Origin of the sequence: Thioclava sp. GXIMD4215 (assembly GCF_045291555.1) — a bacterium.
GTDB classification, from domain to species: Bacteria; Pseudomonadota; Alphaproteobacteria; order Rhodobacterales; family Rhodobacteraceae; genus Thioclava; species Thioclava litoralis.
The window spans coordinates 1,808,249-1,864,541 of sequence record NZ_CP149515.1; the positions used below are offsets into that span (position 1 = coordinate 1,808,249).

General features: G+C 59.3%; 54 protein-coding genes and 1 tRNA gene (2 of these 55 cut by a window edge). 21 read left to right on the forward strand and 34 right to left on the reverse strand.

Going from position 1 to position 56,293, the window contains the following annotated elements; all coding sequences use genetic code 11:
• The 8 genes from pnp to rbfA all read right to left on the reverse strand — a co-directional run.
• On the reverse strand, positions 1–275 hold the start of the coding sequence (gene pnp / locus WDB86_RS08940) for a polyribonucleotide nucleotidyltransferase (protein ID WP_339108817.1). Its footprint begins 1,870 nt before the window's first position; only the first 275 of its 2,145 coding nucleotides appear in the window; its start codon is at positions 273–275; the stop codon falls past the left edge of the window.
• Between the two features lie 287 nt (positions 276–562).
• The gene (putP, locus tag WDB86_RS08945; RefSeq protein WP_339108816.1) at positions 563–2,011 is read right to left on the reverse strand and encodes a sodium/proline symporter PutP; all 1,449 of its coding nucleotides are present in this window, start codon (positions 2,009–2,011) and stop codon (positions 563–565) included.
• A gap of 289 nt (positions 2,012–2,300) precedes the next feature.
• Positions 2,301–2,570: a 30S ribosomal protein S15 gene (gene rpsO / locus WDB86_RS08950; protein WP_339108815.1), complete on the reverse strand. Its 270-nt coding sequence runs from the start codon at positions 2,568–2,570 to the stop codon at positions 2,301–2,303.
• A gap of 126 nt (positions 2,571–2,696) precedes the next feature.
• Positions 2,697–3,641, reverse strand: coding sequence for a calcium-binding protein (locus tag WDB86_RS08955; protein ID WP_406735723.1), 945 nt, complete (start codon positions 3,639–3,641; stop codon positions 2,697–2,699).
• A 105-nt stretch (positions 3,642–3,746) separates the two neighbouring features.
• A complete protein-coding gene (locus WDB86_RS08960; RefSeq protein ID WP_339108813.1) occupies positions 3,747–4,265 on the reverse strand; it encodes a DUF1643 domain-containing protein in 519 nt (172 codons plus the stop codon).
• A 53-nt stretch (positions 4,266–4,318) separates the two neighbouring features.
• Entirely contained in the window at positions 4,319–5,221 is a 903-nt protein-coding gene (truB, locus tag WDB86_RS08965) for a tRNA pseudouridine(55) synthase TruB (RefSeq protein ID WP_406720166.1), read from the reverse strand.
• An 88-nt stretch (positions 5,222–5,309) separates the two neighbouring features.
• Positions 5,310–6,083 (reverse strand): phosphodiester glycosidase family protein, encoded by a 774-nt coding sequence (locus tag WDB86_RS08970; protein WP_406735724.1) that lies wholly within the window; start codon positions 6,081–6,083, stop codon positions 5,310–5,312.
• On the reverse strand, positions 6,064–6,489 hold the full coding sequence (gene rbfA, locus WDB86_RS08975; protein ID WP_339108810.1) for a 30S ribosome-binding factor RbfA: 426 nt from the start codon (positions 6,487–6,489) through the stop codon (positions 6,064–6,066). Before rbfA ends, WDB86_RS08970 begins: the two co-directional genes overlap by 20 nt.
• A 145-nt stretch (positions 6,490–6,634) precedes the next feature.
• On the opposite strand from rbfA, the gene dapB reads away from it, so the two are divergent.
• Positions 6,635–7,441 carry a 4-hydroxy-tetrahydrodipicolinate reductase gene (gene dapB / locus WDB86_RS08980; protein ID WP_406735725.1) on the forward strand — a complete coding sequence of 269 codons (807 nt, stop codon included), beginning with the start codon at positions 6,635–6,637 and terminating at the stop codon, positions 7,439–7,441.
• 226 nt (positions 7,442–7,667) lie between these two features.
• Here the strand turns inward: dapB and infB are convergent, their stop codons facing one another.
• The 5 genes from infB to pip all read right to left on the reverse strand — a co-directional run bounded on the left by infB (position 7,668) and on the right by pip (position 14,218).
• The gene (infB, locus tag WDB86_RS08985) at positions 7,668–10,196 is read right to left on the reverse strand and encodes a translation initiation factor IF-2 (RefSeq protein WP_339108808.1); all 2,529 of its coding nucleotides are present in this window, start codon (positions 10,194–10,196) and stop codon (positions 7,668–7,670) included.
• A complete protein-coding gene (locus tag WDB86_RS08990; protein ID WP_339108807.1) occupies positions 10,193–10,825 on the reverse strand; it encodes an RNA-binding protein in 633 nt (210 codons plus the stop codon). Before WDB86_RS08990 ends, infB begins: the two co-directional genes overlap by 4 nt.
• A 21-nt stretch (positions 10,826–10,846) precedes the next feature.
• The gene (gene nusA, locus WDB86_RS08995; protein WP_339108806.1) at positions 10,847–12,469 is read right to left on the reverse strand and encodes a transcription termination factor NusA; all 1,623 of its coding nucleotides are present in this window, start codon (positions 12,467–12,469) and stop codon (positions 10,847–10,849) included.
• A complete protein-coding gene (gene rimP, locus WDB86_RS09000; RefSeq protein ID WP_339108805.1) occupies positions 12,469–13,062 on the reverse strand; it encodes a ribosome maturation factor RimP in 594 nt (197 codons plus the stop codon). The genes nusA and rimP overlap by 1 nt, the downstream gene beginning before the upstream one ends.
• 184 nt (positions 13,063–13,246) lie before the next feature.
• Entirely contained in the window at positions 13,247–14,218 is a 972-nt protein-coding gene (gene pip, locus WDB86_RS09005) for a prolyl aminopeptidase (protein WP_406720163.1), read from the reverse strand.
• A 66-nt stretch (positions 14,219–14,284) separates the two neighbouring features.
• Here pip and ubiG point away from each other — a divergent pair, with 66 nt between their 5' ends.
• Positions 14,285–15,028, forward strand: coding sequence for a bifunctional 2-polyprenyl-6-hydroxyphenol methylase/3-demethylubiquinol 3-O-methyltransferase UbiG (gene ubiG, locus WDB86_RS09010; RefSeq protein WP_406735726.1), 744 nt, complete (start codon positions 14,285–14,287; stop codon positions 15,026–15,028).
• Here ubiG and WDB86_RS09015 read toward each other — a convergent pair whose 3' ends face one another.
• Positions 15,029–16,171: a type III PLP-dependent enzyme gene (locus tag WDB86_RS09015; protein WP_339108802.1), complete on the reverse strand. Its 1,143-nt coding sequence runs from the start codon at positions 16,169–16,171 to the stop codon at positions 15,029–15,031.
• Positions 16,172–16,404: 233 nt separating this feature from the next.
• Between WDB86_RS09015 and WDB86_RS09020 the strand changes: the two genes are divergently transcribed.
• The 3 genes from WDB86_RS09020 (at position 16,405) to WDB86_RS09030 (ending at position 22,096) form a co-directional block, all read left to right on the forward strand.
• Complete coding sequence (locus WDB86_RS09020; protein ID WP_339108801.1) at positions 16,405–16,836, forward strand: Lrp/AsnC family transcriptional regulator; 432 nt, start codon at positions 16,405–16,407, stop codon at positions 16,834–16,836.
• A 114-nt stretch (positions 16,837–16,950) separates the two neighbouring features.
• The gene (locus WDB86_RS09025) at positions 16,951–18,912 is read left to right on the forward strand and encodes a bifunctional 2',3'-cyclic-nucleotide 2'-phosphodiesterase/3'-nucleotidase (RefSeq protein ID WP_406735727.1); all 1,962 of its coding nucleotides are present in this window, start codon (positions 16,951–16,953) and stop codon (positions 18,910–18,912) included.
• A gap of 79 nt (positions 18,913–18,991) precedes the next feature.
• Positions 18,992–22,096, forward strand: a complete 3,105-nt coding sequence (locus tag WDB86_RS09030) for a valine--tRNA ligase (RefSeq protein WP_406735728.1) — start codon at positions 18,992–18,994, stop codon at positions 22,094–22,096.
• Positions 22,097–22,169: 73 nt separating this feature from the next.
• Here WDB86_RS09030 and gyrB read toward each other — a convergent pair whose 3' ends face one another.
• The 9 genes from gyrB to mutM form a co-directional block, all read right to left on the reverse strand.
• Complete coding sequence (gyrB, locus tag WDB86_RS09035; protein ID WP_406735729.1) at positions 22,170–24,620, reverse strand: DNA topoisomerase (ATP-hydrolyzing) subunit B; 2,451 nt, start codon at positions 24,618–24,620, stop codon at positions 22,170–22,172.
• Positions 24,621–24,724: 104 nt separating this feature from the next.
• Positions 24,725–25,345: a LysE family translocator gene (locus tag WDB86_RS09040; protein ID WP_406735730.1), complete on the reverse strand. Its 621-nt coding sequence runs from the start codon at positions 25,343–25,345 to the stop codon at positions 24,725–24,727.
• The gene (locus tag WDB86_RS09045) at positions 25,342–25,773 is read right to left on the reverse strand and encodes a VOC family protein (RefSeq protein ID WP_406735731.1); all 432 of its coding nucleotides are present in this window, start codon (positions 25,771–25,773) and stop codon (positions 25,342–25,344) included. Before WDB86_RS09045 ends, WDB86_RS09040 begins: the two co-directional genes overlap by 4 nt.
• A complete protein-coding gene (gene recF / locus WDB86_RS09050; RefSeq protein WP_406735732.1) occupies positions 25,770–26,825 on the reverse strand; it encodes a DNA replication/repair protein RecF in 1,056 nt (351 codons plus the stop codon). Before recF ends, WDB86_RS09045 begins: the two co-directional genes overlap by 4 nt.
• Positions 26,826–26,852: 27 nt before the next feature.
• A complete protein-coding gene (gene dnaN / locus WDB86_RS09055) occupies positions 26,853–27,971 on the reverse strand; it encodes a DNA polymerase III subunit beta (RefSeq protein WP_339108794.1) in 1,119 nt (372 codons plus the stop codon).
• 127 nt (positions 27,972–28,098) lie between these two features.
• Positions 28,099–29,499 (reverse strand): chromosomal replication initiator protein DnaA, encoded by a 1,401-nt coding sequence (dnaA, locus tag WDB86_RS09060; protein ID WP_406735733.1) that lies wholly within the window; start codon positions 29,497–29,499, stop codon positions 28,099–28,101.
• A 478-nt stretch (positions 29,500–29,977) separates the two neighbouring features.
• Positions 29,978–30,244, reverse strand: coding sequence for a 30S ribosomal protein S20 (gene rpsT / locus WDB86_RS09065; protein WP_339108793.1), 267 nt, complete (start codon positions 30,242–30,244; stop codon positions 29,978–29,980).
• A 196-nt stretch (positions 30,245–30,440) separates the two neighbouring features.
• Positions 30,441–31,217, reverse strand: a complete 777-nt coding sequence (locus WDB86_RS09070) for an enoyl-CoA hydratase (protein WP_339108792.1) — start codon at positions 31,215–31,217, stop codon at positions 30,441–30,443.
• An 85-nt stretch (positions 31,218–31,302) separates the two neighbouring features.
• The gene (mutM, locus tag WDB86_RS09075; RefSeq protein WP_339108791.1) at positions 31,303–32,148 is read right to left on the reverse strand and encodes a bifunctional DNA-formamidopyrimidine glycosylase/DNA-(apurinic or apyrimidinic site) lyase; all 846 of its coding nucleotides are present in this window, start codon (positions 32,146–32,148) and stop codon (positions 31,303–31,305) included.
• Positions 32,149–32,234: 86 nt separating this feature from the next.
• Between mutM and ubiE the strand changes: the two genes are divergently transcribed.
• Both ubiE and ubiB read left to right on the forward strand, forming a co-directional pair.
• Positions 32,235–32,987 carry a bifunctional demethylmenaquinone methyltransferase/2-methoxy-6-polyprenyl-1,4-benzoquinol methylase UbiE gene (gene ubiE, locus WDB86_RS09080; RefSeq protein ID WP_339108790.1) on the forward strand — a complete coding sequence of 251 codons (753 nt, stop codon included), beginning with the start codon at positions 32,235–32,237 and terminating at the stop codon, positions 32,985–32,987.
• A 1-nt stretch (position 32,988) separates the two neighbouring features.
• Positions 32,989–34,518 carry a 2-polyprenylphenol 6-hydroxylase gene (gene ubiB / locus WDB86_RS09085; protein WP_406735734.1) on the forward strand — a complete coding sequence of 510 codons (1,530 nt, stop codon included), beginning with the start codon at positions 32,989–32,991 and terminating at the stop codon, positions 34,516–34,518.
• Here the strand turns inward: ubiB and WDB86_RS09090 are convergent, their stop codons facing one another.
• Both WDB86_RS09090 and WDB86_RS09095 read right to left on the reverse strand, forming a co-directional pair.
• The gene (locus WDB86_RS09090) at positions 34,519–35,187 is read right to left on the reverse strand and encodes a flagellar hook capping FlgD N-terminal domain-containing protein (protein WP_339108788.1); all 669 of its coding nucleotides are present in this window, start codon (positions 35,185–35,187) and stop codon (positions 34,519–34,521) included.
• Positions 35,188–35,200: 13 nt separating this feature from the next.
• Positions 35,201–37,228, reverse strand: a complete 2,028-nt coding sequence (locus tag WDB86_RS09095; protein WP_406735735.1) for a flagellar hook-length control protein FliK — start codon at positions 37,226–37,228, stop codon at positions 35,201–35,203.
• A gap of 110 nt (positions 37,229–37,338) precedes the next feature.
• Between WDB86_RS09095 and WDB86_RS09100 the strand changes: the two genes are divergently transcribed.
• From WDB86_RS09100 to WDB86_RS09145, 10 genes are all read left to right on the forward strand, one after another.
• On the forward strand, positions 37,339–37,644 hold the full coding sequence (locus tag WDB86_RS09100; protein WP_339108786.1) for a rod-binding protein: 306 nt from the start codon (positions 37,339–37,341) through the stop codon (positions 37,642–37,644).
• The gene (locus WDB86_RS09105; RefSeq protein ID WP_339108785.1) at positions 37,637–37,981 is read left to right on the forward strand and encodes a hypothetical protein; all 345 of its coding nucleotides are present in this window, start codon (positions 37,637–37,639) and stop codon (positions 37,979–37,981) included. The genes WDB86_RS09100 and WDB86_RS09105 overlap by 8 nt, the downstream gene beginning before the upstream one ends.
• A 225-nt stretch (positions 37,982–38,206) precedes the next feature.
• Positions 38,207–39,067 carry a flagellin gene (locus WDB86_RS09110; RefSeq protein ID WP_406735736.1) on the forward strand — a complete coding sequence of 287 codons (861 nt, stop codon included), beginning with the start codon at positions 38,207–38,209 and terminating at the stop codon, positions 39,065–39,067.
• Positions 39,068–39,090: 23 nt separating this feature from the next.
• On the forward strand, positions 39,091–39,534 hold the full coding sequence (gene flaF / locus WDB86_RS09115) for a flagellar biosynthesis regulator FlaF (protein ID WP_339108783.1): 444 nt from the start codon (positions 39,091–39,093) through the stop codon (positions 39,532–39,534).
• The gene (gene flbT, locus WDB86_RS09120) at positions 39,531–39,935 is read left to right on the forward strand and encodes a flagellar biosynthesis repressor FlbT (RefSeq protein WP_339108782.1); all 405 of its coding nucleotides are present in this window, start codon (positions 39,531–39,533) and stop codon (positions 39,933–39,935) included. Before flaF ends, flbT begins: the two co-directional genes overlap by 4 nt.
• Positions 39,932–40,744 (forward strand): DUF1217 domain-containing protein, encoded by an 813-nt coding sequence (locus tag WDB86_RS09125; RefSeq protein ID WP_339108781.1) that lies wholly within the window; start codon positions 39,932–39,934, stop codon positions 40,742–40,744. The genes flbT and WDB86_RS09125 overlap by 4 nt, the downstream gene beginning before the upstream one ends.
• A 422-nt stretch (positions 40,745–41,166) precedes the next feature.
• Positions 41,167–41,242 (forward strand) — tRNA-Ala (locus WDB86_RS09130).
• A gap of 169 nt (positions 41,243–41,411) precedes the next feature.
• On the forward strand, positions 41,412–41,957 hold the full coding sequence (locus WDB86_RS09135) for an AAA family ATPase (protein ID WP_406735737.1): 546 nt from the start codon (positions 41,412–41,414) through the stop codon (positions 41,955–41,957).
• A gap of 343 nt (positions 41,958–42,300) precedes the next feature.
• Positions 42,301–42,498 (forward strand): helix-turn-helix domain-containing protein, encoded by a 198-nt coding sequence (locus WDB86_RS09140; protein WP_406735738.1) that lies wholly within the window; start codon positions 42,301–42,303, stop codon positions 42,496–42,498.
• A 313-nt stretch (positions 42,499–42,811) separates the two neighbouring features.
• The gene (locus WDB86_RS09145; protein ID WP_406735739.1) at positions 42,812–42,952 is read left to right on the forward strand and encodes a hypothetical protein; all 141 of its coding nucleotides are present in this window, start codon (positions 42,812–42,814) and stop codon (positions 42,950–42,952) included.
• A gap of 520 nt (positions 42,953–43,472) precedes the next feature.
• On the opposite strand, the gene WDB86_RS09150 is transcribed toward WDB86_RS09145, so the two are convergent.
• From WDB86_RS09150 to WDB86_RS09170, 5 genes are all read right to left on the reverse strand, one after another.
• Entirely contained in the window at positions 43,473–44,570 is a 1,098-nt protein-coding gene (locus tag WDB86_RS09150) for a flagellar basal body P-ring protein FlgI (protein WP_339108760.1), read from the reverse strand.
• Positions 44,570–45,583, reverse strand: a complete 1,014-nt coding sequence (locus WDB86_RS09155; protein ID WP_339108759.1) for a flagellin — start codon at positions 45,581–45,583, stop codon at positions 44,570–44,572. Before WDB86_RS09155 ends, WDB86_RS09150 begins: the two co-directional genes overlap by 1 nt.
• A 1-nt stretch (position 45,584) precedes the next feature.
• Positions 45,585–47,039, reverse strand: coding sequence for a flagellar hook-associated protein FlgK (gene flgK, locus WDB86_RS09160; RefSeq protein WP_406735740.1), 1,455 nt, complete (start codon positions 47,037–47,039; stop codon positions 45,585–45,587).
• A gap of 33 nt (positions 47,040–47,072) precedes the next feature.
• Positions 47,073–48,404: a flagellar hook protein FlgE gene (locus tag WDB86_RS09165; RefSeq protein ID WP_406720145.1), complete on the reverse strand. Its 1,332-nt coding sequence runs from the start codon at positions 48,402–48,404 to the stop codon at positions 47,073–47,075.
• A gap of 115 nt (positions 48,405–48,519) precedes the next feature.
• Entirely contained in the window at positions 48,520–49,362 is an 843-nt protein-coding gene (locus WDB86_RS09170; protein ID WP_339108756.1) for a flagellar motor protein MotB, read from the reverse strand.
• 138 nt (positions 49,363–49,500) lie between these two features.
• Here WDB86_RS09170 and WDB86_RS09175 point away from each other — a divergent pair, with 138 nt between their 5' ends.
• From WDB86_RS09175 to WDB86_RS09190, 4 genes are read left to right on the forward strand one after another with little or no spacing between them, the layout of a single operon-like run.
• Complete coding sequence (locus WDB86_RS09175; protein WP_406735741.1) at positions 49,501–50,121, forward strand: paraquat-inducible protein A; 621 nt, start codon at positions 49,501–49,503, stop codon at positions 50,119–50,121.
• Entirely contained in the window at positions 50,118–50,735 is a 618-nt protein-coding gene (locus WDB86_RS09180) for a paraquat-inducible protein A (protein ID WP_339108753.1), read from the forward strand. The genes WDB86_RS09175 and WDB86_RS09180 overlap by 4 nt, the downstream gene beginning before the upstream one ends.
• The gene (locus WDB86_RS09185; RefSeq protein WP_339108752.1) at positions 50,732–52,753 is read left to right on the forward strand and encodes an MlaD family protein; all 2,022 of its coding nucleotides are present in this window, start codon (positions 50,732–50,734) and stop codon (positions 52,751–52,753) included. The genes WDB86_RS09180 and WDB86_RS09185 overlap by 4 nt, the downstream gene beginning before the upstream one ends.
• A gap of 8 nt (positions 52,754–52,761) precedes the next feature.
• Positions 52,762–53,355 carry a PqiC family protein gene (locus tag WDB86_RS09190; RefSeq protein WP_339108751.1) on the forward strand — a complete coding sequence of 198 codons (594 nt, stop codon included), beginning with the start codon at positions 52,762–52,764 and terminating at the stop codon, positions 53,353–53,355.
• Positions 53,356–53,414: 59 nt separating this feature from the next.
• On the opposite strand, the gene WDB86_RS09195 is transcribed toward WDB86_RS09190, so the two are convergent.
• The 4 genes from WDB86_RS09195 to WDB86_RS09210 form a co-directional block, all read right to left on the reverse strand.
• Positions 53,415–53,966: a flavin reductase family protein gene (locus WDB86_RS09195; protein WP_406735742.1), complete on the reverse strand. Its 552-nt coding sequence runs from the start codon at positions 53,964–53,966 to the stop codon at positions 53,415–53,417.
• 390 nt (positions 53,967–54,356) lie between these two features.
• The gene (locus tag WDB86_RS09200; protein ID WP_406720142.1) at positions 54,357–54,734 is read right to left on the reverse strand and encodes a hypothetical protein; all 378 of its coding nucleotides are present in this window, start codon (positions 54,732–54,734) and stop codon (positions 54,357–54,359) included.
• On the reverse strand, positions 54,731–55,819 hold the full coding sequence (gene flhB, locus WDB86_RS09205; protein ID WP_406735743.1) for a flagellar type III secretion system protein FlhB: 1,089 nt from the start codon (positions 55,817–55,819) through the stop codon (positions 54,731–54,733). The genes WDB86_RS09200 and flhB overlap by 4 nt, the downstream gene beginning before the upstream one ends.
• Positions 55,816–56,293 carry the 3' portion of a flagellar biosynthetic protein FliR gene (locus WDB86_RS09210; RefSeq protein ID WP_406735744.1) on the reverse strand. Its footprint extends 293 nt past the window's final position, so only the last 478 of its 771 coding nucleotides appear in the window; the start codon falls outside the window, past its right edge; the stop codon is at positions 55,816–55,818. Before WDB86_RS09210 ends, flhB begins: the two co-directional genes overlap by 4 nt.

Genomic DNA, 56,293 nt, shown 5'->3' on the forward strand with positions numbered 1-56,293 from the left:
GCGGTCAGCGTCTCTTTTTCCGTCGGGCGTGCTTCGCGTTTGAAGAAGCCACCCGGGATCTTACCGGCTGCATAATATTTCTCTTGGTAGTGAACCGTAAGCGGGAAGAAATCTTGACCCGGCTTCGGTGCCTTGGCGAAGGTCACATTGGCCATGACCGAGGTTTCGCCCAGCGTGGCGATCACGGTTCCGTCGGCCTGACGTGCCACCTTGCCGGTTTCCAGCGTCAGGGTCTCTTCGCCCCACTGGATGGATTTTTTCGTAACGTTGAACATTCAGCGTATCCTGTCTGGAAACCTCACAGGCGTATCCCGTGGGCTCCCGTTTGCATGGCGGCCCCATTGCCGCCGCCCCTCTATCCTGTGCATGTGCCCCGGGGGCTCGGGCGTCACGTCTCAGATGCCTCGCCTCATACAGGAAAATGCGGCTTATGAAAAGCAATCCTTGCATGCCCTCTGCCGCTCTTCGGGAAAGGCGGCTGCCAACGTTCCCCGTGAAACATTGCCCCAATGAAAAAAGCCGCAGCAAATGCCGCGGCCTTTTCCTTTTTCTGTGTCGCGCCTTATTTTGCGCGGTATTCGCCGGCATCCCGTGTGATCAGCGTCACCACGACAATAGCAACGAAAGCCGCCACAAACCCCGGAATGATCTCGTAAAGACCGGTCGACGCCGCCAGACCCGAATAGATCCAGAAGATCACCGTTCCGGCACCGACAACCAGACCGGCCAGCGCGCCTGCCCCGTTCATGCGCGGCCAAGTCAGCGCAAGGATCACCAGCGGGCCAAAGGCCGCACCGAAACCGGCCCAGGCATTGGACACAAGCCCCAGCACTTCGGAGCCCGGATCACGGGCGATCCAGATCGCGACCGCGCCGACAAGAACCGTCGCCAGACGCCCGACATTCACCAGAGCGCGGTCGGAGGCGGTACGATTGAGCACGATGCGGTAGAAATCTTCCGAGATCGACGAGGCCGAAACCAGAAGCTGCGAGGACACGGTCGACATGATCGCCGCCAGAAGGGCTGCGTAGAGGAAGCCGGTGACCAGCGGATGGAACAGCAGGTTCGACAGCAGGATGAAGATGGTCTCGGGGTCATCAACGGTGATGCCGTTGCGCTCTACATAGGCGCGACCGAAGATCCCCACGCCGATCGCCCCCAGCAGCGAGATTGCCATCCAGCCCATGCCGATATTACGGGCCTTCGGTACATCCGCGACCGAGCGCACAGCCATGAACCGCACGATGATATGCGGCTGGCCGAAATAGCCCAGCCCCCATGCCATCGCCGAGAGCCAGCCAATCGCGGTCAGGCCATGCGTCATCGACAGATAGCCCTCCTGCATATCCGACAAGCGTGCCGCAGCCTGATCAACGCCATTGCCCTGCCCCATATACAGGATCACGGCAGGCATGATGATCAGCGCCAGCATCATGATGAAGCCCTGCACGAAGTCGGTCAGCGACACGGCAAGGAAGCCACCGATGACCGTATAGACCAGAACGATGCCCAGCGTGATGCACACGCCCACCATATAGTCACCGCCGAAGGCGCTGGCATAAAGCTTGCCGCCGCCGACCAGGCCCGACGCCGTATAGACCGCAAAGAACACCACGATGATGATCGCGGACACCATGCGCAGCGCGGTGGCATGGGTCGGGAAGCGGTTGGCAAGGAAAGCCGGAATGGTCAGGCTGTTGGAATAGCGCTCGGTCTGCTCGCGCAGGCGCGGTGCCACGATGATCCAGTTGAACAGCGCCCCGATGAACAGGCCGATGCCGATCCAGGCTTCGACCAGACCCGATGCGTAAAGTGCGCCCGGCAACCCCAGCAGGAGCCAGCCGCTCATATCCGAAGCGCCCGCCGACAGGGCCGCAACCGACGGCGGCAGATCACGGCCACCCAGCATATACTCTTCGGAATTCGATGTGGATTTACGCCATGCGTAAACGCCGATGCCCAGCATCAATGCAAAATAGGCGATGAGACTGATCCAGATACCGATACTCATCAATTCCCCCTCTGTTTTTCGTTACGGGTCTCTTGCACGGACCAGCCAAAAAACGAAGAAAAAAGACATAACACACAGCTAGATCATGCAAATAAGTCAAATAGACCATATGGCACACTCACATTGGTCACTATGATCAGATATTGGGCTGATTTGGTCGATTTGCACTTTTGTCAAAATGCCAAAATTTTCAGCATATCTTTGCATAATGATTCGCCAGACCGCGCAAAAAGAAAACGCCCGCTGAAACCAGCGGGCGTCCCGATCCTTACAGACCAGCGCGAGGCGCTTAGCGACGGATACCCAGACGCTCGATGAGCGATTGGTAACGTGCTTCTTCTTTGCCCTTCAGGTAGTCCAGCAGCTTACGGCGCTGAGCAACCAGCATCAGAAGGCCACGACGCGAGTGGTTGTCCTTCTTGTGGGTTTTGAAGTGCTCGGTCAGGTTGGCAATACGCTTGGTCAGGATTGCAACTTGCACTTCGGGCGAACCGGTGTCGCCTTCTTTGGTTGCATATTCTTTGATCAGGGCGTTCTTGTCTTCGACGGTGATCGACATCGGAATCTCCTTGGTTAAGGGTGGGGGCACAAGCCGGGATGTCGTCCAGCAAGGTCCATAAAACACGCTCTCTTGCAAAAGCGATGGGCGCCTTTACACCGAATCCGCTCAAAAATAAAGGGGCAATCAGCCAAAGCCGGTCTGCTGTTCGAAAACAGCACGGGTAACCAGTTGCAGATCTTCCAGCGAGAGCCCCTCTGCCCCCTGCACCTGCGCCACGCGCTGGCCGTCAAGCGTCACCCATGTGCCCTGTGCATCCTCTTCCAGTGTCAGGCTGGGCGAAAGCGACTGCGCCGGATCATAGACCACAAGGAGACGGTCCTCTTGCGCATCGAAATCGGAAATCACGGCAGGGCGATCGGCTGAAATCCAGGACCCGAGTGCAAAACTGTCCGCATCTTCCCCGCCAGAGAGACTGTCGCCGCTGCCCGCCACAAGCGTGTCGGCCCCCGTGCCGCCATTCAGATAATCCGCGCCATCCTGATCCTCCTCGGGATCGGACGCACCGATCAGAAGATCATCGCCGCCATTGCCATCCAGCTCGTCCGCACCGGCCCCGCCATGCAGCGTATCCTGCCCCGCCCCGCCTTGCAGGACATCATCGCCCGCGCCCCCCGAAAGGAGATCATCGCCTTCGCCGCCCTGCAGACAATCCTCGCCCGCCTCACCCGACAGCGTGTCCTGCCCCGGCCCGCCACGCAGAAGATCCGCCCCGTCCGCGCCCCGCAGGCTGTCATCGCCACGCTCTCCCGACAGGGTGTCCTCTCCCGCCTCGCCCCAAAGGGCGTCATCGCCCTCGCTGCCCCAAAGCTGGTCGTCGCCCGCACCGCCATACAGGCTGTCATTCCCGCCATAGCCGTTGATCTGGTCATCGCCCCCGGCCCCGCTGACATGGTCATCCTCCGCACTGCCGGACAGGATCTGGTCTTCGACCACAGCATCGGCCGAAGCCTCGTCCGCTTCGGGAGCGGCAAGATGGTCCTCCTCCGTGTCCTCCGAACGGTGACTGCCCACAAAAGCCGCCCCTGCACCGGCCATCAACAGACCGACCAACCCTGTAAAGAACAACATCCCATTCTCCTCGCGGCACCTGCGCGCGAGAACATTACAGCAACACCCGCAGATTCCCTAAGGGCAAAATAAGCGGTGGTGATGAAAAATCCACGGATGGTTAAGTCAGGCCCAGAGCACCGGCTGCTGCGCATAACCGATATAGAGCGGATGTTTCGGCGCACCGGCCTGCGTCAACCCAAGATGATAGAGCGCCCGATCCGCCCCGCGCAGCAGCGCCTCCACCGCCGCTCCGCGCCCCAGATGCGCGCCATGCGCCCCCCATGCGCAGATCACACGGTCCTGCGGGCCGGACACCCAGTCGAGGCTCTCCAGAATGGCACGGTCGTTTTCGGGGCCGACAGGGTCGGGCTGGGCGCGCATCACCTTGGGATCGGTCGCGCGATAGGCGAAGATATTGGTCACCCGAAAGGCACCAAAGCCCAGAACCCGCGCGCGCCTCTCGCAGCGTTCGACGGTCGGGTCGTTCTGCACCTCGGTCGCGGTCGAGGGGTTGAGCATGACAAACAGCGCCCTCGGCCCCTCGGGGTCCCAGACACGGGTGAGAAGATAACGATACTGCTCGTCGTCGGAATAGACCGCCACCGAGGCCGCATCGCCTTTCAGGAATTCACGCGTAATCATGGGGCATCCTCTCGCCAAGGAAAAGGCCGGAGGAGATCCACCGGCCCGTCAGGTTACAGGTTGAACACGCGGCTCGGGTGCAATTCGCCCGCCTTGTAGACCCCCACGGCCAGGGGCACGCCCTCATAGGACACCCAAGCCTCGTCACCATATTCGCAGGCCGAGGCCAGAACCATGCCCGGATTGCCATTGCGCAGACGGACCGCGCCATCGGGTGTGCATTTCAGCTCGGGCAGGTCGGCCAGACCGATCTCCAGCGGCAGGACCTTGGCATCAAGCTCGGGCGTCTTGGCAAGCTGGTCAACCTCGTCAAGGCTGACCCCCTGCGCCGCCTCGAACGGGCCGGACCATTCGCGCCGGAGCCAGAGCACATGGCCCAAGCACCCCAGCGCCTGCCCCAGATCGCGGGCGATCGAGCGCACATAACCACCCTTGCCACAGACCATCTCAAGCTCGATCGTATCGGCATCCACGCGCGAGACCAGTTCGAGGCTCTCGACCCAGAGGGGGCGCGCGGCCAGTTCCATCTCCTCGCCCTTACGGGCCAAGGCATAGGCACGCTCGCCATCCACCTTCACGGCGGAAAACTGCGGCGGCACCTGCATGATATCGCCGGTGAATTGCGGCAGAGCGGCACGGATCTCGTCATCGCTCGGGCGCGTCTCGGAGGTCTCGATCACCTCGCCCTCGGCATCATCGGTATTGGTGGCCGCCCCAAGACGCACCTGAAAACGGTAGCATTTATCGGCATCGGTAATATAGGGCACAGTCTTCGTGGCCTCGCCCAGGGCCACGGCCAGAACCCCCGTTGCCGCAGGGTCCAGCGTGCCCGCATGGCCCGCCTTCTTCGCGCCAAGCGCCCAACGCACCTTGTTGACAACGGATGTCGAGGTCATCCCCGCAGGCTTGTCGATGATCAGCCAGCCCGAAACATCGCGACCTTTTTTACGTGCCATTGCCTTGTCCGCCCTTCGCTTGCGCCCGTTTGCAAGGCGTCCTGCTAGCCGAAGGGGGACGGATGGTCAACCGGCCCCTATCCGGCCCTTATTCAGACTGTGATGCAGCAGGCTTGGCCGCGCGCACCAGCCCGACAATCGGCCCCATCGGCACACCGAAATCGGCGCGGTTTTCCGACGGATCGACCAACCGCGAGATCTTGCCATCGAAATAAAGCGCATTGCGTGCGCCCAGCTTGTCGCGGAACAGGCGCGCGAACAGGTGGAAGTTCACCGGCGTTTCGGAAATGGCGAACCACGCGTGCTGGCCATCGGCAGACACACCCACCCCGTTACGGATGTTCAGACTATCACTGTCGGGCAGAAACTTCGGATGCAGAGCCCCGTCGATCACCAGCATCGGCCCCGATTGCGTCGCGTATTTGCACGCGGGCGGATTGTCGCGATAGCTGCGCGATTCGATAACCTGCAGCCGGTCCTCGCCGATGCAGAAAACCCCGTTCGGCAGCAGGCCGAAATTGCCCGGCCCCTCGGAGGTCACAATCGGACGTTCTTCCCGCCCCTGCTCCACGAACAGCCCCACGGGGCGGCGATCCGCATGATACATGCCCGCATTCATCGCGAAGGCCAGAACCTCGTCCGGCTTGAGCTGCTCGGTCAGGCGGTCGGGCGTGCCGATCAGCGCGCCCTGCGGATCATTCCACCACAGCCGCAGATCATCGCCAGCCTCCGCCTCGCAGACGGTAAAGACGGCCGAGTCGAACTCGACCCGATGGCACGGGTCATCGGAGGCCGCCAGAACCGGCCCCGCCCCCATTGCCAGAACTCCCAGAAAGGCGAGTTCAGTCCAGATCTTCGTCATCTTCGTCATCGTGACGGGCCACATCGCGCTGCACCTTCTCATCCGAGAACAAACGGCGGGTTTCATCCATGCGGTCATAGGTCTCGTCCAGACGGAACCGCAGATCGGGGGTGAATTTCAGGGTCAGGCTCTTGCCCACCATATGGCGGATCTCGCCCTTGTTGCGGGCCAGCGCCTTGATCAGGCCTTCCTCGCCCTTGCCGCCCAGAGGGGTAACATAGGCGGTCGCGACTTTGAGATCGGGCGAACAGCGCACCTCCCCCACCGTCACGGACACGCCGGACAGGTCGGGATCATGCACATCGCCGCGCAGCAGGATGTCAGACAACGCACGACGGATCAGCTCGCCCACGCGGAGCTGCCGTTGAGAGGGCCCTTCGGCCGAAGTGAAGCGGTTCTTTGCCATACTCCGCACATACTCATTTGCCGCGTCTCGTGCAATGGCCGCGTGGCCCCTGTGCGCGGCGCAAGGTCGCATGAGGCTTTGCCAAGCCCCTGCCCGCAGGATAAGCAAGAGCCCAACTGAAAGGCCAATAACGAAAGAGAGAACCATGGGTGAACTTCCGGGCATCGTCATCACCGGCGCGTCGGGCCGTATGGGGCAAATGCTGATCCGCAGCGTCGTGGCGTCGGATAAGGCGCGCCTTGTGGGCGCGGTCGTGCGGGCGGGCCATGACTGGGCCGGCCGCGATCTGGGCGCGCTGATGGGCTTGGGCCACGGCGTCGTGGTGACCGACGATGCGCTTGAGGCCTTTGCCAAGGCGCAGGCGGTGATCGATTTCACCACGCCCGAAGCCACGCTGGAATTTGCCGAACTGGCAGCCCAGGCCCGCGCGACCCATGTGATCGGCACCACGGGCTTTACCGACGCCCAGCTCGAGGCGCTGAAGCCTGCCGCCTTCCACGCCGTGCAGGTGCGCGCAGGCAATATGAGCCTTGGGGTCAACCTGCTGACCCAGTTGACGAAAAAGGTTGCTCAGGCGCTGGATGAGGATTGGGATATCGAGGTGATCGAAGCCCACCATAACCGCAAGGTCGATGCGCCCTCGGGCACTGCGCTGATGTTGGGTGAGGCCGCCGCCGAAGGCCGTGGCATCACGCTTGCCGACCATAAGGAATCGGGGCGCGACGGCATTACAGGTGCGCGCGAGAAAGGCGCCATCGGGTTTTCGGCCATTCGTGGCGGCGATATCGTGGGCGAACATGACGTGCTGTTTGCCGGCATGGGCGAACGGATCGTGCTGCGCCATATCGCCACCGACCGCGGCATCTTTGCCCGTGGCGCGGTGAAGGCCGCGCTCTGGGGGCAGGACAAAGACCCCGGTCAATATGACATGATGGATGTGCTGGGGCTTTAAGCCCCACGCGAACCGCAAGGCGGGCCAATCTGCCGCATGGTGAGACCCAAAGCAGGCCCGTTTCGCATCTGCTTCCCGATAGGTACTCTTCGGGCTGGCGGGCATCGGGCCTGCCCCACCCCTGAGCAACAGACGGGGCCTCGCAACGGCCTTTGCCACCGGATCCACGCGCATAAAAAAGGCGGCCACGCGGGCCGCCTTTTTCTTTTGGATCTCAGACCGCCGATCAGAGCGAGCGTTCGATCTCTTCGCGCTCGAAGATCTCGATCACATCGCCGGGACGGATATCTTCGTAGCGTTCGAACGCCATACCGCATTCCTGACCGGAAATGACTTCCTTGACCTCGTCCTTGAAGCGCTTGAGCGTCTTCAGCGTGCCTTCGTGGATCACCACGTTGTCGCGCAGCAGACGCACGCCAGCCGAACGGCGGGCAACGCCTTCGGTGACCAAGCAGCCTGCGACCTTGCCGACGCCGGTGACCTTGAAGACTTCCTTGATCTCGGCATAGCCGATGAAGTTCTCGCGGATCTCTGCCGACAGAAGGCCCGATGCGGCCGCTTTGATGTCATCCACCAGATCATAGATGATCGAGTAATAGCGGATCTCGACACCCTTCTGGTTGGCCGAGCTACGCGCCGGAGCATTCGCACGCACGTTGAAACCGATAACCGGAGCCTGGCTTGCTTCGGCCAGACCGATATCGGATTCGGTGATCGCGCCCACACCCGAATGGATGACGCGCACGCGCACCTCGTCGTTGCCGATCTTTTCAAGCGCCTGAACGATGGCCTCGGTCGACCCCTGCACGTCGGCCTTGACCACAACGGCCAGTTCCGAAACGCTTTCATCGGCCTTGGCTTTCGCCATCAGCTGTTCCAGCGTGGTGGCGGCACCGGCTGCGGCACGTTTGTCCTTGGCCGCCGAGATACGGTAATCCGCGATCTCGCGGGCCTGTGCCTCGGTTTCGACCACGTTGAGCACGTCGCCTGCTTCCGGCGTTCCGTTAAGGCCAAGCACCTCGACCGGAACCGAAGGGCCGGCTTCATCAACACGGTCGCCGCGGTCGTTGATCAGCGCGCGGACCTTACCCCATTGCTCGCCCACAACGAAGATATCGCCGCGTTTGAGAGTACCATGCTGCACCAGAACGGTCGCGACCGGACCACGGCCCACATCGAGCTTGGCCTCGATCACCGCACCCTGCGCCTGACGGTTCGGGTTGGCTTGCAGTTCCAGAATTTCGGCCTGAAGCGCGATGGCCTCCAGCAGGGTATCAAGCCCCTTACCGGTCTTGGCCGACACTTCAACCGTCTGCACGTCGCCGCCCATCTCTTCGACAACAACGTTATGCTGCAGAAGCTCGGTGCGCACACGCTGCGCATTGGCCTCGTGCTTGTCGATCTTGTTGATCGCCACGATCATCGGCACATTCGCCGCTTTCGCGTGGTTGATCGCCTCGATGGTCTGCGGCATGACCGAGTCATCCGCCGCCACGACCAGAATGACCACGTCGGTCACATTCGCACCGCGCGCCCGCATCGACGTGAACGCCGCGTGGCCGGGGGTGTCAAGGAAGGTCAGAACCGACCCGCGCTCGGTGGTCACCTGATAGGCACCGATATGCTGCGTGATCCCGCCCGCTTCGCCCGAAACGACATTCGCATTGCGGATCGCATCCAGAAGCGAAGTCTTGCCGTGGTCAACGTGGCCCATGATGGTCACGATCGGCGGACGCGGCTGGAGGTCTTCCGGCTTGTCCTGAACCGTGTCGATCACCTGTTCCACATCCGAATCCGACACGCGGACGGCGCGGTGGCCGAACTCTTCGATCACCAGCTCTGCGGTGTCGGCATCCAGCGGTTGGTTCGCGGTCACCATCATGCCCATTTTCATGAGCGATTTGACAACATCCGCGGTGCGCTCGGCCATACGGTTGGCCAGTTCGCCCACCAGAATGGTTTCCGGCAGCTGGACATCACGCGCCTGTTTCTCGGCGCGCTGCGTGCCCATGCCCTTCTGGCGCTGACGTTCCTGCTTGCGCTTCATCGACGCGAGCGAGCGCTGACGCCCCTCGGTGCCCGAAAGCGCTTCGTTCAGCGACAGCTTGCCTGCACGGCGGCTGTTATCCTTGGCCGCCTTGCCGCGTGCATCCCGCTCGTTGCGATCACGCTCGCGGTCGGTCTTGCGCGGACCCGAGGCCGAAACGCCCTTGGTCTCGGCACGGGCTGCGGCCGCTTCGGCCGCAGCGCGGTCTTGCGGTGCGGCTGGTGCGTCGGCCTTCGGTGCCTTGCGGACCTCTTCTTTTTTCTTGGCGCGCAGTTCGGCCTCGCGTGCTTTACGCTCGTCCTCCTCCGCTTTCAGGCGCAGCGCTTCTTCACGCTCGCGCTCTTCTTTCTCTTTCGCTTCCTGCTCGGCACGGCGACGCTCGCGCTCTTCCTCGCGGGCCTTTTCCTCGGCTTCGCGGGCAGCGGCCTCTTCGGCCTCACGTGCTTTTGCAGCCTGCAGCGCCTTCAGGCGGCGCTCCATCTCGGCATCCGAGATGCCTGCAGGGCGTTTTTTAGGGTCGCCCAGATTCGGGCGCGAGCCGGAGGGCTTGCCACCGGCCGCCGCGGCCGCAGGCTTGTTCACGACCCGTTTCTTGGTCTTGGTTTCCACCACCACGCTCTTGGTGCGCCCGTGGCTGAAGCTTTGCTTCACCGAACCGGGGCGTGCGCCACCAAGACCGAGGGTTTTTTTGCCGTCCGTATCGCTCATGCCGTCTTCGTATCCTTACTGGCAGCCGCTTTGCCGCCGTCCTGCCTGCGCATCCCCGCAAGCCTTGCCGCTTCTGTTATGACACGCGGAGTGAGTCCACCAGAACCAAGCGCGCCGTGTATTGCACGATCGCGCCCAAAAGCCAAACCCAATTCCGCGCTGGTCAGACAGCCGAACCATCGGCCGCCCTCGGGGGTCCAGAGCTTACCCTTCCCGCGCTCCGATCCATCGGAGGCCTGGAAGAGCACTTTTGCCCGACCTTCCGCGAGCCAGCCCTTGACCTTTTCAAAGCCACAAACGGCTTTGCCAGATTTCCTGACCAAGGAGATAAGCTCAACCACGCGATGTGCAAGGGCCTCTTCGACAAGATCTGCCAGATTATCCGGCACCTCCGCCTTGGCCTTTGCCCCGCGGGAGAACAATCCCTTGGTTGCAGCTTTCTCGATCACCTCGCGATCCGAGGTCACCCAGATACCCCGACCTGGCAGCTTTTCTGCCACATCGGGATAGATCAGACCGTCCGGCCCCAGCACGAAACGCACAAGCCCGGCCTTGGGCTGCACGTCTTGCGTGACGATGCAGCGCCGTTCCGGCTCGTCATTTACTTTGTCTCGCCCACCACGGCTCATGATCGGTCTGATCCCCTTCTCTTAGGCCTTGGGCTCTTCGCCCTCGGCCGCATCTTCTTCTGCGGCATCCGCCTGTGCTTCCAGCTCGGTCGGGTCAACCCAGCCCAGCTGCACACGTGCGGTCATCACCATATTCTGCGCATCTTCCAGCGACACATCGAAGGATTCCAGCAGACCGTCATCCTTCTGGCGCTTGCCATCGACGGTGGTCCAGCCACCGGCCAGCTCCCAGTCGGCGCAGGTCGCGAAATCTTCCAGCGTCTTCACGCCGTCTTTCGCCAGTGCCTCGACCATCGGTGCGGTCAGGCCCTCGACCTCGAACAGGCTGTCCTCGGCACCAAGCGCGCGGGCGCTCTCGATGGCCTTGCGATTGAGCTCTTCGATATAGTCACGCGCGCGGGCCTGAAGCTCCTCGGCGGTGCCTTCGTCGATCCCCTCGATCGACAGCAGCTCGTCGCTTTCGACATAAGCCACTTCTTCGAGGTTCGCAAAACCTTCCGCGACCAGAAGCTGGGCGAAGAACTCGTCGATATCAAGTGCATCCACGAACAGCTTGGTGCGCTCTGCGAATTCGGCCTGACGGCGGCTCGATTCCTCGGCCTCGGTCATGATGTCGATATCGAGACCGGTCAGCTGCGAGGCCAGACGCACGTTCTGACCACGGCGACCGATGGCCAGCGACAGCTGTTCGTCGGGCACAACCACTTCGATCTTCTGGGCTTCCTCGTCGAACACCACTTTCGACACTTCTGCCGGTTGCAGCGCATTCACAAGGAAAGTCGCGGTGTCTTCGTTCCACGGAATGATGTCGATCTTCTCGCCCTGCAGCTCGCCCACGACGGCCTGCACACGGCTCCCGCGCATACCGACGCAAGCGCCGACGGGGTCGATCGAGTTATCATAGGAAATCACGGCGATTTTCGCGCGCGATCCCGGATCACGGGCCACGGCCTTGATCTCGATGATGCCGTCATAGATTTCCGGCACTTCCATCTTGAACAGTTCCGCCATGAATTGCGGATCGGTACGCGACAGGAAAATCTGCGGGCCGCGGGTCTCGCGGCGCACGTCTTTCACATAGCAGCGGATACGGTCGCTCGGGCGGTAGGATTCACGGCCGATCTTCTCGTTGCGGCGCAGGATGCCCTCGCCACGACCGATATCGACGATGATATTGCCATATTCCTCGCGCTTGACCACACCATTGATGATGGTGCCCTTGCGATCCTTGAATTCCTCATACTGGCGGTCACGCTCGGCTTCGCGCACGCGCTGCAGGATGACCTGCTTGGCGGATTGCGCGGCGATACGGCCCAGATCAACAGGGGGAACCTCGTCGATGATCTCGTCCCCGATCTCGGGCTCGGCCTTATATTGCTTGGCCTGCTTGACGGTCAGCTCTGCCTGATAGTTCTCAAGCTCCTCATCCGCCACAACGGTGCGCACACGGGTGAAGGTCGCACGACCGGTCTTGCGGTCGATATGGACGCGAATGTCCATTTCCGAGCCGTAACGGGACTTTGCCGCACGGGCCAGCGAATCTTCCATCGCCTCGATCACCAGATCGGGGTCGATCATCTTTTCGCGGGCCACGGCCTCGGCGGTCTGCAGCAGTTCAAGCTGGTTGGCAGAGGTGATTGCCATCACTCTTTCTCCTCGTCGGAAGCATCCGTATCCGTTTCGATCTCGTCGAATTCGGTCTCATCAATTGCGCCAGAGGCCTTTTTCTGGCGCAGCATCTCGTCAATCAACTCGTCGGTCAGCACAAGTTTCGCATCCGACAGCCAGTCGAATTGCAAACCGATGGTCACCGGCTCGCCCTGCTCTTCGATCTCGAGCAGAACCTCTTCCCCTTCCGTCCCGCGGATGAAGCCCTTGAAGCGGCGACGCCCGTCGATCATCTCCGACGTCTCGACCTTGGCCTCATAGCCTTCCCAAACATCGAAATCCTTCAGACGTGTCAGTGGGCGGTCGATACCGGGGGAAGACACTTCGAGGTGGTAATTATCCTCGATCGGGTCCTCCACATCCAGCACAGCACTGACAGCCGTCGAGATCTTGGCGCAATCATCCACGATGATGCCACCCTCGGGGCGATCTGCCATGATCTGGAGCGTTGCCGTCTTGCCGCCCTGCAGGCGGATACGAATCAACTCGAAACCCAGCCCCTCGATGGTGGGCTGAACAATATCTGCCAGACGCCGGTCGATGGCGGTCTTTGCGATGAGGTCGGTCATGTCCGTCCTTCGTTGAAAGCCTTGACCCGAAAACAGAAAAACGGGCCAAGCGGCCCGTTGCATAGGTTCGGTGGATGCCGAGCCAAGCCCGACACGCCGCTGTTGGGCAAGTCTATAACCCATCGCGGGCTTGTTTGCAAGCGTTTCGCGCAAGCCCCGCACATACGCCTTACAATCGCCACGCTCAGCGCCGCAGCCTGTCCATGATCCCCACAAGGCTTTGAGTAATCCGCGGCTCCGACAACGCATGTCCCGAGGCGGGTACCATCTGCAACTCGGCCAGCGGCCAGTTCTGCGCCAGACGCCATGCCGAATAGGGCGGGCAGATCATATCCATACGGCCCTGCACGATCATCGTCGGGATATGCTCGATCTTGTGACGGTCGCGCAGGATCTGGCCATCTTCCTCAAGGAACGCCTGATTGGAAAAATAATGGTTTTCTAGCCGCGCGAAAGCACGGGCGTAATCGGCAGGGGCCTCGCCCATATGGCCGTCGGTATCCACCGAGGCCAGCGCGTTCTCCCACATCGTCCAGATACGGGCATGGCGGGCCTCGGTCACATAATCGCCACTGAAGAGCCGCTTGTGATAGGCGGCCACCATATCGCCCCGCTCCTCTTCGGGGATCGGCTCGCAGAACCGTTTCCACAGATCGGGGAAGAACTGCCCCGCTCCCCCGCCATAGAACCAGTCGATCTCGCGCGCCATCGCCAGAAACACTCCGCGCAGCACGAGTGCGCGCACATGGTCGGGATGCGTCTCGGCATAGATCAGCGCCAGAGTCGCCCCCCAGCTACCGCCGAAAACGATCCAGCGTTCAATGCCCAGAACCTGCCGAATCGCCTCGATATCGGCGACCAGATGCCATGTCGTGTTATTCTCGACCGACGCCTGCGGCTTGGACAGCCCGCAGCCGCGTTGGTCAAACAAAACGATCCGGTAATGCGCGGGGTCAAAGAACCGCCGCATCGCAGGGCTGCATCCGCCCCCTGGCCCGCCGTGAAACACCACCACGGGCACCCCATGCGGATTGCCCGATTGCTCGATATACAGCTGATGACCATCGCCGACGTCCAGCATACGCCGGTCGAAAGGCTCGATCGGCGGGTAAAGATAAGACGTCGGTTGGCGTTTTTGACCTGCAGTTCTATCCATGATCAGACTATATAGCGCAAAACGGTGCTCCACCACGGGGCAGAGGCAGATATTTCGAGGTAAGCCATGTCAGACGTGAAATCGACCATCAACCCTGACGAAGTTGCCAAATTCGAGGCTATGGCCGCCGAATGGTGGGATCCAAACGGCAAATTCCGCCCGCTGCACCAGATGAACCCCTGCCGGTTGGACTATCTGAGCACGCAGATCGCCACGCAATTCGGCCGCAACCTGCGCGATGCACGCCCTTTTGAAGGGCTGCGTATCCTCGATATCGGCTGCGGCGGCGGGCTGCTGTCGGAACCGATGGCACGGCTGGGTGCCACGGTGGTGGGGGTGGATGCCGCCGAGGGCAACCTGCCCGTGGCGCGTCTGCATGCAGAACAGTCGGGGCTGGAGATCGACTATCGCCACGGCACCGCCGAGGCGCTGGCCGCCGATGGCGAAGCGTTCGACGTGGTTCTGGCGATGGAGATCGTCGAACATGTGGCCGTGCCGCAGGAGTTCATCGACACCTGTGCGGCGCTGGTAAAATCGGGCGGGATGATGTTTGTCTCGACCCTCAACCGCAATGCCAAAAGCTATATGTTCGCCATTGTCGGCGCCGAGCGGATCCTGAAATGGCTGCCCAATGGCACGCATGACTGGGCCAAGTTCATCACGCCCGACGAGCTGGAGGATATGGTCCTGAACGCCCAGCTGGATATGGTCGACCGCAAGGGCATGGTGCTGAACCCGATCACATGGCGCTGGTCCACCTCGGCACGGGATCTGTCGGTGAATTACGTCACCACCAGCCTGAAAGCCTGATCACACCAAGCTCAGGGCCGTGACGATCTCCATTTTGCCGAAGCCGCTGAAATGGGTGTTGGTCACGGCGCTATAGGCCCCCATGCCGTGGAAGACGATAAAGTCTTCCTCGGCCAGATCGTCGGGCAGTGCCAGCTTGCCCGGCAGGCGGTCCACAGGGTCGCAGGTCGGACCAAAAATCATCCGCGGCAAAGGTGCGCCCTCACGCTTGCGGCCCTCGGGATCATAGACGGCCAGACGCTCGATATTGCCCACCAGAGGCAATTCGGCAAGGCCACCGTAAATCCCGTCATTCAGGAACACATCGCCGCCATCGCGCAGGGCTTTCACGCGGGTGATATGGGTGAAAGCATCGCCCACCAGCCCCCTGCCCGGCTCGCAGACCAGCGCGGGGCGGCTCTCGCCGAAAGCCTCGCCCGTCGCCTGCCCGATCGTGGTGAAGATCGCCTCGAGATTGGGGGCCGGGCCGGCCTTGCGGTGGTTCGGGAAGCCGCCCCCCACATTCAGCCGGTAGAGCCGCACGCCCGCCTGCCCCGCGATAGCGGCCGCCGCGCGGATGAAGCGGTCCCAGACCATTGGGTCGGTCACCTGCGAGCCGGGCTGGAAGGTCAGCGAGGGCCTGAACCCCGCCGCCTCCACCTCGCGCAGCAGATCAACCGCCAGTTCCTGCGTCGCGCCAAACTTGGCTGTCGGGTTGTAATTGCCAGCCTCATCGGCCAGTTTGAACCGCACCGAGATCTCGCAATTCTCATAGGGCACCAGCGCGACCAGCTTGGTCAATTCGCTCCGGCTATCGACCGACCACGCCCTGACGCCCGCCGCAACGGCATGGGCGATCTCGGCGCGGCCCCGCACGGGATTGTGGTAATGCAACGCACAGTTGGGCGCGAGACGGCGGATCAGGTCGATCTCGTCGGGCGCGGCCACATCAAATCCACGCAGCCCCGCTGCGGCGAGGTTTTCAATCACCATCTCGGCAGGGTTGGATTTCACGTCATAGGTCACAAGCCCCGGAAAGCCGCGGATGAAACGCACCGCCGTCTGCTGCAACATGGCGGGCGAAAACACCAAGACCGGATGATCGGGCTTGTTCACACGGATGATTTCGGACGGATTGCTCCAGATTGTCTTCGACACGCCCATCGGCTTTCCTCGCACAATGAGTGGCAGCCACCTCTTGCCCTGCGCGCGGCCTTTGGCCCCGCATGGGTTGGGAAAGCGCTTACGCGGTTTATCCAACCAGACGGGCCTCTCGCAAGGCTCCGCCTGCCTCTGTGTCGCGCCATATGGGGCCAAAACCTTGTCATGGAAAGACCAAATCTGTAGCCTATCTTCGTTAAACTGACGGCTTTCACGACAAAATTGGCAGGCATGCGATGGATGAGCTGGATCGTGCCCTTCTGGGGCTTCTTTCGGGGGATGCGCGGCTTTCCCTCTCGACCGTGGCGCGGCGGCTGAAGGTGGCGCGCTCGACCGTGCAGGCGCGGCTCGAGCGGCTGGAATCCGAGAAGGTGATCGTGGGCTACACCGTCAAACTGGGGGAAGCCGCCCGCAGCCAGCGCCTGCGCGCCACCGCCCTGCTGGAGATTGATCTGAAGGTCCAACAGGCCATTCTGGGACGCCTCAAAGCCATCCCCGAGATCGAGCGCATCGTGACCTGTTCGGGCCGGATCGACCTGATGGCACAGATCGCCGCCGATACCACAATGCAGCTTGACCGTGTGCTGGACCTGATCGGCGAGATTCCGGGCGTGCTCAATTCGGAAAGTCTGATCCATCTGACCACAAAGCTGGATCGGGCGGTCTAATTTTCGCGCATCGCGACGGGCGCGCGCCCGCTGACGCCACGTGCAGCGCGCATTTGTCGTGAAACCGCAGGGAAACTGCGCCAGTTTAAGGGCAAGATCACGAAAGGACCCGCCATGACCGGAATTTCTCGCCGTTATTTTCTGGCGGCAAGCGCCGCAACCGGAGCCTATCTGGTCCACCCGTTCAAGGCCGAAGCCGCCGCCGGACAGATCCATCTGCGGCTCATCGAAACGACCGATATCCATGTGGCCATCGACCCCTATGATTATTACGGGGACAAGCCCGATGACACGCAGGGGCTGGCGCGCACGGCGACCCTGATCGAAAGCCTCAGGGACGAGGCCGAGAACACCCTGCTGCTGGATAATGGCGACCTTTTGCAGGGCAATCCGCTGGGGGATTACATCGCGCATCGGAAAGGGGTGGGCGATGACGTGCACCCGATGATCAAGGCGATGAATATTCTGGGCTATGATTGCGCGACCCTGGGCAATCATGAATTCAATTACGGGCTGGAGTTCCTGCAGGCCTCTTTGGCCGATGCCGCCTTTCCCTTCGTATGCGCCAATGTGGTGGTCGGCCCCGAACTGGGGCAGATCCCGACGCAGGACGAGACCCTCTTTCCGCCCTATTACGTCATGGATCGCGGTCTTGTGGACGGGGCGGGCGAGGTGCATGAGGTCAAGATCGGGGTCATCGGTTTTGTGCCGCCCCAGATCCTGCAATGGGACGAGGCCAATCTGAAAGGCCGCGTGTCGGTACGAGACATTGTTGCGGCGGCTCGGGCATGGGTGCCCAAGCTCAGGCAGGACGAAGGCTGCGATCTGGTGATCGCGCTGGCCCATACCGGCATCGAGGGCGGCGGCTATACCGCAGGCATGGAAAACGCCGCGTTGTATGTGGCCGAGATCGAGGGCATTGATGTCGTCCTGACCGGACATCAGCACCGCGTCCTGCCCGGCCCCGATTACGAGGGCATCGAAGGGGTGGACGCCCAGAAAGGCACCTTGGCCGGAAAGCCTGCCGTGATGGCAGGGTTCTGGGGCTCGCATATGGGGCTGATTGATCTGATGCTCGAAAAGCAGGGCGACAAATGGCAGATCGTGAGCCATACCTCGGAAGCGCGCCCGATCTACAAGCGCGAAGACCGCAAGGCGGTGGCGCTTGTCGGGAGCCTGCCGATCATCCTTGATGCGGTCGAGGCTGATCACGAGGCAACGCTGGCCTATATCCGCGCGCCCGTGGGGAAGACCTCGGCACCGCTTTACAGCTATTTCGCGCAGGTGGCCGATGATCCTTCGGTGCAGATCGTGTCACAGGCGCAAAGCTGGTATGCCGCTGATATGCTGAAGGAAACCGCCTATAAGGATCTGCCGATCCTCTCGGCGGCCGCGCCTTTCAAATGCGGCGGGCGCGGCGGGCCGGACTACTATACCAATGTCCCCGAAGGCCCCGTGGCCATCAAGAATGTGGCGGACCTCTATCTTTATCCCAATACCTTCCGCGCGCTGAAGGTCACGGGGGCCACTGTGGCCGACTGGCTGGAGCGTTCGGCTGGGGCCTTCAACCAGATCACGGCGGGCGCTCAGGACGCAGCGCTGCTGAACCCCGATTTCCCCAGCTATAATTTCGACGTGATGGATGGGGTGAGCTATAGGATCGACCTCTCGAAGCCCTCGAAATTCGACAGCGATGGCAAGCAGATCAGCGAGGGTGGGCGCATCAAAGACCTTATGTTCAACGGCAAACCCATCGACCCTGACCAGGAGTTTATCGTGGCCTCGAACAACTATCGTGCAGGCGGCGGCGGAAATTTTCCGGGCATCGAGCCCTCGAAAATCATCTTCGAGGGGCCGGATACCAACCGCGACATCCTTCTGCGCTTTATCCAGAAGGAAGGCACGATTAACCCCTCGGCCGATAGCAACTGGGGCTTTGCGCCGATGGCTGACACCACAGTCACCTTTGCCTCCGGTCCGGCAGGGCGCGCGTTTATGGAGGCGGTAAAAGGCGTGCAGATCGCGGATGCGGGCGAGGCCGAGGGGGGATTTGCGCTTTATCGCATCACGCTCTGACACATTTGCCCTGCGTCAAAGGCTTTTCCTCGCGCCTGCCCCACGTTAAAGAGGGCCAAGCCTTAAAAGGATCAGACCCATGCCGATGGAAAAGAATTTCAACGCCGCCGAAGCAGAACCCCGCATCTCCGCCAAATGGGAAGAGGCAGGCGCCTTCAAAGCAGGCGCCAATGCCTCGCGCCCCGAAACCTTCACCATCATGATCCCGCCGCCGAATGTCACCGGCGCGCTGCATGTGGGCCATGCGTTCAACAATACCATTCAGGATATTCTGGTGCGCTGGCACCGGATGCGCGGCTTTGACACGCTCTGGCAGCCGGGTCAGGACCATGCGGGCATCGCCACCCAGCTGATGGTGGAGAAAGAACTGGCCAAGACCGGCCAACCGGGCCGCCGCGAGCTGGGCCGCGAGAAATTCCTCGAGAAGGTCTGGGACTGGAAGGGCAAATATGGCTCGACCATCGTGGGCCAGCTTCAGCGCCTTGGCTCGTCCTGCGACTGGTCGCGCAATGCTTTCACCATGGCAGGCGCACCGGGGGACCCGCGCACCGGCCATGAAAACAGCCCCAATTTCCACGATGCCGTGATCAAGGTCTTCGTGGATATGTATAACAAGGGCATGATCTATCGCGGCAAGCGTCTGGTCAACTGGGACCCCCATTTCGAAACCGCGATCTCGGACCTCGAGGTCGAGAATATCGAAGTCGCGGGCCATATGTGGCACTTCAAGTATAAGCTGGCAGGCGGCGAGACCTATACCTATCGCGAGAAGGACGAAGACGGGAACGTCACCTTCGAGGAGGTCCGCGACTACATCTCCATCGCGACCACCCGCCCCGAGACCATGCTGGGCGATGGCGCCGTGGCCGTGAACCCGAAGGACGAGCGCTATGCGCCCATCGTCGGCAAGATGGTGCATCTGCCGCTCTGTGACCGTCTGATCCCGATCGTGGCCGATGAATATCCCGATATGGACTTCGGCTCGGGGGCGGTGAAGATCACTGGTGCGCATGATTTCAACGATTATCAGGTCGCCAAACGCTGTAACCTGCCGATGTATCGCCTGATGGATATGCAGGGCGCGATGCGCGCCGATGGCCTGTCCTATGACGACTGCGTAGCCCGCGCCCGCGAGATCGCGGCCGGTGCCGAAGCAGGCGAAATGGAGATCGACAGCCTCAACCTCGTGCCCGAGAAATATCGCGGCATGGACCGGTTCGAGGCCCGCAAGGCGGTGATCGAGGATATCAATGCCGCAGGTCTGGCGGTGACGGTTGAAAAGACCCTCACCGATGACGAGGGCAACGAGGCCGCGATCTGGGTTCCTTACGTCGAGGACAAGCCGATCATGCAGCCCTTCGGTGACCGCTCGAAGGTGGTGATCGAGCCGATGCTGACCGATCAGTGGTTCGTCGATGCCGAGAAGATCGTGGGCAAGGCGCTCGATGCCGTGCGCGATGGCCGCACCAAGATCATGCCCGAGTCGGGCGAAAAGACCTATTTCCACTGGCTGGAAAACATCGAGCCCTGGTGTATCTCGCGCCAGCTTTGGTGGGGCCACCAGATCCCCGTGTGGTACGGGCTTGACCTCTCGGCGCCGGAATTCCGTGATGACGAAGGCAATGGCGATCTGGACGAGGTCGAACTGGGCCGCCTGCTGAATGAAGGTGGCATGCTGCATCGTGGTGACATCCACCATTGCGCCGCCGATTTCGATGCGGTGACGGAACTCTTCCGCGATGCCAATGCAGATCTGCCCGTGCCTCTGTCGGCGGCGCGTGTCGTTGAAGTCGCCGACCGTAAGGCGGCGATGGAGACGCTGGCGGTATCCTTGGCCGAATATAACGTCTCTCAGGACCCGACCCATCTAGTCTACCCGGTCTGGCGCGATGGCGATGTGCTGGATACATGGTTCTCGTCCGGTCTCTGGCCGATCGGCACGCTGGGCTGGCCGAATTGGGACGAGAGCACCTCGAAATACTTCCCGACCGATGTTCTGGTCACCGGTTTTGACATCCTGTTCTTCTGGGTCGCGCGCATGATGATGATGCAGTTGGCCGTGGTTGATCAGGTGCCCTTCCACACCGTCTACCTGCACCAGCTTGTCCGCGACGAGAAGGGCAAGAAGATGTCGAAGACCACGGGCAATGTCATCGACCCGCTGGAAATCATTGACGAATTCGGCGCCGATGCGCTGCGCTTTACCAATGCGTCCATGGCGGCGCTTGGTGGCGTGCTGAAGCTCTCGAAAGACCGTATCGCAGGCTATCGGAACTTCGGCACCAAGATCTGGAACGCCACCCGCTTTGCCGAGATGAATGGCGTCTTCGAGGGTGCGCCGGTGGCGATGCCCGCGCCGACCCATACGGTGAACCGCTGGATCGTGGGCGAGGTCGCCAAGGTCCGCGAAGAGGTCGATGCCGCCTTTGACACCTATCGTTTCAACGATGCCGCCAATGCGCTTTACGGCTTTGTCTGGGGCAAGGTCTGCGACTGGTATGTCGAATTCGCCAAGCCCCTGTTTGACGGCGAACATGCGCAGGAAACCCGCGAGACCATGCGCTGGGTTCTGGATCAGGCCTATGTCATGCTGCACCCGATCATGCCCTTCATCACCGAAGAGCTTTGGGATCTGACGGGTGACCGCGCAAAACTTCTGGCCCATGCCGATTGGCCGACCTACACGGCGGCAGATCTGGTCGATCCGGCAGCCGATGCCGAGATGAACTGGGTGATCGCGCTGATCGAGGAAATCCGCTCGTCGCGGGCACAGATGGGCGTGCCGGTCGGGCTGAAACTACCGATGATTCTGGCCGAGGCCGACGCCCCTGCCCGTGCGGCGCTGGCCAATAACGAGGCGCTGATCCTCAAGCTGGCGCGTATCGACAACATCACCGAGGGGCCGATCGGCAAGGGCGCGATCTCGATCCCTGCGCATGGCGCGCTCTTTGGTCTGCCGCTGGAAGGGGTGATCGACGTCAAGGCCGAGAAAGCCCGTCTGGAGAAAGCCTTGGCCAAGATCCAGAAAGAGATCGGCGGGATGGAGGGTCGCCTGAAGAACCCGAAATTCCTCGAGAAAGCCGATGCCGAGGTGATCGAGGAAACCCGCGGCAATCTGGCGCTCCGTCAGGAAGAGGCGGATAAGATTGCCGCAGCCGTCAAACGCTTGGCTGAACTGGGGTAAAACAAAGGGCCGGATCTTCCGGCCCTTCCCTTTGAGAACACCAAAAAAGCGGCCCCGAGAGGCCGCTTTTTATTTAGAAATCAAGGTTTTCGACGTTCAGCGCATTTTGCTGGATAAAGTCGCGGCGGGGTTCGACCACATCGCCCATCAGCTTGGTGAAGATGTCATCGGCCTCGGCCACATCATCCACTTTCACCTGCAACAGCGTCCGCGCCGAGGGGTCCAGCGTGGTTTCCCACAGCTGCTCGGGGTTCATCTCGCCCAAGCCTTTATAGCGCTGCAAGGACAGACCTTTTTCGCCCTCTTGCAGGATCGCGTTCAGAAGTTCCAGCGGGCCGTGGATCAGCTGGTGACGGTCCTTGCGGTGCAGGCGGGCGGGCTTGCCATAGATGTCCTGCAGCGCCTTCGTATGCGCGCCAAGGCGGCGGCTTTCACCGGTGCGCATGACCTGACCATCCAGCGTGCGGACCTCTTCGACACCGCGCAGAATGCGGGTCAGGCGCAGCCCGTGATCTTGGGTCTGACGGCCCTGCCAGCCACGCTCGTATTCCAGCGCGACCAGATCAAGGCGCGAAGCCACAGCATCCGCCGTGCCCTGCGCGTCATTATCCAGCACGCCCGGCACCATCGCACCGGCGATTGCGGCCTGTTCAAGGATGTGGCGCGGATAAAGCGTCGGGAAGGTGCCAAGGATACGCTTGATCACGCGCGCCTCTTCGACCACACGCTGCAGGTCATTGCCGACGATTTCTTCGCCCGTGCCCAGCTTCAGCACAGCCCCCTCAACCCCTTGGGCAATCAGATAATCTTCCAGCGCGTTCTGGTCCTTGAGGTAAACCTCGGACTTGCCGCGTGCGACCTTATACAGCGGCGGCTGCGCGATATAGAGATAGCCGCGTTCGATCAGTTCCGGCATCTGGCGGAAGAAGAAGGTCAGCAGCAGGGTGCGGATATGGGCGCCGTCGACATCCGCATCGGTCATGATGATGATCTTGTGATAGCGCAGCTTGTCGATATTGAACTCGTCGCGGCCAATGCCGGTGCCAAGCGCGGTGATCAGCGTCCCGATCTGGTCCGACGACAGCATCCGGTCAAACCGCGCGCGTTCCACGTTGAGGATCTTACCACGCAGCGGCAGCACCGCCTGATTTTTCCGCTCGCGCCCCTGTTTGGCCGAACCACCTGCCGAGTCACCCTCGACGAGGAAGACTTCGGACAGAGCGGGGTCTTTTTCCTGACAATCCGCCAGTTTCCCCGGAAGCGAGGCGACATCCATCGCCGTCTTGCGCCGCGTCAGCTCGCGCGCTTTGCGGGCGGCTTCACGGGCAAGGGCTGCCTCGATGATCTTGCCAACGATCTGCTTGGCCTCGGCGGGATGCTCTTCGAACCATTCGCCCAGCTTCTCGTTCACGAGGTTCTCGACCGCAGGCCGGACCTCGGAGGAGACCAGCTTGTCCTTGGTCTGGCTGGAGAATTTCGGGTCCGGCACTTTCACCGACAGCACGCAGGTCAGGCCTTCGCGGGCGTCATCGCCGGTAAAGTTGACCTTTTCCTTTTTGGCGATGCCAGACGACTGCGCGTAATTGTTGATGGTGCGGGTCAGCGCGCCACGGAAGCCCGCCATATGGGTGCCGCCATCGCGCTGGGGGATGTTGTTGGTAAAGGGCAGCACGGTCTCGTGGTAGCTGTCATTCCACCACAGCGCGACCTCGACGCCAATGCCGTTCACCTCACCGATCATATAGACAGGGCTATCCATCACGGGGGTCTTCGAGCGGTCGAGATATTTCACGAATTCCCGCACGCCACCGTCATAATGCAGCTCGGACTTCAGCGGCTCGGCGGGGCGCTCGTCTTCGACGATGATCCGCACGCCGGAATTCAGGAAGGCCAGCTCGCGCAGGCGTTTTTCCAGCGTTTCAAAGCTGTAATCGAGGTTCGAGAAGGTGCCCTCGGGGTCGGTTTCCTTGTTCGACGCAAGGAAGCGCACCTCGGTGCCGCGGCCGCCGACCTCTTCGCCCACAACATGGACATGCTCGACGCATTCGCCCTTTTCGAAACGGGCCTTGTAGATCTTGTCATCGCGCCAGACGGTCAGCTCCAGCCAGTCGGAAAGCGCGTTCACCACCGACACGCCCACACCGTGCAGACCGCCCGAAACCTTATAGGCATTGCCGTCGGTATCGGTATTGTTGAACTTACCGCCCGCATGCAGCTGGGTCATGATGACCTCGGCCGCCGAGACGCCCTCTTCATGGTGCATATCGACCGGAATCCCGCGCCCGTTATCGCGCACCGAAACCGAGCTATCGGCGTGGATTTTCACATGCACATAGTCGGCATAATTGGCCAGAGCCTCGTCGATACCGTTATCGACGACCTCATAGACCATGTGATGCAGGCCCGACCCGTCATCCGTATCCCCGATATACATGCCGGGGCGTTTCCGCACAGCTTCCAACCCCTTCAAAACCTTGATGGAATCGGCGCCATATTCGGATTTCTTGACGTGTTCTTCGGTCATGCCTGCTCGTCCTTATTTACGTGCATGATTTATAGAAGTTTCGGGCCACAATGTCACGCCTTAGCCTCAAGTTTCGGGGCTTTCTTACGGGGGATGCAGGGGCTTCAGAGAAAGGCGATCACGATGGCGACGACAATCATCAGGCTGCCGGCAATGCGGTTCAGGCGGGCCATTGCCCGAGGGCTCGAAAGCAGCCTGCGCACCTGCCCGACACAGGCCGCGAGGATCAGATTGCCGATCATGGGAACAAGGGCCGATAACAGCGCGATGGCGGCCACATCCAGCGCCGTCAGCGCATCAAGCGTAAAAAAGCCCGGCACGACGCCCATATAGAACAGGATCGCTTTCGGGTTGCCCAGAATGGCGACGATCCCCACAAGGAAGCCCGCCCAGCGGCCGGGTCGGGTGAGCGTGCTGTTTTTCGAGATGCCTGCCTTGGCATGGCCGATCATCAGGCAGCCCATAACGCCAAACATCCCCACCGCCACCCAGCGCAGGATGTCGAGAAAGCCGGTGACATGGCCCACCACCCAACTCATGCCGACAAGGGCAAGGATGGACCAGAAGGCGTCGCCCAACGCCACACCCAGCGCCAGCGGCCATGCGGCGGCAAACCCGCCCGAAACCGTGCGCGCCAGCATGGCCAGCCAGACGGGGCCGGGCGTCAGGAAGACCACCAGAAGCGCCCCCGAATAGAACAGGGCCTGTTGCAGGGTGATGCTCATACAGGCAGTCTCAGGCTGCCATCGGCCTCAAGCGGCCAGAAGGGGTTCATCGCGATTTCCCAGACATGGCCATCGGGGTCGGCCCAATAGCCGGAATAGCCGCCCCAGAAGACCTTTTCGGGGTGTTTGAGGGCGGTCGCACCTGCGGCCAAAGCGGCGGCGAAGGCCGCATCCACTTCCGCCTCTGTGTCGAAATTCTGGGCCAAAGTGACCGCGCCCGTGCCCAAGGAAGCCCCCTCGCGGCCCTGATCCTTGGCCAGATCATCGCGCCCGAAGAGTGCAAGCCCCTGACCATGCATCTGATAGAAGGCCACGCCCTCCTGCTGCGCGGCAGGCACCCAGCCAAGACGCGCGTAAAAGGCGCAGGACGCGGCAAGGTCTGCCACGCCCAAGGTGATCAGCGTGACGCGCTGCAGGGGGTAGGTCATGGCACTTCCTCCAGAATCGAGGTCGCGGCATCCTCCGAGACCTGCAAATACTGCCCACGCGGGCCCAAAGCGTCAAACAGCGCGCGTTCGGTGCCCGTCATGAACACCTGCGCCTTCAGCGCACAGATTTCATCGTAAAGCGCCGCACGGCGGGCAGGGTCCAGATGGGCCGAGACCTCATCCAGCAAAACGATGGCCGGTGCCCCGTCGATGGCACGGGCATTGGCCAGCACCAAAGACAGCAAAAGCGCCTTCTGCTCGCCCGTCGAGACCTGATCGGCGGGCATGGATTTGGCGCTATAGATCGCCTGAAGATCGGCGCGATGCGGGCCTTCCAGCGTGCGTCCGGCAGCCATATCGCGGCGGCGGGTTTCGGCCCAGTAAAGCGGCAGGTCGCCCACATCATCCCCGATGATCGACAGATCGGCGGCAGGAAAGGCCGTTTGCGCCGCGTCTTGGGCCTGCGCGATACGAGCCAGCGCGGCGGTCCGCGCGCCACGGATATCGGCTGCGGCCTCGGCCATACGGGCCTCAAGCACCTGATACCAATGGGCATCCCCTGCCCCGTCTTTCAACAGACGATTGCGTTCGCGCATGGCCTTTTCATAGGCCAGACTGGCTTCGGCATGATCGGGAAAGAACGACAGGGTGATCCGGTCCAGAAAACGACGCCGTCCTTCGGGGGCCTCGATCCACAGACGGTCCATCGCGGGCACCAGCCACTGGATACGCACAAGCCGCCCCAAGGCCGTCTGCGGCACAAGTTTCCCATCCACCCGCACCTGACGCGGCTGGGCGGGGGCGGCTTCTGTCAGGATATCGTGACCGGAAAGCTGCGCGGTGATCTTCCAGCCGACAGCCTCTGCGCGGCGCATCAGGTCAGGGGCCTGCGCACGGCGCAGCCCGCGGCCCGGAGACAGCAGGGAAATGGCCTCGAGAATATTGGTCTTGCCCGCCCCGTTGGCCCCGAAAATCGCGACAGGGCGTGTATCAGGGGTCAGAACGGCACGACGATGCGACCGGAACTGATAGAGGCTCAGGTCCGATAGCATCGCGGGAATTCTTGAAAAACGCGGATCTTACACACGCATCGGCATGACGACATAGACCGCCGATGTATCGCCACCTTCGCGCATCAGGGTCGGGTCGCCCGAGGAATTGAACAGGAAGACGGCATTCTCGCGGTCGACCTGATTGGCGATTTCCAGCAGGTATTTCGCGTTGAACCCGATTTCCAGACGCTCGTCGGCATAGGCCACGACCAGCTCTTCCTCGGCGGCACCGGCATCGGGGGCATTGACCGACAGCACCAGCTTATCGGCATCCAGCGTCAGCTTCACCGCACGCGAACGTTCCGACGACACAGTCGCCACACGGTCCACCGCCTTGGCGAATTCGCTCGCATCCACTTCCAGACGGCGGGTATTGCCCATCGGGATGACGCGCGTGTAATCGGGGAAGGTGCCATCGATGACCTTGGAGGTCAGCGTGATGCGCGGCGTGGCGAAACGCACCTTGGTTTCCGAGACCGAGACTTCGATCGGGGTCTCTTCATCATCCAGCAATTTGCGCAGCTCGCCCACGGTCTTACGCGGCACGATCACCCCCGGCATGCCCTCGGCACCCGCAGGAAGCGGCGCATCGATGCGGGCCAGACGGTGACCGTCGGTCGCCACGGCGCGCAGCATCTGGCCTTCTTCGGCGGTGGCCACATGCAGATAGACGCCGTTCAGATAATAGCGGGTCTCTTCGGTGGAGATCGCGAAACGCGACTTCTCGAACAGGCGCTTCAGCTCGCCCGCCTTGGCGGTGAAATTCGCGGTGTAATCCGAGCTGGCCATCACAGGGAAATCCTCGCGCGGCAGAGTCGCCAGCGTGAAACTCGACCGGCCCGCCTCGATCACCAGACGCCCAGACGCCGGATCATCCATCAAGGTCACCAGCGCCCCATCGGGAAGTTTGCGCACGATTTCATGCAGCATCACGGCAGAAACGGTCGTAGCACCCGCCTTTTCGACCTGCGCGGGGGCACGGTCAACCACCTCGATATCGAGATCGGTCGCACGGAAAGAGATCGTGCTTCCCTCGGCCTCGATCAGCACATTGGCCAGAATCGGGATCGTGTTACGGCGCTCGACAACCGATTGCGCTTGCGCGACGGCTTTCAACAGCTCTGCGCGTTCGATGCTGATCTTCATTTCAATCCCTCACGGCTGTCCGGACCGTGACGTTACCATCTAAGACACCGGACACAAGATTTTTTGCGACAATCACTCGCAAAGCCCGACAGGTCAAGAGACCCGCCCGTTTTCCCGCAGATTTTGCTTAGTTTTCCAGAAGACGGCGCAGAAGATCGATATCCTCGGCCAGCTGGCGGTCATCGCCCTTCAGCTCTTCGATCTTGCGGATACCATGCATGATGGTCGTGTGATCACGGCCACCGAACCGACGCCCGATATCGGGCAGCGAGCGGGTGGTCAGCTGCTTAGACAGATACATCGCCACCTGACGCGGACGCGCGATGGTGCGCACGCGCTTCGGCCCGATCATATCGGCCAAGCGGACGTTATAATGTTCGGCCACTTTGCGCTGGATCTCTTCGATGGTGACCTTGCGGTCCGAGGTGCGCAGGATATCGGTCAGACATTCCTGAGCCAGATCGAGCGTGATCTCGCGGCCCACCAGCGAGGCGAAGGCGAAAAGACGGGTCAGTGCGCCTTCCAGCACGCGCACGTTGGTCGAGATGCGATGCGCGAGGAATTCCAGAACGCCATCGGCAATCATCAGGCCCGGATATTGCAGGCGGTAGTTTTCGGTCTTGGTCTGCAGGATACCGAGGCGGAGTTCGTAATCGGTCGGGTGCAGGTCCACCACAAGGCCGCATTGCAGGCGCGATTTGATCCGCTCTTCCAGTTCCTTGATCTCGCCCGGCGCGCGGTCGGCGGAAATCACGATCTGCTTGCCCTGATCGACCAGCGCGTTGAACGTGTGGAAGAATTCTTCCTGGGTCGAATCCTTGCCCGCGATGAATTGCACGTCATCCACCATCAGCACATCGACCGAGCGGAACATCTCCTTGAAATCCATGATCTGACGCTCGCGCAGGGCCTGCACGAAACGATACATGAATTGCTCGGCCGAGAGATAGAGCACGCGCAGATCAGGGCGCTTGGTCTGGAGCTCGTGGGCGATGGCATGCATCAGGTGCGTCTTACCAAGACCGACGCCACCGTAAAGGAACAGCGGGTTGAATGTCACCACGCCGCCTTCGGCCACACGACGGGCCGCAGCATGAGCCAGCTCGTTCGGCTTGCCGACCACGAATGTGTCGAAGGTAAAGCGCTGATCCAGCGGTGCACCGGGAAGATCATCGTCCTGCGTCTGGGCAAGACGCGGCTTGATCGAGGCAATACGGGGCGAATTGCTGACAGTGGTGGCCTGCGCAACAGGATTGGCGGAATTGGCCGGACGGATCATCGGTGCCGTGGACACGCGCAGATCGATACGTTCGACAATGATCCCGAATTTGCGCAGCTCGTTCTGGATCGCTTCGGAAAAGTTCCGCTGGACCCAGTCACGCATGAATTTCGTCGGTGCTTCAAAGGCGGCGATGCCGTCTTCGACTTCAATGACCTTTAGCGGTGCAATCCAGGTGAGGAAGTTGTTCTTCCCAACGCTTTTCTGGAGTTCATCACAGACCCGCCCCCAAGTATCTTCGGTCATCATTCTTGCCCATTTTTATCACACCATTAGACCAACCTCTCTCGGAAAATACGACCCAACACGCCAAACACATTTTGGCGCGTGGTGCATTTTCTGCACTTAGGACAAAGCTATCCGGCCCGCTAAAGCAGACTTCGACAGAGTCGAAATGTGGGAGGTGGCAGTCCTCCAGCATCGGAATCGCATCTTTCCAGCCTGTATCGTCCGGTTGTTATCCTTGTCGTGGCAGACGTTATTGTCCGGTCCGGCTAGGTTAAGATGCGTCAGTCCCCCGAGGCGACGTTGATCGCTCAGTGAAACTACCCCGCCCCGCTAACGAGTCGCAACAGAACTTCACGCTTGACTCCTGATTGCGTGAATCGAATCTGCCACAAAGGTGTCATGTTGCATTTCGGACATATCATGACCTTGAAAACATTATGAAAAACAAAAAAGGCGCCAGAAATGGCGCCTTTTTATCTTGTCTTGAAAAGGGAATCGCTTAGGCGTTCAGGGCCTTCACGCGTGCCGCCAGACGGGACACTTTACGCGAGGCGGTGTTCTTGTGAACCACGCCTTTGACAACGCCACGCATCAGTTCCGGTTGCGCCACTTTCAGAGCTTCCTGAGCCGCTGCGTAGTCGCCCGAAGCAATAGCTTCCTCGACTTTACGGATGAAGGTACGGATGCGCGAACGACGGGCTTTGTTGATGTCGTTGCGACGCTCGTTCTGACGTGCGCGCTTTTTGGACTGGAGCGTATTTGCCATGTGTGTTTCCACTTTCGGGTTTGTTACAATATCTGTTGCACGACAAAACCCGGGCACACCAGTGAACCGGTCGATTCTAGCCTAAGCGGGCTCCACGCGCATGTGAAGGCTGCCTATAAGGCAATTCTGTCCGCTTGGGAAGCCCCAAATGCAAAGCCGGACCCAGAGGCCCGGCTTCAGGAACGAATGGCCGCTCTTATTTGTCGCGGAATTGCGGCTCGCGCTTTTCAAGGAAGGCCGCCATGCCCTCTTTCTGGTCTTCCGTTGCAAAGAGCGCGTGGAACATGCGTTTTTCGAACAGAAGCCCTTCACGCAGCGTGGTTTCGTAAGAGCGGTTGACCGCCTCTTTGACAACCATTGCGGAAATCTGGGATTTTTCGGCGATCTTGGCTGCGGCGGCCATCGCTTCGGAAACCAGTTTGGCGGCAGGCACCACGCGGCTGACCAGCCCTGAACGCTCGGCTTCTTCGGCATCCATGAAGCGCCCCGTCAGATGCATGTCCATCGCTTTGGATTTGCCGACGAAACGGGTCAGACGCTGGGTGCCGCCGATACCGGCGCAAATGCCGAGATTGATCTCGGGCTGACCGAATTTCGCGTTATCGGCGCAGATAATGAAGTCGCACATCATGGCCAATTCGCAGCCGCCGCCCAAGGCATAGCCGGACACGGCCGCAATCACCGGCTTACGGGTGCGCAGGAAATCCTCGGTCGTATCGCCGAAGAAATCGGCCTTGAACATGCCGACGAAGCCCTTCTCGGACATTTCTTTGATATCGGCACCGGCGGCAAAGGCCTTCTCGGAGCCGGTGATGACAATGGCGCGGACCTTGTCATTCGCGTCAAGGCTCGACAGCGCGTCGCCCAGCTCCCCCAGCAGAACGGAGTTCAGCGCATTCAGCGCCTCCGGTCGGTTCAGCCGGACGAGGGCAACATTATCTTCGATCTCGACGATCAGCGTCTGGTAGGCCATGTGGCAGCGCCTTTCCTTTTCATCAGATCGAAGTCCTAACAAAACCGGCCCATATATCAAGTCAACTCTCACGCCCGTGATGGGTTCAGCGCTGGCAATGCGCACAATAAAAGCTGGATCGCCCCGATTGCACGATACGGAGCACAGGCTGCCCGCAACTGCGGCAGGGCTGCCCCTCGCGGCCATAAACCTTGAACCGGTGTTGGAAATATCCAAGCTCCCCATCCGCCTGCCGGTGGTCGCGCAGCGATGAGCCGCCCGCGTCGATCGCCTCTGCCAGAACCTCGCGGATGATTGCGACAAGAGGCCGCAGCCGCTTCTCGGCAATCTGGCGCCCCTGACGGCGCGGATCTATGCCTGCGCGGAACAGAACCTCGCAGACATAGATATTGCCAAGCCCCGCAACAATCGCCTGATCCAGCAAGAGCGTCTTGATCGGGCTGGCCCGTCCGCGCAGCTTGGTCGTCAGGTAATCCTCGCTCAGCTGGTTGCTGAAGGGCTCCGGCCCCAGTTTTTCCAGCAACCAATAGCTGTCCTCGGCCTCGGTCGGAAACAGATCCATCGCCCCGAAGCGCCGTGCATCGTTGAAGGTGACGCGCCCGCCGCCTTCCATATGGAAGACGATATGGTCGTGTTTCTGGGGCGTCGGGTGGTCGATGACAAAGTCACCCAAAGCCACGCCCGAGACCAGCATCCGCCCCGACATGCCGAGATGGATCAGCAGCGTCTCGCCACGGTCCAGATCGGCAAGGATATATTTCGACCGCCGACGCAACCGCAGCACCCGTGCGCCGGTCAGCCGCGCGGCCATATTCTCGGGCAGCGGCCAGCGCAGATCCGGACGATTCACCTCGGCCTTTTCAATTATGCGGCCTTCCATTGCAGGCAGAAGTCCGCGTCGGACGGTCTCTACTTCGGGAAGTTCGGGCATTGTGATCCCCCTCGCGCATTGTCACTTCTGAAACCGCCCCTATAAGAAGGGATAGATCAGACGAACCTCAAGGGGCCACGGGACAGATGACCGCAGAGCAAAGCAAAACGACCCATTTCGGCTTTCAGACCGTGGATGAAAGCCAGAAGGCCGGAATGGTGCATGGCGTATTTTCGCGCGTGGCGTCGAAATACGATATCATGAACGACCTGATGAGCATGGGCATCCACCGTATCTGGAAGGATGCGATGATGGACTGGCTTGCGCCGCGCCCGGGTCAGAAGCTGTTGGATGTGGCGGGCGGCACCGGCGATGTGGCCTTCCGTTTCCTTGGCCGCGCGCCGGGGGCCACGGCAACCGTCTGCGATATGACCGAATCGATGCTGATCGAGGGCCAGAAACGCGCCGAGGCCGAGGATATGGCCGAGCGTCTGGACTGGATCGTGGGCGATGCGATGGCCCTGCCCTTCGAGGATAACGCCTTTGATGTCTACACGATTTCCTTTGGCATCCGCAATGTGACCCGCGTTCAGGAGGCGCTGAACGAAGCCTATCGCGTCCTCAAACCCGGTGGTCGCCTGATGGTGCTGGAATTCAGCCAGATCCCCAATGACCTGATGCAGAAGGTCTATGATCTCTATTCCTTCAACATCATTCCGGTCATGGGGCAGATCGTGGCCAATGACCGCGACAGCTATCAATATCTGGTCGAATCGATCCGCAAATTCCCCGATCAGGACACCTTCCTGTCGATGATCCGCAAGGCGGGCTTCGAACAGGCCAGCTATCGCAACCTGACTATGGGCATTGCGGCGCTGCATTCGGGCTGGAAGATCTGAGATGCGGGGGCCGATCAATATCTGGCGCCTGATCCGTACGGGTGCGACCTTTATCCGCTCGCGCGCCATGCATACCGTGCTGGAGGCGATGGATGCGCCGCCACGTCTGCGGGCAGCGGCCTATGCGATTTCGGCTCCTTTTGCGTGGCTTGGTTATAAAGGGGATCCAAACCTCCCCCCGGTCACGCGGGCGATCACGGCGCTTGGACCCGCATATATCAAGTTCGGCCAGATCCTTTCGACACGCGCCGACGTTGTCGGGCCGGAAATGGCCGCCCAACTGCGTGTGTTGCAAGACCGTCTGCCGCCGTTTTCGACCGCGCTGGCAAAGCGGACAATCGAGGAAGAGTTCGAGCGCCCGATTTCCGAGATGTTTGCAGAATTTTCCGAGCCGGTAGCGGCCGCGTCGATTGCGCAGGTCCATCAGGCAACGTTGCTGCGTAATGGCGAGAAAGTGGCGGTCAAAGTCCTGCGTCCCGGAATCGAAAAGGCTTTCCGCCGTGATCTGGATGCGTTTCATTTTGTGGCAAAGTTCATCGAACGTTTTTCGCGCGCGTCGCGCCGTTTGCGTCCGACGGATGTGGTGAAGCATTTCGAACGCACCGTGATGGGCGAGCTGGATCTGCGTATGGAAGCCGCGCGTGCGTCGCAATTTGCCGCCAATACGGCAGGTGATGCAGGCTTTTCGGTGCCCAAACCCATTTGGGATATGTCGAGCCGTCGTGTGATGGTGCTGGATTGGGCCGAAGGCGTACCGATGGGCGACCCCGAAGCGATCAAGGCGGCAGGGCATGATCTGGTGGGTCTGTCGGAACGGATCTTGCAGCTTTTCCTAAGCCACGCGTTGCGCGACGGGTATTTCCACGGCGATATGCATCAGGGCAACCTGAAAGTTGCGCCAAACGGTGATATCGTCGCCTATGATTTTGGGATCATGGGGCAGATCGATGAATATACCCGCCGTGTCTATGCCGAGATCCTGATCGGGTTTATCCAGCGCGACTACCGTCGTGTGGCAGAGGTACATTTTGAAGCGGGATACGTGCCCGCAGATCGCGATGTGAACGAATTCGCACTGGCACTCCGTGCGGTGGGCGAGCCGATTTTCGGGATGGATGCGAGCCATATTTCTATGGCGCGACTTCTGGCCTATCTATTTGAAGTAACAGAACGTTTCGGGATGCCGACGCGGACGGAACTGATCTTGCTCCAGAGGTCTATGGTGGTTGCGGAAGGGGTGGCACGCTCGCTCAACCCGTCGCTGAATATGTGGCAGGCGGCCAAGCCTGCAGTCGAGACCTATATCCGCGAAAACCTTGGCCCCAAGGCTGCGTTGCAGGATGTACAACGGGCCGCAAAAGTCATTACGCGCTACAGCTCGCGCTTCCCCGACATGTTGAAAGCCTCGATCGAACGGCATTCCGAACCTCAGGATGCCGCCCCCGCCGATAAACCGCTGCACCCCGCCATTTGGGCAGGGATAGTTGCGGCGGTCTTTGTCGGGGGGGTGGCAATAGGCTTGATTGCCTGATCAGCTGGATGGCGTCCGGAGGCCGGTGATATCGGAACTGGAAACCGTTGCGCCAGAGGCCATGACCAGTTCCGTGCCGCTATCGGTGACGCGGGCCTCGACAATCCGCCCATAAGCCGGAGCCGTTTCGGTCGCGATCAGATCGCTGCCGGAATAGCTTTTCAGTTGGAAGCTATAATTGCCATATGCGGCCGTTGTGCCATCCGATTGCGTGCCGTCCCATTCTACAAAGTCATTGGTGATATCGACGGCACCGCTATAGACGGTGTTTCCATAGCTGTCTTTCACCGTCAGCACCGCAGAATCCGCACCACTTGCCGGATCGGTTTCGACAACCACCGAGTTGCCGTAATAATAGACAGGCTCTTCCGTCTTGCCGTCCATACCCACCCAATTAGCCAGTTCGGAAATGCCCATCTGTCCGATCGAACCGGCAATCGTTTCCAGCAACTGATTGGTCTGAACCTGCTGCTCTACCCCCGAGAAGGTGGCGAGTTGCACAGCATAATCTGTACTGTCCATCGGGTTAAGCGGATCTTGGTTCTGCATCTGGACCGTGAGCATTTCAAGAAATGTCTGATAGTCCGTGCTTGCAAATGTATCCGCGCTCGCCGTGGTCGAACTGCTTGTCGACGTTGTCGAGGACGTCGCGCTTGTTACGGTTGTCATGAAAAATCCTCTGTCACATTCTGAGATCCAGCCCCCCCAGCAACGAGCCGGAGCTGCGTGAGGGATTAAGATCGTTTGAAACAGGTCCCATCGTGAACGCTGTCTGTGTCCCGCGTTCAGCACGGATACGGTCGACTTGCTCGGCAAGTTCTTGGGAGTTTTTCCCACCCTGCCCCTGATCGGTAAAATTCAGATTTACATCGGTATAGCCAAGCTCCCGCAGGTCGCGGCTGAGCATATCGGCATTGCGTCGCATCAGATCGAGGGTCTCGGGCCGGTCTGCATAGATCATGACGGACATGCCCTGATCGCTATGATGCAGGACCATGCGCACTTTCCCCAACTCTTCAGGCGCAAGAGTGAGCTCGACCGAATCGTCCGAGCTATTGCTCAATGCGCGGGTGAGTTGCTGCGAAATGTTGTGCGCCGTAGCTTGCTGTAATGCAGGTTGTGCGGTTGCGGGACCCGACGTCAGATGGGTCGCGCTGGTGGCGGACAGGGTGAAGCGCAGTTGCTCGTCTTCCGTCGCCTCAGCCCCCTCTGCCGAGATCACCTGCATCTCTGCCGCTGCATTTTGCAGACTTGCCGGTGGCGCGGCCGTGGCGGCCGAGGCGCTGGTGACCGCGAAGGCGGTTTCAGGTTTGACGGTTGCCGGCGCGCCGGTCGTCATTGGTGTCTGCACACTGTCGGCATGGATTTGCTCGCGGATCTCCTTACGGGCCGTAACATATTTTTCGGCCCCCATCTGCACGTGAGCCGCGGTTTGCATGGCAAGCGACGGCTGCGTAACAGCGGCTGTGCTGGCCTGTGCCTGCGGCGTCATATCTGCCGTGCGAGCATCGATATCGCCTACCGCCTGCGAATCGCCCGTCGCTTGCGCAGCCTCTAACGAGACTTGCGGCGCGGTAGCGGGGCCGGCTGTCCGCATCGGAGCACCGGATTGGATCTTCACCTCCCCCTCGGGTGCTGCCTGGTCTGTTCCTGTCGAAGGCACCTGCGCGAGCTCGATACGTTCCGGTACCTCCAAAAGGGTCATCTCATCGGGAAGGGCGACGCTGCCGTCCTGCGGATTTTGAGCCGTAGCGAGTTGCGGCGTAGCCTGGGCCGGGCTCGACGTAACAGACAAAGAGGCTGCAGATTGCGAGATATGCGAAGCCTCGGTCGCGTGTCGTGGGAACGCGGCTGCGGTTCGAGATGCTTCCTGCATATCCTCTCCTTGCATAGCAGCGAAGGGCACGGTCTCGGACGCGGCTTTAACGTCCGAAAGTCGCGCGTCCCCCCCAGAGGCTGGATCATTCGCACTCTGCGCAGGGGCTTGGCGCACATCAGTGCTATCTGACGCGGCAATCGTCGCCTGCCTTTCGTTATGGGGAACGGACATATTCTGGAGCGGAGCGCTCTCTGGCTGTGTCAGAGCGACTGCCCTATCGTCGTCCCCAAACGCATTGGCAGGTTGTTGGTCCGCCCCTGAAACTGAGCCCAGCATGGACATCGTTTGCTCGGACGCGACCAGATCATTCTGCGTGGTCAGAGATGCGACTTTCTGCGGCTCTGCCCCCTTTGGATCAGGGTCATTTTCCGCATTAAATGTCTTGGAAGATGCCGCCTGTTTGACTTGCAGAACGGGCGCGGGGGCAATCACGTCACCGGACGGCGCGGCTTCCAAAGCGTCCGTATCTGCCGCATCTTCCGCCTGAGCGGGAAGAGCAGAAGAGGCCGGTTCTGCAATCTCTGTCTTTGGTTCGGGCAGCACTTGCGCAGAAGGCTCGGAGGCATCGCGCAACATTGGCTGGACATCGGTTCTGACCGCAGTCATGGTGCCATCCGCGCTTCGACTTTTGCCTTGCGCTAGCGTGGGCATATCTTTTGCACGCGCCCCTGCGGCTTCTGCCGGAGCAGCGCCACCTTGAGCATATGCTGAAAATTCTGCGAAAAACTCGGAGCCGCCTTCTGTCTTTGCGGCTTGGGCCGAATCGGTGCCAGCTACCTGTCCCTTTGCTGCAAAGGGGAACTGCGCTGCTAATGAGTCAAAACTGGTCATGATCCTCAAGACTTCTGCCTATGATGATCTGCATATTGCCTCAATGAGGTTACCGCTTCTTTACCGCAAGCTGGCAAAAAGGGGTGAATGCGAATGATGCGGAGAATCCCATGCAAGTCACACAGACAGGATTGCCCCTCTCTATAGAGAGTTCCCAGACGCCCCGTGCGGTCAGTGCTGAAACACAAGAGAAGATGCACAAAACGGCGCAGGCGCTGGAAGCGAGCTTTTTGTCCGAAATGCTGAAATATACCGGCCTGGGCGAAAATAAGTCTGAATTTTCAGGGGGAGTCGGTGAAGAACAATTCTCGTCTTTCCTGCGGGAAGAACAAGCCAAGGAGATGGCGAAGGCTGGTGGAATCGGCCTTGCCGAAACAATTTTCAACGCAATGCTGAAGAGGGCCCAGAATGGCTGAGAAAGATGATGCCGTGATTGAAGAGCTGATTGATCTTCTGCGAATCGAGCGTGACGTAATCCGGAAGGCAGAATTTGATGCGATGGCGGATATCGCCGCGCGCAAAGAATCGCTCCTGCTACAGGTGAAAGATATTCCAGCGCAAAAACTGCGGCGTGCACATGAGATGTCGCGGCAGAATCAGCGCCTGCTGTCGGCGGCACTGAAAGGGATACGGGCCGCGCAGATTCGTCTCTCGGCGATCCAGAAAGCGGCGCATAGTTTCGGAAGCTACGATAAATCTGGTCGTCCGCAGAGGATTGTTGGCACGCAGGGATCTATAGAGAAGCGCGCGTAAACCATTTTAATCAAATGCAATCTATCTAAGGCCGGCCACAGTGCCGGCCTTAGCATTTCGTTAGGGGAGATAGTGCAAATATGCCCCTGCATCCAGTGAATGGGTGGCGCGCTCCGGGAACCGGGACGCATGTGTCAGAAGGACCTGTGCACTCGCTCCGACAAGATGTCGGGCGGTTTATAGACACCTTCGCGCAAAAGCGCACATATCTGAGGACCCAAAACTATGTCCAGCATTCTGACCAACAATGGCGCAATGGTTGCACTTCAAACCCTGAAGTCGATCAACTCCTCGCTGAATGATACCCAGTCGGCCATCTCGACCGGTAAGGATATCAACTCGGCAAAAGATAACGCGTCCGTTTGGGCAATTTCGAAAGTGATGGAGTCGGATGTTGCCGGCTACAACGCAATCGAAGACTCCCTGTCTCTTGGCGAATCGACCGTTGCTGTTGCCTCCACCGGGGCAGAGCAGATTGTCGAAAAGCTCAAAGAGATCAAAGAGAAGGTTGTTTCGGCAACCGGCGAGAATGTCGATAATGACAAGATCTCGAGCGAAGTCGATGAACTGAAGAGCCAGATCCAATCGATCATTGGTGCTTCGCAGTTCAACGGTGCGAACCTGCTTGATGGCTCGACTACCGATATCACCGTTCTGTCGTCGCTCGATCGTGACAGTACCGGTGCAGTTACTGCGTCCAATATCACTGTGGCCTCGGCAGATTTCACCGACAAGTTCACGACCACGGGTGTAACGGTTGGTACGAGCACCTACAAACTTGGGGATATCAATGTTGGTACTTCTAGTGCTGCAGAAGGTTCTCTGGACGCGATCGAAGCTCTGATCGACACCGCAACGGCCGAAGCCGCTAAGTTGGGTGCATCGTCTGCCCGTATTACCGACCAGAAAGACTTCATCTCGAAGCTGTCTGACTCGGTGACCTCGGGGATCGGTTCGCTCGTCGACGCCGATATGGAAGAGACCTCTGCGCGTCTGCAGGCTCTGCAGGTTCAGCAGCAGCTGGGCACGCAGGCTCTGTCGATTGCCAATCAGGCGCCCCAACAGCTCCTGTCGCTGTTCCGTTAATGAGCATCTGAGGGGCGCAGCATATGCGCCCCTCAACCACCTGGCAAAATGCCGGGGTTTTAAACTTGCAGCCACAGGAAGGGCTTCTCGTGAACGCTTATGCTCAGGCCAAAACGGCCTATTCCACTCCAAATCAGGCTATTCGTACCGACCGAGATATCGAATACGAAGCCATCGCGCGCATAACAAGCCGTCTTCGCGGCGTGTTGGGCAAAGAGCTCGAAAAATTCCCGGATCTCGCTGACGCTGTTAATCGCAACCGCAAGCTCTGGAAAATTCTTGCGGAAGATGTTGCAACTTCAGGAAATGGTTTGCCTGACCTGCTGCGTGCACGGATTCTTTTTCTCCAAAAATTCACCGATGCGCATAGCTCGAAGGTTCTGGCGCGCAAGGCGTCGGTTGCCCCTCTCATCGAAATAAACACTGCCATCATGCGTGGCCTTCGACCGACTGGAGGCGCTAAGTGAGTGGTTTGGTTCTAAAACTCGCTCCCAAAGAGCGTGTCCTCATCAACGGTGCCGTGATCGAAAATGGTGACCGACGGTCTCGTCTGGCAATTATGACGCCCAATGCAAACATTTTGCGCCTGCGCGATGCCATCCATCCCGAAGAGGCAAATACGCCCGTACGGCGTGTATGCTATGTTGCCCAGCTCGTGCTCTCCGGAGATAACAATCCGGAAGAAACAAGAATGCAACTTCTGCGGGGTATTGAGCAACTGAGTCAGGTCCTCACGGATCACGACAGTCGTACGCAACTTGCAATCGCTACGAAATCTGTTCTTGAAGAACAGCATTATCAAGCGCTTAAAGCGCTGCGTAGCTTGCTTCCAAGAGAGGAGCGGCTTCTGGCCGCCGCACGCCAATGACCTATCAACCCATTGTCCCATTAAGCGGTTATGCAGGCTGGAAAGTCTTGACGCGGACAATGGAGACGCAGAAGGCAGCTTTTACTGCCTCTGCGACGGTTCAAAGTGATGAAGAATATTTCCGAGAAAACATCGGAAATATTTCTTCCGCAGAAGAATTGGTGTCTGACTACAAGCTATTGAAGGTTGCTCTTGGCGCTTTCGGTCTTGATGATGATATTCAGAACAAGTTCTTTATCAAGAAAGTTCTCGAAGAAGGCACAATTAGCGAGGATGCTTTTGCCAACAAGCTAACGGATAGTCGCTATTCCGACCTTGCAAGCGCATTCGGATTTGATTTTACGCCTCCGAATACAGCCCTGAGTAGCTTCTCGGATGAAATCCTAACGCAATACGAGGACCGCCAGTTTGAGTTGGCGGTTGGCGATAGTGATGAGACTTATCGATTTGCTCTCAATGTACAGCGCGAACTCCCAGAGTTAGCCGCAGAAGACGGCTCTGAGAATACGAAATGGTACACAATTATTGGCAATGAAGCTCTCGCAACTGTCGTCCGGACTGGTTTGGGTTTACCGGAAAGCGTCGCTTCGCTCGATGTTGATCAACAGTTGACCGTTTATAAACAAAAAGCGCAGCAGGTTTTTGGTTCTGACGATGTATCTCAGTTCACAGACAGTGAAAATGTCGAAAAACTCATAAAATACTACCTGTTACGAGAGCAAGTAATGAATGGTAGTACCGCTACAAGCTCAAGTTCTATAGCCTTAACACTGCTTCAAAATGCATCGAGTTTTTCCGCGCGATTCTAAAATATATGATCTCATTCGGAATTATGTGAAGGTCGGCTACACTGTGTGAGGAAGTTCCTTGAACTTAGTGGGAATTGTTTTCCATCACAAGCTTTAGGATGCTCATCAGAGAAGAACGGACAGCGCCGTATCTCATCTGCGTGGGCGACTTCCACGTCAGTCACATGGAAAAGTGCCAAGGCGCGCCGCGCAAATTCGCTACGGTTCGCGACAGATATCCTCCGCACCTAGGTGATGCGGATTTTTTGCATACATCTGCTCCTTCAGAACTGACGCAGACTCTCAGTTACAGGGAGCAGTTTTGCGAGAGGCAGAATCAGTGGTACATTGTGTACAATTTAAAAAGCAGATCGACGATCTTTTTCTCTTGCCCCTACCGGAATTACCCCCTAAGAGATGCTCAAGCAAAGCAATTTGCTGACGGGGCCTTAGCTCAGCTGGGAGAGCGCTTGCATGGCATGCAAGAGGTCAGGGGTTCGATCCCCCTAGGCTCCACCAAATACAATTGAAAAGCACCAGATAGTTCTGCCTTTCTCGTCAGAGGATTTGCCTCTGCCGCGCAGACGGGTGCTGTTTTCCCTACGAAAATCCATGCTGCCTTGATCGCCGCTCTTGGCGTGTCGATCGCTTCGCAGCGCTTTCCCCCCGTCAAATCCGAGGATGGCCCATGAGAGACCATTTCTTCGTCGTGACGGGCGGCCCCGGTGCGGACAAGACCAGACTCATCACCGAGCTCTCCCGCCGCGGTTTCCATACAATCCCCGAATCCGGCCGCGCGATCATCCGCGAAGAGATGGTAAGCGGCGGAGATGCCCTCCCTTGGGCTGATCGCATGGCCTACGCCGAAAGGATGCTGGAGCGCGACCTGCGCGCCTATGAGGACGCTCGGGCACTCTCAGGCCCCGTGATCTTCGACCGGGGCACTCCCGACATTCTGGGCTACCTGACCCTCTGCGGCCTCCCCGTGCCGCCCCACATTGCTGCAGCGGCCAAGGAAACGCGCTACAACGCCCGCATCTTCCTAGCGCCGTTCTGGGACGATATCTTCACGCAGGACGCCGAGCGCAAGCAGACCCGCGCCGAGGCCGAAGCGACAGGTGCCGTCATGCGCGACACCTACACCGCGCTCGGTTACGAGATCACGGAGCTGCCGCGCACCGACATCGTAACACGCGCCGACTTTGTTTGTGCGCAGCGGGTCAACCGACCGTAATCGCGAGATGCCCTGGCAAAACTGCTGAACCGGACAAACCGCATGGTCCCTCCCGCCTCCCGCTGCCTGACACTCACGGCCCGAACCTGCCGTTCGCCTGTGCCACCAACGCCGTGGCGCGGCTTCCCCAAACCGGCCATCTGTGGCACCGCGCAGCATAGTCTAGAGCCCCAAGGTCGGCAGTGCGGACAAAGCGGGCGTTGCCTTTGCTTGGTTCAATGACTGCTTTCTCAGATTTTTCTCGAGTTCCGTCATTTTTAGATGACGGAGGTGTCAACTATGAAAAGCGATTTCAGGCGCAATGACCTGACTGATAAGGTCACCAGTGTTTACGGCACTATAGATGGACCTAGGCGGGCGAGCGCCCTCAGTCGCCCGCGAGCTGGAGGTCCTGCGTTCGACGGTTACGCTGGTCAGCCAAGGTCTGCGCAGGTCTTTGAAAATCGAGAAGGCCCTTGCCGATGCTGTCGAGAAGACCCCGGCCGAGCTCTTCCCCGACCGTTACGCAGCAGAGGAGGACAGCGCGGTAAACAAAACCTGACATCGGGAAATGAAAAGACCCTCCTGCGCTAACAGGAAGGCCTTTTGAATAAGCGTCGTTTGAAGCCTACCCTTTATTCATCCCCTGAGTCTCACGAAAAGTCAACCTGCCGAGGCGTCTCTCGGCAGAGCAGTCAAACTCATCTCAAACATAGGGGGATGTCGCCCCGCGCCTGCTCCGATCCACATGGGTCGGCGCCCAGGTGAGGTGCGCTCCAATCATCATGTACAACACCTTGTTCCACCGCGGGCCGGAGCCGAGCCACGCGATCCGAGTTCCTGCGCGCCGTTCAAAAGGAAGCCTTCGTGGCTCGATGGTCGCATCGCTGCCCGGCTTCGAGCGCCCGCGCATTGTCCACTTCGAGAGTGCGCAGGAATACGCCTTCCTCTGCCTGATGTTGGTGCGCGACGACGTGCACCACATCCGCGAACAGCCTCCGGCGATAGCCTGGTGATTTGGCGGAAAGCGGTCTGCGATGCTTTCCTGACTTTAGAGGCAAAAGATCAAATCAAGCGCACCCAAGACAGCTATGACAGCGCGCGCCCACGACTACGCGTGGATACACAGTTTGTGTACCCCCTCCAGAAAGGCGCGAGGGCGTTCGGGATCGACGAACGAATGCTTCACCGATGCGCTGATGGCTGCAATGATGCTTCGCCGTGGCGGTGGCAGAGGTCCGTCAATGGATCCAGTGAAAAGCCTGATGGATCGGGCAGCGTGGCGATGGTAGTCTCTGACATGTGGCGTATCCCTTTCTCGGCTGAGAATTGACGCGTCTGAACACCGCCGTCACATGCCGCCCCTCAGGGCATCACCAACTTTCACGCGTTACTCCAATCACCAAGCCCTAAGCACATCCAGAAAATGCTGTGCTGTACCGCAACAGGGCTGCGCGATTAACCAGCCACTACACATCAAACAATCATACGGCAACTCATCGCCAATCTTTAGGACACCCCCAATAGGGATTTCTATCAATTTACCACGAATTCTGCGTGTAAGGCACCTGCTGCATTGATACTTTTCAGGATATCAATCATGTCACGCGGAGAAACTCCCAGAGCGTTCAGGCCTGCAACCACTTCCGAAAGGGAATTTCCGCTGGGGACTTCTGCCATTTGAATACCAGGTTCCTCAGTAATTGAGGCCTCTGTACGTGGGACAACAACCGTTTGCCCCTCTGCAAACGGGTTGGGCTGCACCGCAACAGGCGCCTCTTGAACGCGCAACGTCAGATTGCCTTGGCTCACAGCGACCCGCGAAATGCGGACATTTTCTCCCATAACAATCGTACCAGAACGCTGATCGACGACTACACGCGCGCGCTGCTCGGGTTCTACTTCCAAGTTCTCGATACGACTCATGACATGCGCCGTAGAACGCTGTCCTGTTTGCGCAATATTAAGGGTAACAGTTCCTGAATCTTGCATTGCGGCGACATTTCGCCCGAACTCAGTATTGATTACAGCCTCGATTCTATTCGCAGTCGTGAAGTCAGGCGTCCTGAGAGCAAGGCGAAGACGATCCAGACTGTTAAATTCAAATGCGATTTCACGCTCGACATGAGCGCCAGAAGGAATCGAACCGGATGTCGGCACTCCCTGAGTTACAGTAGCCGCATCCCCCTGAGCCGTCGCACCACCCGCGATGATCTCCCCTTGCGCCACAGCATAGATTTCGCCATCCGCGGCTTTGAGAGGGGTCATAATCAAGGTACCACCAAGAAGGCTGGTTGCATCGCCAATAGCCGAAACCGTAACATCAATGGAACTACCTGCGCGCGCGAAAGGGGGCAATTCAGCAGTTACCAGAACGGCCGCAACATTTTTGGGCCGAGATGTTTCCCCGGTAACGTTAACGCCCAAGCGCTCAAGTACGTTTGTCATAATTTCTTCGGTAAAAGGTGCATTCCGCAAGCCATCGCCAGTGCCGTTGAGGCCGACCACCAAGCCATAACCAACGATGTCATTGCCACGGACACCGTCAAATTCGACCAAATCCTTAATCCGAATTGGAGAAGCCCAAGACAACGACGGGATCAAGCATACGATTAGAAACAGAAAAATACGCATCAGATATAGTCCGCCAAGGTCAGCTGAGAAAGACGCGAAGTAATCTCATACAATGTTTCAAGTTGGTTCTGCGCCGCGATTAAGGCTGTCGACGTCTCGTAAGGCTCTGCGGTAATCAGATTATTCCTTGCAATTTCCAAACTGCTGCTCTCGGCATCATTTCGGGTTGCCGCACTTTCGATTTGCTCTTCAGCCGCACCGATGCTGCTGCGAGACGCCGACATTTCAAGCGAGGCAGCACTAAGCACCGATCCGGCTTCAACCATCAGCGCCGAACGTGTCTCGTCACTCAGCGTACCGTCATCATTGGCAGCGATGCGGGCGAGCATGGCGCCCTTCAAGGATTCCCGAATCTCGGATGATTGAGCAGTCACTTCGAGCTGAATCGATTCGTTTTCAGACACTTTCACCGCACCCAGTGGATCTCGTGACCCTTGATAGGATTGATCCAGATAGCCGCCCCCACCTGCCGGCGCATCGAAAAATGCCTCTACTGCAGCGATAATTCCGGCGCTTGTTGTGTCACCTCCAACCGCCGTCATAACCTGGCTATACATCTCGTCAGCATCAACAACCGGTGGTGTATTGGTTGCGGCACCACTAAAGACAAAGCGTCCAGCAACCGAACTATTTAACGCGGAAACAATCGTTGAGAGGCTAGTTTTTGCTTTGGTAGACAATGTCTCAAGCGAGGTCGGGTCTCCGGAGGAGCCGATCGAGATCATGTCGGGCCCGAAATTAATCGCATAATCTTGGATCGTGCCAAGCGCGTTTTGCATCATTTCTGCGGTCAGCGAGACCTCGGTCGTTGCAAGCGAATATGACTCGAGATTATCCAAGCTACGCGTAATTGCCGAAAGCTGCGTAAAATCGCCGCCGACGGCTTTACCAACATCGGATTTCAGGCCGGTCGTAGCCTCCTGGCTAAGCGTCGTTACCAGATTTTTGAGACCGGTATTATGCTTACGCAGCGAATAGACCTGCGCCATATCACCAACAGAATAGTAGCTCATATCAGATCTCCAGAAGCTGCTGCATCAGAGTGTCCAACGTTTGCATTACTTTTGCGTTAGCAGCGTAGGATTGCTCGATTTGAAGCAAAGATTGAAGCTCCTGATCCGTATCGACCCCGAGCGAAAGCTCTTTCTCGACCAATGCATCCTGTTTGGCCGTCGTGTAACTTTCTGTCATCTCGGCGCTTTGGCGGGCAGACGAGTAATTAGACAGCAATTCTGACATTAAACCGGATGCAGAATAGCTTGTCCCACCAAATGCCGAGGAAGACGCCGACCGACTCTCGATCAGAGCGTCAGCGATACCGTTCAGCAAAGTACTATTGCCGACATCGCCTGCAGTACTTGCATAAAGGCCATCGCGAACGCGCCAAACCTCCCCGCCCTCAGACGGGTCAATCAGTTCATTCACCTCGATTCGTCCAGCCAGTCCAAGTTCATCTGTGCTATCAAAAGCGGAACCAGCATCCGTGAAAAAGCCCGCACTGCCAGACGTAATCGTCGTATCAGCACCAGATGCGCCAAGACGCTCGATGAGATCGCGCGCCACAGAATCAATCTGCTCTTGCGCGGCGGGGGCCAGTTCATCTCGTACCTCGAACAAGGCAGACAGCGTGCCGCCTCCCAAAGCCCCATTCGACGTGGTGCTGACCGGCTCGCCATTAATCGTCAGCCCAGAAAGCGTACCGCCTTCCAGAGAAAAATTAGGCGCCATGCGTCCACTGGTGGAATAGCCGATTTCATAGGCCTTACCATCCAACAAGGTCGCACCATTGGTCGAATAAAGTGCAACCTGACCGTTATCCCGTTGATAAACCTGTAACGGCACAATCTCTGAAATCTGATCAATCAGTGCCTGACGCTGGTCCATCAAAGCGGCGGCATCGCGGCCATTGGTCGATGCCTTAAGGATCGCATCATTCAGGTCATCTACCTGCGATAGGGTAGAATTCAACAGATCGACCTGCTTACCGATTTGCTGATCCGCACCTAGACGAATATCGTTGATATCGTCCGACATCGAATTCAGTTGTTCCGCAACCGTCTTGGCCGTGTTCACCACTGTCGTCAGACGTCCGGTGCTATCGGGCGAACTCGCCGCTTCGACCAAGGCCGATTCGAAATTGGCCATTTTCGCGGACAGGGAGCTATCACTGGTCGGGTCTCCGATCATATCCTCGATCGAGGCATAGAAATCCGCGACAACGCCCGCTTCGCCGGCAGCCGCATCGGCAAGACGTCGATCCTGGATAAGGCTCTCATTGACCTGACGCGTTACGCCATCAATACGAACGCCATAGCCAACACCCCCGGCAGAGACAGCCGATGTTTCGACTGTCCGCCGCCCATACCCCTCTGTCATCGCGTTCGCGACGTTTGAGGACACAACTTGCGCCATTTTGCTCGAAACGGTCAGCCCCGAAAGCGCATTGGTAAAAGCGGCGGAAAGCGACATCTTCTGTCTCCTTAGAGAGCGATCATCTCAAAATCAGCGTTTAATGTTCGTAGTTTCTTGCAGCATCTCATCCACGGTCTGGATGACCTTCGCATTCGATGAATAGGCACGTTGGGTCTGGATCAGATCCGTCAATTCCTTGGCAACGTCGACAGAGGACCCCTCGCGAGCGTACCCTTCGATTGCACCGGTCGGGCCATCACCGGCATCCCACAAGAAGAAGCTGCCGGATTCACCACTAATCTCGAAAGTCTGGTTATCGTTGGCAGTCAGGCCATTGGCGTTAGGCACGTCAACAAGCGGAATTTGGTAGATCGTCCGCGTAAAGCCCGTATCGTAGGTCGCGTTCACATAGCCATTCTCATCGACCTCGACAGTAGTCAGGCTTCCGACAGGAGAGCCGTCCCGCGTCACATTGGTGGGCGAGAAGCTGTCCGAAAGCTGGGTCAGACCATTGGTATCGCCAATTTTGCCGATGGTAAGATCAATGGTCTGCAGCCCTTCCGCGGCAGACAACGTGACCGTGCCATTGGTCGAATCATAGGCCGGCGAGGTGCCGATCGGGGTCACCGACTTCAGCGTACCGCCATTGGTCGTCGTGTTATCGAAGACCAAGGTGTAGGATGCCAGCAGATTTTCGTCAGCCGTCGTCGCAGCGTCATCTTCCGTGGCCGAATCGCGCAGCTCCATCGTCCATGTATTCTCGATCACATTGCCACTGGTATCCAGCGCCGGCGTGAAAGTCACATTGAGCGATTCCGATGTCCCGAGGTTGCCGTAATATTCAACGGATAGCGGCAGCGACGTCGTGTCGTCCACATCAACAGCCGGAAGGTTGACACCCAGATTGACCTTCGTGGTGGGGTCACCCGCCGTCTGGTTCGCGTTGATCACCACGGGCTGCAACCCCGAGACCGAATCGCGCGCATAGGTCGGAATGGTCCCGTCGGCATTTGCCGGCCAGCCCAGCAAGACAAGGCCGGTATTGGTTTTCAGAACACCATCCTCATCGGTCCGGAATGCACCGGTCGTGGTCAGTTGGAGCGTCTGGTTGCTTTGCGCGTTCTCAAGAGCCACCTCCGAGATCACCGGCAGGAAACCGCGCCCCGATACCGCCAGATCAAGCGCATTCGAGGTCGATACCAATGCGCCCTGCTCGTCCACGATACGGGACGTGCTCGCACGGACCCCCCCTGCGGAATAGGAGTTCGCAGTCTGCGACAGCACCATGCTGGAAAATTCTGTTTCAGCACGTTTATAGCCATAGGTTCCGGAATTCGCGATGTTGTCCGAAATGGTGGACAACTTCGTAGAGTTCGCCGCCAGGCCGGCAACGCCTGCGTTAAGCGAGGAGGAAATCGACATTTATGCGCCTTTCTGCTGCTACGTGTCGTTCGATCTCCCGCAGATTTGCCCTAGCCCTCTTAAGATCACCCTAACGAATAAAATTCTCACAGAAATTGTATGCGGGACAGCCTGATCACTTTCGTAAAAGGACGATTTCCAGCCGGTTATTGCGGATAGACATCGGAATTTCACTGGCAGGCTTGCGATCTGCAAACCCTGTCACACGCTGGATTCGCCGCTTGTCGAACCCGTCGCCCTGCATCAGCATCCGGACCTGCTGCACTCGCTCTGTCGACAGATCCCAAACGGGATTCTGGCGCAGCATTTCAGGATAGGCACGGGTGAAACCGTTAATCGCCACCTCATTGGGCACCAGATCGAACACCCGTGTGACCATCGCCACCAACTCTTCGAGAATCGGTTCCGGCGTACTGGTATCGGGCGCAAAAAGCGGCTCGTCGGCCAGATCGAAAAACTCCACGATCAGCCCCTCATCCGTCACCTTGGTCACGATATGGCGCGACATCTTGTCGGTCACCATGGATTCGCCGCCGATCCCCATCAGCGCCTCTTCTATTTTCGCCGCCACCTGGTCGAATTCGGCCGCCTCGCTCTCGTCCTTGGCTTCCACACCACTTTGGCCGCGCGCCTGCCGCGCCTCGGTTGGCATATTCATCGACGCACCGGTGCCCATCTGCGCGATCGTCTCTTCGGAAAAGATGGAATCCCCCCCGAAAGAGCCATCGCCGCCACCCGAGATCCGGTTCACCGCAATCGTGGGATTGAAATAATCCGCGATGCCTTTGCGCTGCTTCTCGGTCGTCGCGTTCAACAGCCACATCAGAAGGAAAAACGCCATCATAGCGGTCACGAAGTCGGCATAGGCCACCTTCCATGCACCGCCGTGGTGCCCGTCCCCACCGGACACCTTCTTGCGTTTGATAATAATAGGGGCCTGATTATCACCAGAGCTCATGCCACCACCTCTTTTCACCCAAGCCGGTTGTAGCAAAGTGATCTTAAACACTGTTTAACACTTAAAATGCGTGACATTTACGCCGCGATCACGTGCACTGCGCTTGTATGCCCACCGCAGCAAGCTAAATTAGCCGACATGAATATGACAGAAGATCACAGCAAGCTTATTGCTTGTCCCCATTGTGATACGCTGCACCATCTCTCGCAGATCGGCGAGGACGAACGCGCGACCTGTGCCTGCTGCGGCACCTTGCTGATTGCTCCGCGCAATCGGTCCTTCCTGCATGTCGTGGCCTTGTCCTTTACGGCAATGATCCTGATGATTGCGGCGTTCTGCTTCCCCTTCCTGCAGATTTCGGCCCGCGGGCTCACCCATGAAAGCTCGGTCCTCGGGGCGGCCTCCGCCTTCTCGGGCGGCTGGCTGGCCCTGCTTTCGGTGGCCACCGTCGCGCTGATCATCGGGGTTCCGGTTTTCCGCTTCGGCGCGCTGATCTATGTCCTTCTGCCACTCAGCTTCGACAAGAAGCCCTGGCCCAAAGCACGCGGCGTGTTCCGGCTGGCCGAACGGTTGCAGCCCTGGTCGATGGCCGAGATCTTCATTATCGGGACCGCCGTCGCCCTGGTGAAAATCGGCGGCCTTGCCACGATCTCCTTCGGACCAGCCTTCTGGGCCTTCTGCGCCCTGATTATCGTAATGGCGCTGAAAAACAGTTTCATGAGCAAATGGGTAATATGGGACGCCATCGGGAAGAAATGAGATATCTCTCCGCCACCGATGCAGGGCTGATCGGATGTCAGCAATGCGGGCGCGTCTGGCCGAAGGATCAACAGCGCTGCGGGCGCTGCGGGGCAAAGCTGAAGCCTGTCAACGAGGCATCGCTTGAACGGGTCTGGGCCTTCTGGTGGGCCGGTCTGATTGCCTATATCCCGGCCAATCTCTACCCGATCATGCATACAAAATTTCTGGCCACCGATAGCCCCTCGACCATTATCGGCGGGGTCATCACCCTGATGGGCCACCACAATTACGGAATTGCCGCCATCGTCTTTCTGGCGTCGGTCTGCATCCCCATCGCGAAATTCTTCGCTGTCGCCTATCTGGCCTTCACCGTAAGATCGGGCAAGAAAGACGGCGGGCACAAACGTCTTATGATCTACGAGATCGTCGAATTTATCGGTCGCTGGTCGATGATCGACGTTTTCGTGGTCGCTATTCTTTCCGCTCTTGTCCAACTTGGCTTTGTCGCCTCGATCCATCCGGGTCCGGCGGCGGCGGCCTTTGCCCTCTCCGTAGCACTCACCATGCTCTCGGCCCAAAGTTTCGATCCACGCCTGATCTGGCGTAGCGTAGAAAGACCTGCCTCCGAATGACCGAAGATCCCAAACCCGCCGACCTGCAAAAGACACAGGCCAAGAAACCCATTTGGGCACGACTGTCGCTAATCTGGTTTGTGCCGCTTTTCGCGCTTCTGATCACGCTCTATGTCGCTTGGCACACCTATTCCGACCGCGGCACCCTGATCTATGTTGATTTCAAGGATGCCACCGGTATCACCGCAGGCGAGACCGTGCTGAAATATCGCGAAGTCTCTGTCGGCACGGTCGAGACAGTGGGCTTCACCAAAGATCTTGGCGGGGTGCGCGTCGGCATCAGGGTTCATAATGACGTGGCGAAATATATCGACAAGGATGCCCGTTTCTGGATCGTGAAACCCGAGCTGTCGGCACAGGGGATCTCGCGGCTGGATACCGTCCTGTCGGGCGGCTTCATTCAGGGCTGGTGGGACAACAAGATCAGCGATCCGCAGACCGAGTTCGAAGGGCTCGACAAACAGCCGGTCACCGAAGATCCGAATTCCGGCACGCAGATTATCCTGCGCGCCCGTGACGCAGGTGGACTGGCCGAAGGCGCGCCGGTGATCTATCGCGGCCTCACTGTTGGCAAGATCCAGAACCTGCGTCTGGACGAGGGGGGCAGCGGCGTGTTGATCGATGCGTTCATCAACAAGCCCTATAACGCCCGCCTGACCACCACGACCCGCTTCTGGGATGCCTCGGGGATTTCGGTCAATCTCGGGGCCAACGGGGTTTCGGTCAATATGCGTTCTCTGGCCTCCATCGTGCAGGGCGGGGTCGAGTTCGACACTCTGGCCACGGGCGGCAGCTTCATCCAGAACGGCTTCCCCTACCGCCTCTTCAAAGACGAGAACGAGGCCCGCAACTCCATTTTCGGCGGCGAGTTCTTCGAGCCGGCACGCTATACCCTGCTGTTCGACGAGCCGGTGCAGGGCATCGAGATCGGCACCAAGGTCGAGTTCCGTGGCGTCGAGGCCGGCGAGGTCACCGACCTGTCGATCAAGGTTTCCGAAGACAGCCTCGGCACGAAATTCGCGCGCCAGCAGGTGGTTATCTCGCTGTCGCCCGAACGTCTGGGGCTGGAGCGCAATACCGACAATGACATCGTGACCCAATTCTTGGAGAACGAGGTGGCAAACGGTCTGCGCGCCCGCATCACCGGCACCGGCCTTCTGGGCCAAACGCTGGTGATCGAACTGACCGATGTGCCCGACAGACCGAAGGCCGAGATGGACACCAAGGCCGCGCCCTATCCGACCATCCCGACCGCGCCGCAGACAGCCAATTCACTGGCAACCTCGGCCGAGGGCGTGTTCAAGCGCGTCGAGAGCCTGCCCATCGAAGAGCTGATGACATCGGCCACGCAGATGTTCCAGTCGATCACCGCAATCGCGGGGCAGGATCGCACCAAGCAGATTCCCGACGAGCTGGCAGGAACGCTGGGCGAGATCCGCAGTCTGGTCAACGAGCTGAACAAGAATGATGCGGGCAAGAAAGCCAGCGATGCCATTGATAATGTCTCGCAGGCCGCAGATAGCGTGATGACCGAGATCGAGGGCCTGAACGACACGCTGGCCTCGGCCGACAAAGCGGCACAGCGGATCGCGGATATGCCGCTGGGCGATATCGGGGATAAGGTTGACGGGATCCTGGGTGACCTGCGCAAGATGCTGAACACCGATGATGCCGAAGCCCTGCCGCAGAACCTGTCGGATACGCTGCAACAGCTTGCGGGCCTTCTGCGCGAGCTGCGAGAAGGCGGTGTGGCCGAGAAGCTGAACGGCACCCTCACCGCCGCGCAGGATGCGGCGGGGTCGATCCAGTCGGCCAGCGACCGTCTGCCCGCACTGACCAAGCAGTTGCAAGACCTGACAACGCAGGCACAGGGGCTTGTCGGTGCTTATGGCGACCGCTCTAACTTCAATTCGCAAGTCATGGACACGATGCGTGATCTGCGCCGCACGATTGATGCGGTCGGCTCGCTCGCACGCATGATCGAACGTAACCCGCAAGCCTTCATTACCGGGCGCTGAGGATGGACATGATGATACGTTTTACGACCTTCTCCCTGATTGGTGCCGCGCTGGTAACACTGGCCGCCTGCTCGGATCCGCTGGACACGGCACAATATGCCATTGATCCGGCTCCGGCCAAAGACACGCTGCCCAACCGTCTTGGCCGCGCCGAACTGCGTGAGATCTCGCTGCCCGATTATGCATCGGGACAGGAAATCGCGTTCCAGACGCCGGATGGGGCACTGCGCTCCAGTCCCGACAATATCTGGGCCGATGACCCCAAACGCGCGATGACGCTGGCGCTGGCACGGCAGATTTCCGAGATGTCGGGCGCGACCGTTATTGCCGAACCCTGGCCGCTTGCCTCGGACCCGCAACGCAAGATCGAGGTTCGGGTGGATCGTTTCCTTGCCGCCGCCGACGGGGCCGTACATCTGGACGGGGTCTACTATGTCTCGCCCGCAAGCTATGCGGCTTCCGGCGGCGATACGGTGCGCCGCTTTGATATCACGGTGCCGATGGGAGGGGTCGCGGGCAAAGCCGCAGATCCGGGTCTGATCGCCCGCACCCAAAGCGCAGCGCTCGGCCAGCTTGCCGCGCAGATTGCCCAGATGAAATAAACAAAGGCCCCGATTGCGGGGCCTTCTTCCATCAACAAGCGCGCGAAACCCGCCGCTGTTCAGACCTTCTGGAAGGTGCCGAAAGCCCCATGTGCAAAAAGCATGGGCGTCCCGCTGCCCGTGGCAAAACGCATTACGCGCCCGATGATGATCGTATGATCACCGCCTTCATGCATGGCCTCTGTCACGCAATCGAAACGCGCATGGAAATCGGGCAGCACGGGCACATCTTCCGCATTCAGGTCATAGCTCAGCCCGTCGAACCCTGCTCCGTTCCGCCCGAAACGTAGAATCAGATCCGCTTGCGCATCATGCAGGACGTGGATCGAAAAGGCCTTGGCAGCCGTGAAATGGGCATGCCGCACCGAAGCCCGCGCCGGAGACCACAAAACCAGCGGCGGGTCGAGCGAGACCGAGGCAAAGCTGTTGGCCACAATCCCCAGCGGACCGGCTTCAGGCTCGTCACGGCGCGCCGTCACGACCGTGACCCCCGTCGCAAAACGCCCCAAGGCCGCGCGGAATGCCCGCATATCCGCCGGATCGGGCGACTGGAGCGCGGCTTTGTTCTGCGCCGCCCCTATGGCCGCATCAATTTTATCGCTTTCCTGCATCTCGCCCCTGTTCGCTTGCTTTCCTGAACAGATAACCCGTCCGCTGCTTGACGCAACCCTTTGAATCAGGCGCGGGCCCCTTCGATCCGGCCTTCGCCGCGGCAAACCACCCTCATTCAGCCTGTTTTTTACCACCCCAGCGCGTATGTGGAATATTTTTTAGGCATGTGACTAATTTCACGCCAGCCATCCCCTTGGTTCGCGACTTTGCTTTGATCTGGGGGGCGGTTTTCGGGAGGATGGTTATACGGAATACACGTTTCCTTCCTTCAAGGCCCCTGCAAAGGGCGCCACAAAGAGCTGCCTGACCGGCGACGGTCCTCCTCCCCCGAAAACGGATCAGGCAGCTCGCCTCCCCTCCCGCACAAAACTCCTGCCCAGAATTCCTGCCTAGAACTCCTGCTTGCGCAGCTTCTCGATCTTGTCCTGATCGCGGATCTGTTCGTCGATCCTCGTCAGCGCCATATGCTGCCCGAAACGCCGTGCCGAACGCTGCCGTGCCTGTTCGACCTGCGCATCCATGGCACGCTTTTCCTGCTCGAGCGCCTCGACCTTGCGCCCCGCCCATGCGCGATAGGATTCGATCATCTTCAGATCGGTCATATCCTGCACCGGCTGGCGCAGGGCCGTGCTGGCCGACTGGGTGATCTCGCCCTGTTTCATGGCCAACAGCGCCTGCGTCTGCTTCAACCGTGCAAGTTTGGACAGCTCGACATCTTTCATCATCGCCGCAATCGCAATCATGCGGCCATATCCCTGCTGACTCATGCGCCCCTCCTTTGACGTGCGCGCTGACGCATCTTATCGGCAAAACGGATTGCGGCCGCGACAGACTTGTAATGCTCGCTCTTGATCTCGTCGCCGATATCCAGCGTGGCATAAAGCGCGCGCGTGCTGGGCGGGTCGCGATGGATCGGAATGTTGTGCTCTGCCGCGATCTCGCGGATCTTCAGAGCAACATCATCCACCCCTTTGGCCACACAGATCGGTGCCCGACGCGAGGCACGGTCCCATTTGAGCGCCACAGCATAATGGGTCGGGTTGACCATCACGACATCGGCCTTGGGCACCTCGGCCATCATCTGGTTCATCGCGATCTCGATCCCGCGCTGGCGACGCTGCTGTTTCATATGGGGATCGCCCTCGGCCGACTTCATTTCATCCATCAGCTCCTTGCGCGTCATTTTCTGCCGCTTCAGAAATTCGTAGCGTTGCCAGATATAATCCACCGCCCCGACAATCACGGCCAGCATGGTGATAAGAAACAGAAATTCCAGGATGATATGCATCAGATCCGCAGTGGCCAGATCCACCCCCACCCGCTGCGAGATCAGGATACGGTCCAGATGGCGCTGAATGAACCATCCCAGCAAAATCGCCACAATCAACAGCTTCACGAAGCTCTTGAGAAACTCGAACAGACCGTTCGGACCGTATTTCTGCTTGGCATTCGAAAGCGGATTGATGCGGCTGCCTTTGGGCATCAGCTTTTCAGGCGCGAAAACGATCGCCTTCTGCGCCAGAAGCGCCGCCAGAACCAGCACCATCGGCACGATAAACCACAAGACAAGCGGTGCGACGACTTCGCCGATGATTCCGCCCGCAATGGTGGAGCCACCGGACTCCATCTGCTCTTGCAGCATATCGACATGGCCGAGAAACTCCATCAGCCGTGACCCCAGCTTCAGCAGCGTCTCGCCTCCGAAGGCATAGGATGCGATCAGCACACCGGCATAAGAGGCGGCCACCGTAATCTCGGCGGATTTGACAAGATCACCCTTTTCCCGCGCCCGATCCAGCTTCTGCTGTGTGGCCTCGTATTCCTTTTCGCTTTCATCGGTATCGCCACTCATCGCATCACCGAAAACGGGTTGAAGAGGAAGCTCCCGAAGGCCTCGCGCCAGACAATAAGCCCTGTGGGCAAAGCGATTGCCATCAGCACGATCCCTGCCAGAGTGATGGCCGGTGCGCCGATCATGGCCACCATAAGCTGCGGCATCGCGCGGTTGATCACCCCCAGCGCAGCGTTATAGACCAGCCCGAGAATGACAAACGGGGCCGCGATGGAAAAGCCCAGCCGGAACGATTTCGCGACACCGGCCACCCCCCATTCACGGATCAGGTCGGGGGCGGGAAACTGTCCAAAGGGGAAGGCTTTATAAGAGCCGATCATCAGTTCGGCCGCCTGCACATGCAGCCCCATCGCAAAGGCCAGCGCCAGACCCGCCGTGGTCAGCATGAAGCCGACGGCAGGCTGGGATTCCCCGCCCGCCCCGAAAATCTGGGCCAAAGAGGTCGCCTGCGCGATGATCATCCCCGCCATTTGC

What these genes read in the sequence shown, in the direction of transcription:
- WDB86_RS09190 (WP_339108751.1), top strand. Translation starts at nt 52,762, where the DNA reads ATGATGATACGTTTTACGACCTTCTCCCTGATTGGTGCCGCGCTGGTA.
- WDB86_RS08970 (WP_406735724.1), bottom strand. Translation starts at nt 6,083, where the DNA reads ATGACGAAGATCTGGACTGAACTCGCCTTTCTGGGAGTTCTGGCAATG.
- WDB86_RS09110 (WP_406735736.1), top strand. Translation starts at nt 38,207, where the DNA reads ATGTCCAGCATTCTGACCAACAATGGCGCAATGGTTGCACTTCAAACC.
- WDB86_RS08955 (WP_406735723.1), bottom strand. Translation starts at nt 3,641, where the DNA reads ATGTTGTTCTTTACAGGGTTGGTCGGTCTGTTGATGGCCGGTGCAGGG.
- dapB (WP_406735725.1), top strand. Translation starts at nt 6,635, where the DNA reads ATGGGTGAACTTCCGGGCATCGTCATCACCGGCGCGTCGGGCCGTATG.
- WDB86_RS09040 (WP_406735730.1), bottom strand. Translation starts at nt 25,345, where the DNA reads ATGAGCATCACCCTGCAACAGGCCCTGTTCTATTCGGGGGCGCTTCTG.
- WDB86_RS09025 (WP_406735727.1), top strand. Translation starts at nt 16,951, where the DNA reads ATGACCGGAATTTCTCGCCGTTATTTTCTGGCGGCAAGCGCCGCAACC.
- WDB86_RS09180 (WP_339108753.1), top strand. Translation starts at nt 50,118, where the DNA reads ATGAGATATCTCTCCGCCACCGATGCAGGGCTGATCGGATGTCAGCAA.
- WDB86_RS09165 (WP_406720145.1), bottom strand. Translation starts at nt 48,404, where the DNA reads ATGTCGATTTCCTCCTCGCTTAACGCAGGCGTTGCCGGCCTGGCGGCG.
- recF (WP_406735732.1), bottom strand. Translation starts at nt 26,825, where the DNA reads ATGCTATCGGACCTGAGCCTCTATCAGTTCCGGTCGCATCGTCGTGCC.
- rbfA (WP_339108810.1), bottom strand. Translation starts at nt 6,489, where the DNA reads ATGGCAAAGAACCGCTTCACTTCGGCCGAAGGGCCCTCTCAACGGCAG.
- WDB86_RS09070 (WP_339108792.1), bottom strand. Translation starts at nt 31,217, where the DNA reads ATGGCCTACCAGACGCTGATCGTCGAGATCGAAGATAATGTTGCCCTC.
- flgK (WP_406735740.1), bottom strand. Translation starts at nt 47,039, where the DNA reads ATGTCGCTTTCCGCCGCTTTTACCAATGCGCTTTCGGGGCTGACCGTT.
- rpsT (WP_339108793.1), bottom strand. Translation starts at nt 30,244, where the DNA reads ATGGCAAATACGCTCCAGTCCAAAAAGCGCGCACGTCAGAACGAGCGT.
- putP (WP_339108816.1), bottom strand. Translation starts at nt 2,011, where the DNA reads ATGAGTATCGGTATCTGGATCAGTCTCATCGCCTATTTTGCATTGATG.
- ubiE (WP_339108790.1), top strand. Translation starts at nt 32,235, where the DNA reads ATGACCGCAGAGCAAAGCAAAACGACCCATTTCGGCTTTCAGACCGTG.
- WDB86_RS09195 (WP_406735742.1), bottom strand. Translation starts at nt 53,966, where the DNA reads ATGCAGGAAAGCGATAAAATTGATGCGGCCATAGGGGCGGCGCAGAAC.
- WDB86_RS09020 (WP_339108801.1), top strand. Translation starts at nt 16,405, where the DNA reads ATGGATGAGCTGGATCGTGCCCTTCTGGGGCTTCTTTCGGGGGATGCG.
- WDB86_RS08960 (WP_339108813.1), bottom strand. Translation starts at nt 4,265, where the DNA reads ATGATTACGCGTGAATTCCTGAAAGGCGATGCGGCCTCGGTGGCGGTC.
- WDB86_RS09045 (WP_406735731.1), bottom strand. Translation starts at nt 25,773, where the DNA reads ATGACCTACCCCCTGCAGCGCGTCACGCTGATCACCTTGGGCGTGGCA.
- WDB86_RS09185 (WP_339108752.1), top strand. Translation starts at nt 50,732, where the DNA reads ATGACCGAAGATCCCAAACCCGCCGACCTGCAAAAGACACAGGCCAAG.
- mutM (WP_339108791.1), bottom strand. Translation starts at nt 32,148, where the DNA reads ATGCCCGAACTTCCCGAAGTAGAGACCGTCCGACGCGGACTTCTGCCT.
- ubiG (WP_406735726.1), top strand. Translation starts at nt 14,285, where the DNA reads ATGTCAGACGTGAAATCGACCATCAACCCTGACGAAGTTGCCAAATTC.
- dnaA (WP_406735733.1), bottom strand. Translation starts at nt 29,499, where the DNA reads ATGATGACCGAAGATACTTGGGGGCGGGTCTGTGATGAACTCCAGAAA.
- WDB86_RS09200 (WP_406720142.1), bottom strand. Translation starts at nt 54,734, where the DNA reads ATGAGTCAGCAGGGATATGGCCGCATGATTGCGATTGCGGCGATGATG.
- WDB86_RS09105 (WP_339108785.1), top strand. Translation starts at nt 37,637, where the DNA reads ATGGCTGAGAAAGATGATGCCGTGATTGAAGAGCTGATTGATCTTCTG.
- flhB (WP_406735743.1), bottom strand. Translation starts at nt 55,819, where the DNA reads ATGAGTGGCGATACCGATGAAAGCGAAAAGGAATACGAGGCCACACAG.
- WDB86_RS09135 (WP_406735737.1), top strand. Translation starts at nt 41,412, where the DNA reads ATGAGAGACCATTTCTTCGTCGTGACGGGCGGCCCCGGTGCGGACAAG.
- rpsO (WP_339108815.1), bottom strand. Translation starts at nt 2,570, where the DNA reads ATGTCGATCACCGTCGAAGACAAGAACGCCCTGATCAAAGAATATGCA.
- WDB86_RS09015 (WP_339108802.1), bottom strand. Translation starts at nt 16,171, where the DNA reads ATGGGCGTGTCGAAGACAATCTGGAGCAATCCGTCCGAAATCATCCGT.
- pip (WP_406720163.1), bottom strand. Translation starts at nt 14,218, where the DNA reads ATGGATAGAACTGCAGGTCAAAAACGCCAACCGACGTCTTATCTTTAC.
- WDB86_RS09095 (WP_406735735.1), bottom strand. Translation starts at nt 37,228, where the DNA reads ATGACCAGTTTTGACTCATTAGCAGCGCAGTTCCCCTTTGCAGCAAAG.
- WDB86_RS09155 (WP_339108759.1), bottom strand. Translation starts at nt 45,583, where the DNA reads ATGAGCTACTATTCTGTTGGTGATATGGCGCAGGTCTATTCGCTGCGT.
- WDB86_RS09100 (WP_339108786.1), top strand. Translation starts at nt 37,339, where the DNA reads ATGCAAGTCACACAGACAGGATTGCCCCTCTCTATAGAGAGTTCCCAG.
- WDB86_RS09145 (WP_406735739.1), top strand. Translation starts at nt 42,812, where the DNA reads ATGGTCGCATCGCTGCCCGGCTTCGAGCGCCCGCGCATTGTCCACTTC.
- WDB86_RS09125 (WP_339108781.1), top strand. Translation starts at nt 39,932, where the DNA reads ATGACCTATCAACCCATTGTCCCATTAAGCGGTTATGCAGGCTGGAAA.
- WDB86_RS09150 (WP_339108760.1), bottom strand. Translation starts at nt 44,570, where the DNA reads ATGCGTATTTTTCTGTTTCTAATCGTATGCTTGATCCCGTCGTTGTCT.
- gyrB (WP_406735729.1), bottom strand. Translation starts at nt 24,620, where the DNA reads ATGACCGAAGAACACGTCAAGAAATCCGAATATGGCGCCGATTCCATC.
- rimP (WP_339108805.1), bottom strand. Translation starts at nt 13,062, where the DNA reads ATGACCGACCTCATCGCAAAGACCGCCATCGACCGGCGTCTGGCAGAT.
- dnaN (WP_339108794.1), bottom strand. Translation starts at nt 27,971, where the DNA reads ATGAAGATCAGCATCGAACGCGCAGAGCTGTTGAAAGCCGTCGCGCAA.
- WDB86_RS09170 (WP_339108756.1), bottom strand. Translation starts at nt 49,362, where the DNA reads ATGAGCTCTGGTGATAATCAGGCCCCTATTATTATCAAACGCAAGAAG.
- WDB86_RS09090 (WP_339108788.1), bottom strand. Translation starts at nt 35,187, where the DNA reads ATGACAACCGTAACAAGCGCGACGTCCTCGACAACGTCGACAAGCAGT.
- WDB86_RS08990 (WP_339108807.1), bottom strand. Translation starts at nt 10,825, where the DNA reads ATGAGCCGTGGTGGGCGAGACAAAGTAAATGACGAGCCGGAACGGCGC.
- WDB86_RS09140 (WP_406735738.1), top strand. Translation starts at nt 42,301, where the DNA reads ATGGACCTAGGCGGGCGAGCGCCCTCAGTCGCCCGCGAGCTGGAGGTC.
- WDB86_RS09175 (WP_406735741.1), top strand. Translation starts at nt 49,501, where the DNA reads ATGAATATGACAGAAGATCACAGCAAGCTTATTGCTTGTCCCCATTGT.
- ubiB (WP_406735734.1), top strand. Translation starts at nt 32,989, where the DNA reads ATGCGGGGGCCGATCAATATCTGGCGCCTGATCCGTACGGGTGCGACC.
- nusA (WP_339108806.1), bottom strand. Translation starts at nt 12,469, where the DNA reads ATGGCAATCACCTCTGCCAACCAGCTTGAACTGCTGCAGACCGCCGAG.
- WDB86_RS09030 (WP_406735728.1), top strand. Translation starts at nt 18,992, where the DNA reads ATGCCGATGGAAAAGAATTTCAACGCCGCCGAAGCAGAACCCCGCATC.
- flaF (WP_339108783.1), top strand. Translation starts at nt 39,091, where the DNA reads ATGCGCCCCTCAACCACCTGGCAAAATGCCGGGGTTTTAAACTTGCAG.
- truB (WP_406720166.1), bottom strand. Translation starts at nt 5,221, where the DNA reads ATGGCACGTAAAAAAGGTCGCGATGTTTCGGGCTGGCTGATCATCGAC.
- infB (WP_339108808.1), bottom strand. Translation starts at nt 10,196, where the DNA reads ATGAGCGATACGGACGGCAAAAAAACCCTCGGTCTTGGTGGCGCACGC.